The organism is Bradyrhizobium sp. AUGA SZCCT0169, assembly GCF_018130085.1.
Taxonomy (GTDB): Bacteria; Pseudomonadota; Alphaproteobacteria; order Rhizobiales; family Xanthobacteraceae; genus Bradyrhizobium.
In genome coordinates, this window is the sequence record NZ_JAFCMC010000003.1 from 277,049 (window position 1) to 332,663 (window position 55,615).

Consider the following 55,615-nt stretch of genomic DNA (forward strand, 5'->3'; position numbering starts at 1 on the left):
GAGTGGGTGGGAGTAACGGAGCGTTCGATGGCATCAGCAATCAGGATCTCAAGACTTCCGGCGTCTCATCCGCATCACAAGCCTTCCGGCGACATACTGCTCGACGATAACAGGTTTCACGCACTGCTGTCCGATGCCGATTGGGGGCGATTGCCGTTGGCGATCTGGCGGCGTTTCTCGAAGCGCCACGTTGATGGTGCAACCGTCGTCTATGTCGGCGAGGTCGAGGAAGCCTATTTCAACAGGATTGGCTGGTGGCTCGCGCAGTTGGCGCGGCTGGTCGGCGGGCCGCTGCCGACCAGGGCCGAGACCGGCGTCCCGATGGTGGTGACGGTGACGGAGGACGCAGCGAGCGGCGGCCAGATCTGGACCCGCATCTGCGCCCGCTCACACGGATTTCCGCAGGTCATTCACTCCTCGAAACGCTTCGCCGGGCCGACCGGGCTCGAGGAATATGTCGGCCACGGCATCAGCATGGCGTTGCGGATCTTCGTCGAGCACGAAGCGCTGGTGTTTCGCAGTGTCGGTTACTCGTTCCAGGTCGGGCCGCTGCGGCTGGCGTTGCCGGATTGGCTGACGCCGGGCGATCTCACCGTAACCCATTCCGATCTCGGCGGCGGCACGTTCCGCTTCACGCTCGATATCGTTCATCCGCGCTTTGGCAGGCTCATTCGTCAGTCCGCCGTGTTCCGGGAGGCCGCGTCATGACATCGTTGCTATGGACCCTGATTGCCGTTCAGATCGCAATGGGCGTGTTCGACACGTTCTATCACCATGAGCTGACCGAGCGGCTGGCCTGGCGCCCGTCGCAGCGCTACGAACTGCAGCTGCACGGCGTGCGCAACATGGTGTACGCGTTCCTGTTCCTGGTGCTCGGCTGGCTGGAAGTCTACGGCATCCTTGCGATGCTGATCATCGCGGTGCTGGTGGCGGAAGTCGTCATCACGCTACTGGATTTCGTCGAAGAGGACATGAGCCGGAAGCTGCCGGCCAGGGAGCGCATCAACCATACGCTGCTGGCGATCAATTACGGCGCCATCCTGGTGCTGCTGCTGCCGGTTCTGATCGACTGGGCGATGCAGCCGACCGGGGTCAAGTCGGCCTATACGGGGTGGCTCAGCATTATCGCCGCGGCGGCCGCCGTCGGTGCGGCGCTGTGCGGATTGCGGGATTTTACCGCGGCCCGGCGTCTCGGACGGATGACAAGCGCGCCTGCGGCTGGCCTCGTGGAGAAATTGCCTGATAGCCAGACCGTGCTCGTCACCGGCGCCACCGGTTTCATCGGCAGCCGTCTGGTCGCAAGCTTGACCGCGTCAGGTCATCAGGTGATTGCGCTGGTCCGTAACCCTGCGAAAGCGGAACTGTCGCCGCCGATCACCCTGATCACGAGCCTCGACCAGATTCCAGCGGATGCCAAAATCGACACCATCGTCAATCTCGCCGGAGAGCCGATCGGCAACGGTCTGTGGACGGAGACAAAGCGCCGCAAGATCCTCGAATCCCGGATTCAGATGACCGGCGATGTCGTTGATTTGATTGGCCGTCTCGAACGCAAGCCAAAGGTGTTGGTCTCCGGCTCCGCGATCGGCTGGTACGGTCTGTGGCAGGATCAGGTGCTGACCGAGTCCGCCACATCCCACGCCTGCTTCAGCCATGAATTGTGCGACGCCTGGGAGCGTGCGGCGAGCCCGGCGGCCGAACATGGCGTGCGTGTAGCCTATCTGCGAATCGGCCTCGTGATCGGAACCGATGGCGGCTTCATCACGCGCATGCTGACGCCGTTCGAGTTCGGCCTCGGCGGACCGCTAGGATCAGGCAAGCAATGGATGTCGTGGATCGAGCGCGACGACCTCGTGCGCCTGATCGCCCATGTGATCGCCAGCCCCGGCATCTCAGGGCCGATCAACGCCACCGCGCCGATCCCGGTCACCAATCTGAAGTTCACCGAAGAACTCAGCCGGCGGCTGCATCGTCCGGCCGTGTTCCGGATTCCGGATGCATTGCTGCGTTGGGTCGGCGGCGATTTTGCCAATGAGCTTCTGCTCGGCGGGCAGAGGGTGCTGCCGAACAAGGCCCTGATGAACGGATTCAAGTTCCGCCACGAAACGCTGCGCAGCGCGTTCGACGCGATCTTGTGAAATGCGCGGATACTTAAGTGCTTGCGCGGGAAACCGTAACCACGCCGCGAAACGTCGCCGCCAATGTCCGCAGCGCGGCGAGCTTTGCCGGGTCGCTGACCTTCGAGTGTAACATCACCTTCGATGCGCCAAGTGCCGGCAGGTTCTGTGCTATTCCGATGTCGACCAGCCCAGCCGGCGCGATCCTCCGGGCCAATGGCGCGACTGCCAATCCGGCTTGGGCCGCCGCGACCACCGCCGTGACGCCGCCGCCGACAAAGGCTTCGATCCAGGGGATGCCGGCCTTGTCGAGCGCGCGGACGGCGATGGCGCGGACGCCGCAGGGCGGTGCCAGCGTCGCCAGTTGCAGGGCGTCGCCGCGCGGCCAGACGAAGCGCGGCGCGGCGAACCAGCCGAACTCATCCTCGGTCAGTTGCTCGCCGCCGCGGCGGCTGCCTTCCTGCCGGACCACCACGGCGTCGAGTTCGCCGGCATCGTAAGCATCGAGCATCGCCCGCGAAAAGCCGATCGTGACCGCCAGCGACATCTGCGAGGACATCGCATGCAGCCGCTCCAGCAGCGGCACCAGTTCGGGGCCGGCGGCGTGATCGCTGATGCCGAGCGACAATTGCTGCCGCGCCGGCGTTTCGCCCGATAGCGCGCGGTCATGCGCCTCCATCAGGACGCGGGCATGGTGCAGGAATGCCGTGCCGTCGGCGGTCAAGGTCACCGCGCGCGGCGAGCGCTCGACCAGCCGCTTGGCGAGCACGCCTTCCAGCCGCTGCAGCTTCAGGCTGACCGCGGCCTGCGTGGTGCCGAGCGCCTCGGCAGCGCGGGTAAAACTCTGCAGTTCGGCGACCAGCAGGAAGGCCTGAACGGTGTCGATATCCAGCGTGGCCATGGCATCATCACTAATAGTTATCACTGTTATGAAGATAGATAAGATACCAAAATGATGCGGACAGGTCTAGGTGTGGGGAACGCAAACGACACCACGGAGAACCATCATGCCGCTGATCACCGTCACTTATTCGAGCTTTCACAAGGCGCCTTCGCTAAAGGCGGAAATCGCTTCCGCCGTCAGCGATCTGACCGCAAAAATCCTGCGCAAGGATCCCAGGGTCACCGCGGTGATCGTCCGCGCGGTCGATGCCGCGGACTGGTTCGCCGGTGGGAAGTCGCTGGCCGAACAGAGCCTCGCCAGTTTCTGGCTCGACGTCCATGTCAGCGAGGGCACCAACACCAAGGACGAGAAGGCCGCTTATCTGGCCGCGGTGTTCCAGCGCATGGGCGAACTGCTCGGGCCGCTGCACCACGAGAGCTACGCGCATGTCGACGAAGTAAAGGGCGATGCTTACGGGTTTGGCGGCCTGACACAGGAGCGGCGCTACATCGCGATGAAGCTCGAGGTGTCGCCGCAGCAAGAGGCGGCGTAAGTCCTAGTCTAGACAGTCGCTTCCGGCAGGCGGGCCTTCGTTTCGCCGAACACGTCCTCAAAGGCCTGCCGGAGCGCGACGTCGACGTCTTCCATCGTCACGGGCAGGCCGAGATCGACCAGCGAGGTGACGCCGTATCTGGGATCGGCGACGCCGCAGGGGATGATCGCAGAAAAATGCGACAGCTCCGGCTCGACATTGATGGCGATGCCGTGGAACGAGACCCAGCGCCGCAGCCGCACGCCGATCGCCGCGATCTTGTCCTCATGGACGGGTCCCTTGTCCGGCCTGCTGACCCAGACCCCGACCCGGTCTTCGCGGCGTTCGCCGCGCACGTTGAAGGCGGCGAGCGTGCGGATGATCCATTCCTCGAGACCGGCGACATAGGCCCGCACGTCCGGCCGCCGGCGCTTCAAATCGAGCATCACATAGGCCACCCGCTGGCCGGGGCCGTGATAGGTGAGCTGGCCGCCGCGCCCGGTCTCATACATCGGAAACCGCGGGTCCAGCAGATCGCCGGCCTTGCCGCTGGTTCCGGACGTGTAAAGCGGCGGATGTTCCAGCAGCCACACCAGTTCGGGCGCTTGCCCGTCCGCAATCGCGGCCGCCCGCATCTCCATCTCGGCCACGGCCTCAGGGTAGGGCACCGGTTTGGCCGCAATCCGCCATTCGACCTCGCTGCCGCCAGGCGGTCGCGCGAATGTCGTCAAATCAAGGCCTTGGCGGTCGCTATTAACCATTGGCTAACCATAACGTGGTCAGGTGAAACCACCCAATTTTGTCCAAGATCTAGTCCAAGTTTGGCGGTTTCGTAGTGGCCACTCTCGATAAAGTCAGCGTCGATCTCATGGTGGTGCTCGGCACCACCACGATGCCTATCCACCAGGTGATGCGGCTGTCCCGCGGCGCCATCATCGAACTGGACGCCACCGAGGCGGACGAGGTCAAGATCCTCGCCAACAACCTTCCGGTGGCTTCCGGCGTGGTCCTGGTCGATCGCAACCGGATTGCGGTCGAAGTCAAGCAAATGCTGCCGAAATTACCGGGTGTTAGGTAGTTATTCGGTCGCAAAACCGCCTTGTCCCTCCATCTCTGATTTGTTACATCGGCGCCGTTGATCCGGCAGGCCACAATCCTTCCAGCCGGTATCCCAAGCGCTCGTGGCGGAATTGGTAGACGCGCTGCCTTGAGGTGGCAGTGAGTAAAATCGTGGGGGTTCGAGTCCCTCCGAGCGCACCACAAAATCGTGCAGTTTGGGCCCGACCCAATCGATTCGGTGAGATCAGCGTGATTCTTCGCAGCGCCGCAGGGGCGAAACAGTTGGGAATCGCCAGGGCAGGCGGAAGTAGCCTTGCTGTTACACCGTTCGCGTAAAACAACAGGGCATCGCCGGCTACCCGGTCCGAGGACCGCAATTCGGCACTTCCAAATCCATCCGGAGCACGTGAATGGTTTTCCTGGGCTACGCCTATCGATTCGTCTCCAACTTCGTGTTCCTGGCGCTGGTCTACTTCGCCCTTAACTTCCTGGACAAATATCCGCAGCGCGCGGTGGTGGCGATCCTCGTGCTGGTTTATGCCGCCATGCACGCGGCCTCGGCGCTGCGTTCGTTCTATTTCTTCCAGCGCATTGAGCGATTGGAGATCGAGGCGCGGCGTCTGGCCAAGGTCGCCGCCGAGGGGCCGAGCGCGGCCGCGGCCGCCGCGGCCTCGCGCAAGCAGATCGTCTCCGAGGTCAGCGGGCTTCGCCACGCCGGCGAGATCAAGGCCTATATCGACCTGCTGTTCCTCGCCCTCGTCATACTGCTCTGCATCGCCAAGATCGTCACCAACTAGCCGCTTGCGCCTTCGGGCCACCGCTTTTTTGTGCTCTACTCCGTCAGCATAATAAAAATCGGAGCACGATTCCAATGACGGGCAGACCCAACTCCCTGGCGGCACGCGACGTCGCCTCGCTCATCCATCCCTATACCAATCTCGACAAGCACAAGACCGACGGGCCGCTCGTCATCGCGCGCGGCGAGGGCGTGTATGTCTACGACGAAACCGGCAAGCGCTATCTCGAGGGCATGGCCGGGCTGTGGAGCACGTCGCTGGGCTTCAGCGAGCCGCGCCTGGTCGAGGCCGCGCGCCGCCAGATGGAGCAGCTGCCGACCTACCACATCTTCAACAGCCGCTCGACCGAGCCCAGCATCGAGGCCGCCGAGGAACTGCTCAAGATCGTGCCCAAGGGGCTCGGCAAGGTGCTGTTCGCCAATTCCGGCTCGGAGGCGAACGACCAGGCGGCGAAGATCGTCTGGTTCTACAACAACGCGCTGGGCCGGCCGCGCAAGAAGCGCATCATCGGCCGCGTGCGCGGTTATCACGGCATCACGGTGTTTTCCGGCAGCATGACCGGGCTGGCCGCCAACCACGTCGAATGGGATCTTCCGGTCGGCGGCATCCTGCGCACCGACTGCCCGAGCCACTATTTGTACGGCCGCCCGGGCGAGAGCGAGGCGCAGTTCGTCGATCGTCTCGTCGCCAATCTCGAGGACATGATCATTCGCGAGGGGCCGGATACGATCGGCGCCTTCATCGCCGAGCCGGTGAACGGGGCAGGCGGCGTCATCGTGCCGCCGGCCGATTATTTTCCGCGCATCCAGCAGGTGCTGCGCAAATACGACGTCCTGATGATCGCCGACGAGGTGATTTGCGGCTTCGGCCGCACTGGAGAGATGTTCGGCTGCGATACGTTCGGCATCGAGCCCGACATCATGACCGTCGCCAAGGCGCTCTCCTCGGCCTATCTGCCGATCTCGGCCACCATCATCAGCGACACCATCGCCGAAACCATCACCGCCCATGCCGGCAAGGTCGGCAATTTCGCCCATGGCTTCACCTATGCCGGGCACCCGGTCGCCGCCGCCGTCGCGCTGGAAACGCTGCGCATCTACAAGGAGCGCGACATCGTCAGCCAAGTGAAAGCGCTGGCGCCACATCTGCAGTCGCGGCTGCGCGCGCTCGGCTCGCATCCGCTGGTGGGCGAGGCGCGCGGGGTCGGCCTGATCGGCGCGCTGCAACTGGTCGCCGACAAGGCTACACGGCGGCCGCTGCCACCGGCCGAAGGCATCGGCGCATTGATCCAGCAAGGGGCGATGGCGCGCGGCGTCATCGTGCGCGCCGGTCCCGATGCGGTGTTCGTCTGCCCGCCGCTGATCATCACGGCGCAGCAGATCGACGAGATGATGGACGCGGTGGCGGCGGCGCTCGACGAAGCGCACGCCGTTGCCGAGCAACGCGGTTTGCTCGGCCGTGCGCAGTCGGCGGCGGGCTAGCGCTTTTTCAGGCCGGCCATGCGGACCGCGTTCTTCTTGGCCGGCTTGACCTGCGCCGCATGTTTGGCGGCGCCCTTGCCGCCATGTTTTGCGTGCTTGCCGGGGCGTGCGGCCTGCTTGGCGGACACTTCGTGCGCGGCGGGCGCGGTCGGCTCGAGCTTGCGTGCGGATGGCGGCGAATAGAGCATCGTGACGCGGATCGATTCCGGAAGCTTGAACACGCTGGACGCCGGGACCGGCAGCGCGGGCGGGTCAAGCACCAGCGTCACCTGCTGCGACCACAACGCATCGCGCAAGGCGCGCCGTTGCACGCGGTCCGCAGGCGCCGTATTGCGCCAATCGGAATGAGACAGCGCGGGCGCGGGCAGGGCCGCGGTCGCGGTATAGGCGAAATTCGGAATTTTGGGCCAGCGTGACGTCGCCACCTGCTCCGATACCGGATGCAGTTGCCATTGCGACGGCTCGGTCGGCGTCGCCGGCCGGTCCGGCGTCGCGGGCACGACATGGACCAGGCGGTAGCCGCGGGCTTTCAGATCGCTCAGGATTCGCGGCAGGGCGGCGACGGTGCGCGCCTGGATATCGTGCAGCAGCAGGATGCCTTTGCCCTTGGCTTCGAGCCGCTGCATCGCGAGATCATAGACGCGCTGCGACGAGACCGGGCGCCAGTCGTCGGCGGGAAAATCGGCGCTCCAGATTTGCAGGCCTTTTGCTTCCGCATAAGCCTCGATGACGTCGGAACGGCCGAGGCCCGGAATGCGATAGAACGGCGCCGGCGCGGTGCCGTCGCCGAGCGCGGCCGTAATCGACGCAATGCCGTCCTCGATTTCCTTTTGGGCGCGATCGAGCGGCAGCTGGTTCATGTTCCCAGGATGGTTCTGGGTATGGGTGGCGATGGTGTGGCCGGCATCGCGCATCTTGCGCACGCCTTCGGGATTGGCGTTGGCCTGCCGTCCGACCAGGAAGAAGGTCGCCTTCGCGCAATGGGCGGCGAGGATATCGAGGATCTGGTTGCTATATTTCGGCAGTGGACCGTCGTCGAAGGTCAGCACCACCTCATGGTCTTCCAGCGGCAGCGTCTTGGCATATTGCATGGTGCCGATCAGGGGATATTGCCGCGGGTCGACCACCAGCGTGCGCGACGTGCCCAGCGCATCGGGATGGCCGGGGCAATTGGCGGCCGGCGCGGCCTGCGCCGTGGTGCCGGTCAGCATTCCCAAGAGAACTGCGGCTGAAATTGTGGCTGAAATTGCGGCCGAAAAAGTAATCGATGCCCGCTGACGGAGCCCCATACCTGCGTTAGCGATCATAAAACCCCGGCTTCATTCCCAATCGAATGTTGGTCCCTGCGGACCGGTATTCGGTTCACTCGAAAAATGCCTTGTTTGCAATCCTTAACGGCGGGCCATGAATGCCGCCTTAATAGCCGAAATACCACACTTATTTCGGGTTTTGGACAGCTCTGGCGTTGGCCGCTGAGGCTGCCGGGACCAGATGGACCACGCGGTAGTGGTTTAGGCGCAGATAGCGCAGGAAAGCCGGCAGCATCGCCGCGGTTTGCGCCTTGGGATCGTGCAGCAGGATGATTCCCTTGCGGGCGGCCTGCAGCCGCTCGGTGAGCAGCTTCAGCTGCTGGGCCGGTTTCATCGGCTCCCAGTCGCTGGCCCAGAGGTCGGCGCCGAACACGGATATGCCGCGGTTCTGCAACAGGTCCAGCGTCGCCGGCGTCATCTCGAAATAGGGATAGCGAAAGAACGGCGTAGTCGGGGTCGTTGTGCTGGTCCCGTGCAGCGCCTTTTCGACCGCCGCAAAGCCCTTGTCGATCTCAGCCGTGGCCGCATCCGGCTTGAGGTATTTGATGTTGGGATGCGACCAGGTGTGGTGCCCGACCGTGTGGCCAAGGGCTGCAATCCTGCGCACCAGTTCCGGGTGCGCCGAAGCAGACCTGCCGATCAGGAAGAAGGTGGCGAGCACGCACTCGCGTGCGAGCGCGGCCAGCACCCTCGGCGTCGTGCCCGGCCACGGCCCGTCATCGAAGGTCAGGACCACCTCACGATCTCCAAGCGGCAGGGTCTGCGGAAAGCTCTTCAGCCCGACGCGCGGTGAGGTAGCGACATCGACGCGCAGAACCCGTGAGGTGCCGAGCGCGTCCTTGTGCGGGCATTCGGCGGCCTTGGCTGCAGCCGTCCACACCGTCGCGGCCGCGATGGCTGTGCAGAGCGTCCTGGTGAATCCTGGGGTCATCAGCCGTTGTGCATCTTTAGCATTGCGCTTGGCGTTGCCGATTGGGTAATGCGTGCAGCGATAACTCAAACGCAAGTTCTGTCAAACCCGGTGAGGCAAGGCATGGCCGAGGATATCGACGTTGCCACCGCCGCCGCGCGGCCTGTTGACGGGTCCGCGCTCGATCCCGCCTTGATGCGGGATGAAGAGGGCCACATCCGACACGAATTCGTCGAGGAAATCACCCGCGCCATCAAGGCCGCCGATCGCCCGTCGCTTTCCGAGTTCGTGGCCGAACTGCACGAGGCCGATCTCGGCGATGTGATCGGCGCGCTCGAACCCGACGATCGCGTGGCCCTGGTCGAATTGACGGGGACCGATTTCGACTTTTCCGCACTCAACGAGGTCGACGAAACCGTTCGCGAGGAAATCCTCGAAGAGCTCGAACCGGAGACGGTCGCCGAAGGCGTTCGCGAACTGGAATCGGATGACGCCGTCGAACTGCTCGAAGGCCTCGACGAGGAGGACCAGGAAGAAATCCTCGAAAAGCTGCCGCCGTCCGAGCGCGACGCGCTGGAGCGCAGCCTGCTGTATCCGGAAAACTCCGCCGGCCGGCGGATGCAGTCCGAATTCATCGCGGTGCCGCCGGACTGGAACGTCGGGCAGGCGATCGACTACATGCGCGACACCCCGGACCTGCCGGACCGGTTCTATGAAATCTACGCGGTCGACGCCAACCAGCACTGGCAGGGCGCGGTCTCGCTCGACACGTTGCTGCGCGCAAGGCGGCCGGTGCCGCTCGCCGACCTGATCGAGGAAGACCGCCGCCGCGTCTCCGTGCTCGACGACCAGGAAGAGGTCGCGCGGATGTTCGGCAAATACAATCTGGTCGCAGCCCCCGTGGTCGACACCACCAACCGGCTGGTCGGCGTCATCACCATCGACGACGTCGTCGACGTGATCGAGGAAGAGGCCGACGAAGACTTGAAGGCGCTCGGCGGCGTCACCAGCGACGAAGAATTGTCCGACAGCGTCTGGACCATCGCGCGCGCCCGCTTCAACTGGCTGCTGGTCAATCTGGCGACCGCGTTCCTGGCATCCTCGGTGCTCGGCCTGTTCGAAGGCCAGCTGGAAAAGATGGTGGCGCTGGCCGTGCTGGCGCCGATCGTGGCGAGCCAGGGCGGCAACGCCGCGACCCAGACCATGACGGTGGCGGTGCGGGCGCTGGCGACCCGCGAACTTCATTCCAACAACGCGCTCCGCGTGGTCCTGCGCGAGGCGATGGTCGGTCTCGTCAATGGCCTCGCCTTTGCCGTGATCACCGGCGTCGCCGCGGTGGCGTGGTTCAAGATCCCCGGCCTCGGCGTCGTGATCGGCCTTGCGATCGTCGTCAACCTGATCGCCGGCGCGCTGGGCGGCATCCTGATCCCGATGGTGCTGGAGCGGGTGCGCGCCGACCCGGCGGTGGCCTCCGGCACCTTCGTCACCACGATCACCGACGTGGTCGGCTTCTTCTCGTTCCTCGGCATCGCCACGCTGTGGTTCGGGCTGAAGTGAGCGCTCGGCACGGGAAAGTATCGTTAATCGGTCCTTAACGGGCTTCGCCGATGATTCCCATATTGGGAATCGAACATGCAGCGCTTGCGGCTCAAGGCAGACGGACGGATCGTGGAACTGCGGGATGGGCAGGAGTTCCCGCTCGCGCCTGCGCATCCGGAGCAAACTGCCGCCCCAGCGGCGGACCCAACGCCGCTGCCGGCGGTTCGCGACCTGCGCCGCCGTTCGCGCCTGACCCAGCTCGAATTCGCCGCACGGCTCGGGGTGCCGGTCGAGACCATCCGGAACTGGGAGCAGGGCAAACGCGCGCCGCGCGGACCGGCACGGGCGCTGCTCGCCGTCATCGCCCATTCGCCGGAAACGGTTTTCGCCGCGCTCGCCACGGAATCGGCCACCATCTAGCCACCACGGCTCAACAGGTACATCGCGCTATCTCTAATCCTATCGCGTTGAGGTGTGATGTAGTCGATCTCATCGCGCGTCAGGCCGAGGTCCATCAGCTCTCTGTCGCTCAGGTAAGCCAAGCCGGCTCGCAAGCTCTGGCGTTGGCGCCGCTCCTGAAACGCACGCCAATATCGCTTGAGCAAGCCGAGGACGTTCCGCGTCGACGTTGCCGTTGGTAATGCGATGGGCAGGTCGAGGCCGAGCCCTGCGGCATCGCGCTCGGTCCCGGATGTGATGTTCGTCTGTTGGGGTGGCATCGGATGCTCCTGCTGTTGCGCCGGCAGGGAGCATGGCCAAACAAAAGGCCCCGTCCGATGCCGGCGGGGCCTGGTGAAAAGATCGCGTCGTCGAATTTCTAGCGCACGACTCCTTCCACGGCCCAGCGAGAGCGGGTTACGTTTTTACGGTTCGCGGTGCGCACGACGTTGATCATGAAGCGTAGGTACCACGGAGATCGCGCCAAATCAAGGGATGTGCCGGTGTGGCTCGCATCCTGGAGGCGAGTGGACGTGGCCGTCGCCGCATCACCGCCGCCCGGTCTCTTCTGACGCGTTTTCTCGACGCGAACTGCACTTCGCACGAAAACGTTATGTGTTGGCACTGACCTGCCGGCGGCCCATAATGAGCGTATGAACTTTATTGAGGCCAATGGCGCAAGGATCCCGGCGATCGGGCTCGGCACCTGGGAACTGCGCGGACGAACCTGCGCGCGGCTGGTCGAGCAGGCGCTGCGGCTCGGCTATCGCCACATCGACACCGCGCAGGTCTACGAGAACGAACGTGAAGTGGGCGAGGGGCTGCGCGGCTCCGGCGTCAAGCGCGGCGAGGTGTTCGTCACCACCAAAATCTGGACCACGCATTTCGCGCCCAACGATCTCGAGCGATCGGCAAAGGAAAGTCTCGCCAGATTGCGCCTGACCGAGGTCGATTTATTGCTGCTGCACTGGCCCAACCCGCAGGTGCCGCTGTCGGAGACGCTGGGCGCGCTGGCGCGGGTCAAGCAGCTCGGGCTTGCCCGGCATATCGGCGTGTCCAATTTCACCGTGGCCCTGATCGAGGAGGCGGTGGCGGCGTGCCCGGAGCCCTTGGTCTGCGACCAGGTCGAATACCACCCCTATCTGGACCAGGCCAAGGTGATGGAAGCCTGCGCGCGCCACGGCATGGCGCTGGTGGCCTATAGCCCGGTTGCCAAGGGCCGCGTCAAGAACGACCAGGCCTTGCTGCGGATCGGCGACCGCTATCGCAAGACATCAGCGCAAGTGTGCCTGCGCTGGCTGGTGCAGCAGAACGTGGCGGCGATCCCGCGCACCTCGAAGCTGGAGCGGCTGTCGGAAAATATCGAGATCTTCGATTTCGAACTGTCGGACGCCGACATGCGCGAGATTTCCGACATGGGCAGCGCCAGCGGCCGGCTCACCGATTTCGGCTTCGCACCGAAATGGGATTGAGCCGCGGTCGCGCCGGGCGGTATGCTCAAAGCCCATCGCAAGGCCCTTGGATTGTCTTGGTACGATGAACCTGCGCCAGATCATACCTTCGGACATGACGGCTTCAGTGATTGCCCATCTGTCGCTGCTGGCGTTGCTGCTTGTGTTCTCCGACGTGCATCCGTTCGGCGCCGCCACGCCTGAATCGATCGCGGTCGATATCGTCGCGCCGCAAGACATTCCTGCCGAGATCGAGAAGGCGTCCGAACCGGCTGCGACGCCGCCGCCGCAACCTGATTTCACCGCGCTCGACAAGCCCGCGGCCGCGGCGGCGCCTGCGGTTCAACAGCCACCTCCGCCGCCGCCACAGAAGCAGGCGGCAGTGGCGGCACCGAGCCCGGCGCCGCAGCCAGCCGCGCCACCACAGGGAGTGACGCAGGCGCCGGCCTACAAGCCGCCCGAGCCCGATCTGTCGGTCAAATACAACGTCATGCTCGGTCTGCCGCCGGCCCTGCTGCCCAGCGCGCCGGCATCCGGCGACAAGGGCAAAGACAATTTCGACGCGCCCGCGACCACGTCCGCCGACATCGATTCAAGCGTCGTCGCGGCGTTCCGGCGGCACTTGCGGACCTGCTCGAAACTTCCGCCCGCGTTGAAAGGCTCCGACGACGTCAAGGTCAAGCTGCGCGTGTTCATGAGCCAGGACGGCAAGCTCGCCGCGGAGCCGCAGCTGATCGAGGCCAGCGCTTCCGCCAAGGGCCCGCTCTTGATGCGCAGCGCCATCAGCGCGCTGGAAGCCTGCCAGCCCTACGCGATGCTGCCGGCCGACCGTTACGGCGAATGGAAGGTGCTCGACCTCAGCTTTACGCCGCAGGATTTCGCGGGTTCGTGATATTCTTCGATGCGTTTTCTTGACGCGAACTAACGGGAGTAGCCGGCCCGGGATAAATGAACTGGTAGATGCGCGATCACCTAACTGGAGGCAGAGCCATGATCAAAGATATTCTTGTCAACCTGTCTTACGGTAAATCGCAAGATGGCGTTTCCAATTACGCGCTGTCGGTTGCGGAAACATTCGGCGCGCACATCATGGGGACGGCCTTCTATCCGGCAGTGGTCGGTGGCTTTGACCTGTCAGCCAACTTTATTCGAGCCCAGCAGGCTGAAGCTCGACAACGCGCAGAGTCCGTGGCCACCGTGTTTGACGAGGCGACGCGTCGCGCTGGCGTTTCAGCCGAAACACGCAGAATTGAAACTGACGTCGGCGACGGACCAACCCAGTTTGCGCAAATCGCAAGACGGTTCGATCTTTCCGTCATTGGCCAATTTGAAGGGGACCGGGATCATCGAACCACGAATGTCGTCCTTGAGGCCGCGCTGTTCGAATCCGGAAGACCGGTGCTCATCGTACCTTTTATTCAGAAGGAGCGCCTCAAACTCGATCATGTCATGGTGTGCTGGGATGGCAGCCGGGCAGCCGCCCGAGCGGTCGCCGATGCCATGCCGTTTCTTATCCGCTCCGGCAAGGCGAGTATTGTTGTTGCGGACGCTCAGAGCGCCAAGAGCGCAGACCTTCCGGGTGTGGATATCGCGACCCATCTGGCCCGTCACGGAGTAAACGCCACGATTGAGCGCATCCCCGTCCGCAAGATCAATGTTTACAATGCAATCCTGTCATATGCAGCCGATACAGGTGCCGACCTCATTGTCATGGGCGGGTACGGGCATTCCCGGCTGCGGGAGTTTATTCTTGGTGGGACGACGCGTGGTATGCTTGCCTCGATGACCAAACCGACATTGATGTCGCATTGATCGGATCTTGGAGTCTGGCGAGCGACGCGAAGCAGGCCGTAGGGCGGATTGGAGCCGAAGGCGTAATCCGCCATTCCGGCTTAGCCGTAGCGCAATCTTCTTCGCCGCAATCGCCGCTCGCAAATCGCACGCGCGACGATTGTTCGGCACCGGGTACATAGCACGGATATATTGGCACTGTAGCGGGGCGGCGGATTACGCCTTCGGCTCCAATCCGCCCTACGGGCTTGCGCGGGAGCGAAGAAACCGCGAAAATCCAGCCTTCAAAAATCGGGCCTTCAAAAGTCATGTGGGGAATCTTGGAAAAATGAAGTTTGATGACGTTATCCTTGGTCGCCGAAGTATCCGCGGTTACAAGCCCGATCCGGTACCCAGGGCGCTGATTGAGGAAATCATCGCTCTGGCGATGCGCGCGCCGTCGTCGATGAACACCCAGCCCTGGAATTTCTACATCGTCACCGGCGAACCGCTGAATCGAATCCGCGCCGGCAACACCGAGCGGATGGTGGCGGGCATACCGCAGTCGCGCGAATTCCGCACCGGTCAGGCCTTTGCCGGTCCTCACCGCGACAGGCAGGTCGGCGTAGCCAAGCAATTATTCTCCGCCATGGGGATCGCGCGCGATGACAGGGAGATGCGCCAGGACTGGGTATTGCGCGGCTTCCGTCAATTCGACGCGCCGGTGTGCGTGATCGTGACCTATGACCGCGTGCTTGATGGTAGCGACGATACGCCGTTCGATTGCGGCGCGGTGGCGACCGCCCTGGTCAATGCCGCCTGGTCGCGAGGGCTGGGCGCCGTGATCAACAGTCAGGGCATCATGCAATCACCCGTGGTGCGCGAGCACGCCGGCATAGCCGACGATCAGATCATCATGAAAAGCATCGCGCTGGGCTGGCCGGATGAAAGTTTTCCGGCCAATGCGGTCGTGTCCGAACGAAAGTCGGTCGAGGAAGCCACGGTGTTCGTCGGTTTCGAGAGTTAGGCGCGCAGCTCAATCCGCCTTGCGGGCGTTTACCGGCTTGATCTCGGAAAGAACCGTGCTGAGACCATCGACGATGGGCTCCGCATCGGCCGCCGTGGCCAGTACCTGCAGTTCCGGGAAGTAGAGTTGAAAGCTGCGACGTGTGCGGCCGGCATCGTTGGTGTTTTCGCTCTCGCCACGGATCACCTGGAGAACACAGGATCCAACCGCCACTGTTCCTTCTGATTTGAATTTGTAGGAGATCGTACTGGTTTTCTCTTGCGTAATATTCTCGCCGTCCGTCGATACCGTGTGCATCTTGTAGGTTACGTCAGATCGACGATCAAAATGTTTGGGGAGTCCATCAGGCGCATACTTCCATGTGTGATGCGAGTATTTGCCGGCGTAAGGTGTCGTCCAGTCCGCCGATGCGATGGTCCCATCGACATAAACTGCCTTCGTCACGAAAACGGGTGGGTTTGGGCGGGTGGATGGCTGTGTCTGCTGCGTCCAGACAACCTTGCCGCCCGATGCGTCTCGATGGACCTGAACGACTGTCCTCGTCCCGTCCTGACCATGATAGGCCAACTCAACGGGAACCGTGGAGTTCTTGATCTCGTCGCAGTCGACGGCGGGCGCTGGTTGCGCGGACGCAGTACTGGCAAACAGCAAAAGGAAGAGCGAAAGAAGACGCATGGATTGTCCAGTATGCGGTTGGCCATCCCAACCCAATATTATCCGTTAGCGTCTGTCGCTCATGACAGCTTGAAAGTTCAATTGCTGCTCCGTAGGGCGGATTGGAGCCGAAGGCGTAATCCGCCATTCCGATTACAACGGGAGCCTATGTTGCGTTTGCCTGCAACTGCTGTCGAGACATTGTCGTGCCGAGGACGCAAACGATTGTCAGCATTCGCCGTAACGGCGGATTACGCCTTGGGCTCAATCCGCCTACGCGCTGCTAGCGCACAACCGGGCTGCGAATCGGTATAGTTTGGGTACCAGCTGAAGGAGCAAAAATGGCTAGGTGGATGAGGCTTACACATGCTGACGGTGCCGACATTTTTGTCAACATAGAGCTCGCAATGTGGGTCCGCGGCAACAACGCAGGCGGCTCAACGATCGCATTTGCGGGCGGGGAAGACGATGTCGTTCGTGTGAAGGAGTACCCAAACAAGATCTTGGACGGATCAGCCGTCTACGCGGCCAACTCGGCGACCAGCTCTACTTCTTCTTCATAACCGCAGCTGCAAGCAGTGTTACCAGAGCAGTGGTTGGAGGCCAGATGATCGAATATGTGACTGCGCTATATCTTACGGCCGCCGTCTGCGCGACGAAACCCGGCTGTTACGTCATCCCGCCTGGGGACGGTTATTCGTCATTGACACCAACCCAACGCCCGAACTGGTCCGTGAGGAACAACGGGCCGGTGGCGTCAGGTGCGATGTTGGCTTTCCCCAACGTCGCTCGGTACCAGCTGTTGATGGGACCTAACGTCAAGCCGTGCGGTCTGCCGAAAGGTCGGATCGAACCAAAACCGATGAGCTGACTAACCTTTTCCCTTTAGTGCTCCGTAGGGCGGATTGAGCCGAGGGCGTAATTCGCCATTTCGGGTCTATCACCGCGCTATCGTTCCGCATTCTCTGCTCGCCGATCGCGCACGCGCCGTCATAATTCGACGTAGGGCGTTGGATATCACAGACCACGTTTGCGATGCCGCCAAGGCGGCGGATTACGCCTTCGGCTCAATCCGCCCTACGAGCTGTTTGATGCAATACTTTCGGGGCATTAGTCGGCAATGAACGGGCGCTTTCTTAATGTACCATCGTTTGGGATAGGATTATGCGATTGAAACTAACTCGCGGTGACGGGTGACCGCTGTGCCAATTGTCGAAATCCCCATTGAAATTGCGACTTCTCCGAAGCGTTATCCTCCGGTTGGTCATTGCATCTATTGCGGGGTCTATTCCAAAAAGCTGTCCAAGGAACACATCATTCCATTTGGCTTGGCTCAAGACTCCTTGATACTCCCGAAATCTAGTTGCGAGGCGTGCGCCACCATTACAAGCAAGCAAGAGGCGACGATCCTACGTTCAATGTGGTGGACCCTCCGGACTAGATTAGGAGCTCCAAGCCGTAGCAGCGCGCCCGAGAATTTCAATCTTCACAAGGGCATCGTAGACGAATTTAACCTGCCGTGGATAACGAAGGCGCGGCACACCGAAACGGTGAAGGTTGAAAACGAGCAGTTTCCATTTGTCGTCGTCATGCCGAAATTCCCGCAGCCGCCCTCTGTGTTTGTTGGTCGAGAGCCAAATGATGATGACAAAGTCGAAGCCTGGATTCGATACAGCGAGGAAGAAGCCAAAAAACATCTTTCTGGCGACAAGTCTGCAATCGGATTGGCGCCGGTCGAGCCAGCTACCTTTGCCCGATTCTTGTCGAAAATAGCCCATTCTTATGCGGTTGCCGAGCTGGGGCATGGGGCATTTCAGCCGCTACTCGCGAAATTCATTCGGAACCGTCCACTATTGATTTGCAAGTGGTTGGGTGGTCAGGCGATCGACCCGCCCGCAACGGAATCGCTTCACGATATCCAATGGGAAATTCAGACGATCGACGCCACACACTATGTCGTTGTCAATATTCGCTTGTTCAGTTTCTTTGGCAGTCCGCTGTATTGTGTTGTTGTAGGCTCTTTCAATACGCCTCTAAGCTCCCTTCCGTATTTGAAGCAGCCGCTATACTCAATCGAGGTGAAGCGCCGTTTACCATTCGAGGCGCCTTGATACCCTCCGGCATTCGCTAGGGGTGAGCTTGCAGCGAGCCCGAAGGCGTAATCCGCATCTTGAGTCAACTGCAGGCACGCAAGTACAATCTCGCGACCCGCATGCGACAAAACAACCCGACGGGCAAATCAGTTCCGATTTACAGAAATCGTGTCAAGTAGAAAATTTCTGTAAATCAAAACATTTCTGTTGTCGTCCGACCCAAATCAGTGCGCATCTATCGCCATCCCGTCCCACTCAGAGGGCGTTGGCCATCGTCACAACGAGGGGCGGGTTGCGGTGGACGCTGATGTTGCGATTGACGGTCGTGACTGAGGCGTACGGTGAAAGCGTGTGGTCCTGGCGCCCGTAACGGCGTCAAGTCTTGCGGAGCGATCTGCGAGGCGACGGTGGCAATAGAGGCCGTCTCACCGGGGAGAGCGCGTTATAAGCCGTAAAGCCATTGCGCAGGGAATGTCGGATGTTCTCCGCTGCCCTGTATGCTCATGTGCAGCTTTTTTAGCACAATCGCACATGAGACCGCGGGTGCAGCGCGCATCCGGCATTCCCTGCGCCCTCTGAATTTCTGAGGGCAAGGAAATTTCTGTCAAAGCTCGGGCGCAACAAGCCGCGAGAACGCGAAGGCGCGTTTGGATGATGGTGTAACAACAACACCGCTGTCGTCCCGGCCTTGAGCTCAGATGCGCAATTGCGCATCGGGGGACCCATAACCACAGGGAAAGGTTTTGCGAACGGTATCTACTACCGAGCTTTCACCGGGAGATCACGCGGTATGGGTCCCGGCTCAAGGCCGGGACGACGAGTGGAGAGAGCCGAAAGCCGAGGCGTACTGGATTCTCGCATGCGCGGAATTCAACGAATGACGGAAAGAGAGTTCCGGTTACTCTCAGCTCCCCATCGCCTTCCACGCATTGGACGCGAACTGCCGCCGCCAGGTCACGATCACGACCATGGCTGTCGTGACGAACAACACCCATGGACTAACGAACCAGCCGAGATAGCCGAGCGCAAAGAAGAACGAACGCTGGCCGCGATTGAAATGCTGGCCGGCGGATTCGAACAATCGGGTGGTGCGGATGACATGGGCTTCCGCTTCCGGCGTGCCTTTTTCCGAGGCCGGCGGCATCGCGCCGAGCAGGATGGCGACATAGTTGAACAGGCGATAGGCCCAGGAAAATTTGAAGAAGGCGTAGATGAAGATCAGGATCAGCCCGACGCATTTGATTTCCCACAGAGCGGGCGAGGGGCTGAGATCGATCGGCAGCGCGCCCAGCACCGCCAGCGCATCATTGGTGGCGCGCAGCAGCGCCAGCCCGCCGCCGATCGCGATCAGGCTGCTGGAGGCAAAGAACGCCGTGCCGTTCTGCAACGAAGCCATGATCTGCATGTCGACCATGCGGGTTTCGCGATCGAGCAGGTTTCGTATCCAGACCTCGCGATAGACATGCATGCGGGCGGACAGGCTGTCCCGGCCGTAGGCGGTACGTTCGAGGGTGAAGGCATAGACGGTCCACTCCACCACGAAGAACGTGATGGCCGCGATGTCCACCCAGTAACCAGCCATGCTGCATTTCCCGTGATCGCTCGGTCACACGAGATGTACAGGTTGAACGGTTGCCGTGCACTATGTCATGATGGCGTCCCCAACAGGATTTCCCGCAAATGTTGAAGCTCGTCATCGGCAACAAGAACTATTCGTCATGGTCGCTGCGGCCGTGGCTGGCGCTGCGCGCCAACAATATTCCGTTCGAGGAGGTCGTGATTCCCCTGTACACGAACAACCCGGCCGACAAGCAACGCATCCTGAGCTTCAGCGATGCGGGAAAAGTGCCGGCGCTGGTCGATGGCGACGTCACGGTGTGGGATTCGCTGTCGATCATCGAATATCTCGCCGAAAAATTCCCGCAAGCGAAGCTGTGGCCGGAAGACCGCGCCGCCCGCGCCCATGCGCGTTCGATCTCGGCGGAGATGCATTCGGGCTTCATGGCGCTGCGCAACGAATGCGGCATGAACCTGCATCGCCCGATCCGTGCGGTGGCGCTGTCGGATGACGCGAAGGCCAATGTTGCGCGAGTCCAGGCGATCTGGGCCGAGTGCCATCAGCGCTACGGCAAAGCGGGGCCGTTCCTGTTCGGCGCCTTCTGTGGCGCGGATGCGATGTTCGCACCTGTCGTGCATCGTTTCCGCACCTACGCGATTCCGGTCGCCGGTGAGGCGCGGCACTACGTCGATGCGATGGAGGCGCTGCCGGCGTTCCAGGAGTGGACCCGCGACGGGCTGGCCGAAACCATGCTGATCGACCGGTTCGAGACGATCTGAGGCGGGCGGCGTCAGCCGTCCGGTTCCAACAGTCCTGACCGTACCCGCCTTGCTGCGGCGGGTCGGGGGAGGGGAGATTGCGGCCGGAATAGCGGCTATGCAAATTCACCCAAACGGGCATTTAACGCACTGAAATATCTGTAAAATATCCGTTCTCGGGAGGCCTCGATGTTACTGGATTTTTGGGCCCGTGGTGTGCTAGGTTGACGCAGGGTTCTCAAGTCGGCCGATCGCTAGCGGGACAACTAAGCGCCGCCGACAATCTTGCGTATGGAGAGGGCGTTGAAGCACAAGTTCACCGTTGGAGAGACTGTCTATTTCACTGCCAGCAACGTTGCCCGACCGGCCGCCAGCGGCACCTATGAGGTGATCCGGCTGCTTCCGACCGACGGCGACGACTGCCAGTATCGCATCAAAAGCTCGACCGAAGCTTTCGAACGGGTAGCCAAGGAAAGCCAGCTCGCGGTCTCCTGAGCCGCACTTGCGGTCTCCTGAGCCGTTTACGGTCTCCTGAGCAGCTTGCGGTCTCCTGAAGCTGTGCGCAAACCTGCGGTTGACGCGGTTCCATATCGCCCGCCGTCAAAAGGCCCCGTTCGCAGGACCATTCTGTCGGAAGCGAGTGCGGGCAAACACGCATTCGCTGATCGCGTTATGCTGCGTGAGGGACACCGCGCATGAGCTGGGACTGGGCTTCTTCGCTGGATCAGATCTGGCGCACACCGACCTTTCCGATGTGGCTGACGCTGGCCGCGGCGGGATTTTTGGGAATCATCGTTTTGATCACGCTGCTGCGCGCGGAGAAATCCGTGGCCAATGGCGTGCTGACGGTCATGACGCTGCTCGCGATCGTCGTCGCTGTCGCCGCGACCATCCGCAGCTTCGGGCCGGATGGCGCCGTCTCCTCCGCTGCGACCCCGGTGGCTTCGGTCAGTGCAGCGTTGCCGCAGCTCTCTTGTATCGACGATCTCGCCGGCGATGCCGTCCTCAATGCCTGCGAGAAGACGCTGTTCGGGTCCGCCGACTCGGTTGCTGCCGCGGTCACCTATGCGGCGTCCCAGATCACCCGCCTGACCGGGTTCGGCGATGCTGCCACAGCCGACAAAGCGACGAGTTCCGACCTGCAGGCACTGCGCCGCGCCGTCGAGCGCGACCGCTACGGGCTGATGGCCTATGTTCTGATGGCACGCGACCATTGCACGCCGGCTGCATGCGCGGCGTTCGCCGCGCTGGCCGACAAGCGCCAGGTCGTCGCCAATATGGACGAGCGCCTCTACGAGAACCTGATCACGCGCTATGCACCGTCGTGGAACGCGCCGCCCCTGGCTGCGACATCCCCGGGGCTGCTCGCGGGGCTGCCGCCGTCGATGCCCACCGGCAAACCCACCAATGCCGAGTTCCCGAGCGCGGCCAATACCCCGCCCATCAGCATCATGAACCCGGAGCCGCCCGCCGCTCGTGCCGCGCCGGCGCCAGCTGCTGCCAATCAACCGGCTTCACCGCGCCCGGCCCCGGCCGCAGCAGCACCAACGACCGCCGCACCAGCCACACCAACCACAACCGCGTCGCCAGCGCTGGCGGCAGCTAAAAAACAGCCGCCGGCGCCGAAACGCACACCGGCCGCGCCGGTCCAGCTGTCGCCGGCACCGGGGGCACCGGGAGCACCGACGGTGTCATCCACAGCTGCTGCGCCCGCCAACGAATGATCGTTTTCAAAAGGCGCGGGGCCCGCTAAACCCGGATCCATGCCGCTTCATCTCATCAAGCTCGCCGTTGGTTGCGAGTCGGTCAAAGAACTCAAGGGCTGGGTTGCCGAACGGATGGCAACCGCCAGGAAAAAGGGTTTGCCGCTCCGCCATATCCACGTCACCCGGATGATGCCGAAACGCGACGAGGAACTGCTTGCCGGCGGTTCGCTCTACTGGGTGATCAAGGGAGAGATCGCAGCGCGCGAAAAGCTGATCGCGATCGAGCCGTTCCGCGACAAGGACGGTATCGGACGGTGCCGCCTGGTGATGCAGCCCAAGGTCATATCAGTCTCGCCGCGGCCGATGCGCCCGTTCCAGGGCTGGCGCTATCTGACCGAGGACGGCGCGCCGGCCGATCTCGGCAAGTCCGCCGCGGTCGTGGCGTCGATGCCGGAGCCGATGCGGCGGGAACTGCGCGACCTCGGGCTGCTGTAGCGACGTTCAGACCGCGATATTGTCGATCAGCCGCGTGGTTCCGCTCTTGGCGGCGACCAGCATCCGCATCGGCCCCTGCTTGAGCGAGGCGATCGGCGCCAGCGTTTCGGCGTGGCGCACCTCGAAATAGTCCAGCGCAAAACCCGCGTTCTCGATCAGCTCGGCGCCGGCCTGCATGACGGCGTCGACAGGCTCGCCGGCGCGAAGGCGCGCCGCGCTTTGCTTCATCGCGCGATAGAGCTCGGGCGCCGCCTGGCGCTGTTCGGGCGCGAGGTAGACGTTGCGCGAGGACATCGCCAGCCCGTCGCGTTCCCGAACCGTGCGCGACCCGATCACCTTGACGCCGAGATCGAGATCGCGCGCCATCTGCGTCACCACCCGCAATTGCTGAAAGTCCTTTTCGCCGAAGATCGCGACATCCGGCCGGCACTGGGTGAACAGCTTGCCGACCACGGTGGCGACGCCGCCGAAGAAGTGCGGGCGGAAGCGATCTTCCAGCCCGGCAGTGGCCGGACCTTCGGGCACGATCCGGGTGGCGAAGCCTTCCGGATACATCGCCTTGACGTCCGGATTCCAGATCAGGTCGACCTTCTCGGCCGCGAGCCTGGCGACATCGGACTTCCAGGTCCGCGGGTAAGAGCCGAAATCCTCCGTTGGCGCGAACTGGGTCGGATTAACGAAGATCGAGACGACGACTTTCTGTGCGCGGCGTTTGGCGAGCCGAACCAGCGACACATGGCCGTCATGGAGCGCTCCCATGGTTGGCACCAGCGCGACCGTGGCCTTTCTGGCGCGAAGGCCATCAAGCGCGCGGCGCAATGCGGGGACGGTACGGACGACCATGGGGCTTCGCGGCATCTGGGCTCGATCTCTTGCACGATGTTTGGGATGAGGGGGCGGTTAGCCGCGGCCTCTTGGCGGGCGATGCGACCTTATAAGGCCGAGGCATTGCCGCCAAGGTGATCAACCCGTGCAACTCGTCACGGCAGTCCGACGTAGCTGCATGGGTCATGTATCGCCAGAGGGCCGGCGCGTGGAAACGTGCGCTCGATCACAGATGAACGCGACAAGCGGATTCATGATTAAGGCACGCAGACAGTGATTCAAAAGTGTTATCACGCATTTTGCTTGACCACAGCCGCGCGTGATTTGAAGATATCAAACGGGGGTTGGGGTTGAGTCATGTTGGTTCAGGCTAGTCAGGGTCAGTCCGGTTCGGCGCACGTCGTCGTGCTCGGCAACGAGAAGGGCGGTTCGGGGAAATCCACCACCGCGCTGCATATCGCTGTCGCCTTGATGAAAGCCGGTCAGCGGGTCGCCACCATCGACCTCGATTGCCGCCAGCAAAGCTTCACTCGGTACGTCGGCAACCGTACCGCGTGGGCCCGCCGCACCGGCCTCGATCTCGAAGTTCCCGTCCACTTTTGCATCAAGCTCGGCGAGACGATGCAGATCGCCGACAATGAAAATTCCGAGTTCCAGCAGTTCATGGAAGCGGTGAGTACGGTCGAGCGCGCCTTCGACTTCATCGTCATCGATACGCCGGGTTCGGATTCCTATCTGATGCGCCTGGCCCATTCGATGGCCGATACGCTGGTGACGCCGATCAACGACAGCTTCCTCGATTTCGACGTGCTCGGCACCGTCGACCCCGCCACCTATTCGGTGACCGGCGAAAGCCACTATGCCGAGATGGTGCGCGACACCAGGCGCAAGCGCCGCCAGCTCGACGGCGCTTCGACCGACTGGATCGTGGTGCGCAACCGGCTGTCGATGATCGGCTCGCGCAACAAGCAGCTCGTCGCCGACAGTCTGAAGGATCTGTCGTTGCGGCTGGGCTTCCGTTCGATCGACGGCCTTGCCGAGCGGGTGGTTTACCGCGAATTCTTCCCGCGCGGGCTGACTGCGCTCGACGACATCGATGAGGCCACCCTCGGCACGCGGCCGAGCATGGGCCATGTGACGGCGCGCGAGGAGGTGACGAGCCTGCTCCGCCAGTTGAAGCTGCCGCTCGACGAGCGGGGCCGGCGGCGGGCCGCCAACCGCGCCGAATGGTTCAGCCAGGTCGACAAGCCGCTCGAAGTCCACGACATCCTCGGCGCCTGACCCAGGCGCTCGATCCTCGGCGCCTGATCGCCGCGGCCTCAGCGCGATCTCGGTGGCTCGATCACCGTCATCCGGAACGGGCCGCTGTTGCCTGCCGCATGCGCGACCGCGGCGTTGGCGTCGTCGAGTGCAAACGCCGTGACCTCGAGTTGATCCAGGCTGACCAGGCCCGCGCCAATAAGCCCGGCCATCAACAGGGCCGCGTGCGGCGGGTACATCCATTGGCCTCGAAGTGTGATGCAGTTCCGCATCATCCATGAATAGGGCAGTTCGAGACCGGCGCCATCCAGCATGCCGAGGCCGCCCATCGGCACCACGCGTCCGTAAGGCCGAACCGCGCGGCCGCGGATGAAATCTTTGCGTTCAGCCGCCTGCCGGAAGGCGACCGCAACATTCTCCTCACGGTGCTGACCAACCGCGCGACACGAAAGTTATTCGGCGCTTCATGGGAAGAAGAGGCCCGGCGCATCGTGGCGCAATTCCGCGCCACGCATGATTGTGGGCCGGCGATCCCGCGTTCCAGGAACTGCTTGCACGGCTGCGGCAGGGCTGTCCCGAATTTTCGGGCTGGTGGGAGGCCCATGATATTGGCGGCGCCGCAGCCGGCCAGAAATCCCTGAGCCATCCGAGGAAGGGGCGGCTGAAGCTGGAATACGCGAGCTTCCAGGCCAATGACGATCCGGCGCTGAAGCTGATCATTATACCGGCGGCTGAAACCAGTGGTTTTCCGGGATCTCCGGGGGCAGACGCGGCGTGCGAAATAAAGGAACCAACTGCCTACAATACCGTTTTCATTAGACTTTTATCGATCGATCGAACCGAAGCTTGGTTGGGACCGTCATATACAGGCAATAGGAGATGATCGCCGGGTAGTGACAGCTGCACAATGGATGGGTGCATCGCACAACGATCAGGCGGTCAATTCACAACATTTGGACTTTATGTCACGCCGCTGTGACATATATCATCAAGAACGAGGCCGAAGAGTCTCGAAACCACATAGCCCCTGCCGGGGGCGCCGAGGACGCCGATGAAACGTGGAATTGCCGTTCTGCTTTCACTTACCGTACTGGTTGCGGTCGCGTACTTTACCGCGAGCAAGTGGGCGATCCGTCACGAGACCATCGCATTCCATGATCCGGCGCGGGACAATCGTCTGGTTGCGGTGAATATCGCCGTTCGGCGCGACAAGGAAATGCAGGCCAATGCCGGCATGATCAGGCTGCCGGTTGCGGTCATCAACCACGGCAACACCGTCAAGCATACCGAGTACTCGTTCCTCTCCAACGCCTTTGCGGCGCGCGGCTATCTTGCGGTCAGCCCCCAGCACGATCTGCCGACCGATCCGCCGATGGTGACCAAGGTCGGCGAACTCTATGTCGGCCGCCTGCCGCAAATTCAGCGCGGCGTCGCCAACATCCATTTTGCCATCGACGAAATGAAGAAGGTCCAGCCCAACGCCGACTACGCCAGGGTGACCATGGTGGGGCATTCGATGGGCGGCGATATCTCGATGTATTTCGCCAAACAGTATCCCGACGAAATCAAGAAGGTGGTCACGCTGGACAATCTGCGCGTGCCGTTCCTGACCGACGGCAAGTTCAAGATCCTGTCGTTCCGTTCGAAGGATACGCAGTTCAAGCCGGACCCGGGCGTGGTGCCGGATGACGACCAGTGCGAGCAGGCCGGTATTACGGTTGTGAACACCGGCTACCAGCACAACGATATGCGCGATACCGGGCCCGATGCGGCAAAGTCATCGATCCAGACGATGCTCGACAAGTTCATCGCTGACAACAGCGACAGCAGCACACTGAAGCCGGTACCGACCAAGGTGCCGGATCCGCTCGTGAGCAATCCGGGACCGGTGCCGCTGGCCAGCAACCCACCGACCATCAAGTCGGCGACCAACTAACGGCGCAGCTGTTAAGCTTCCGCTGCCTGATCCCGGCGGATCACGACCGGGTGCATTGACGCCCCGTATGGACAGTCCCACATAGAGCTTGCTGTAATTGCGAGCGCTCATGGCCGGCGAACCCACCAAACCGAAATCTTCCGCCGACATCTTCTCGGCGCAGAAACCCCAATCGCGCAGCGCTCCGTTGCCGGAAGCGCGGCCCTCGGCGGCCGAAGACATCGCTGCCTTTGTCGCCAAGGCTCGCGCCATGTCCCCGCACCGGACCGGCGCGAAGGGCAGGCTGGTGTTCGCGCTCGACGCCACCATGAGCCGGCAACCGACCTGGGACATGGCCTGCGCGCTGCAGGCCGACATGTTTCGCGAAGCGGCTTCGCTCGGCAGCCTCGACATTCGCCTGGTCTACTACCGCGGCCTCAATGAATGCCGCGCGACGGGATGGATCTCCGACTCGGCGCAACTCGCTAAATTGATGACCAAGATCGATTGCCAGGGCGGCAATACCCAGATCGGCAAGGTGCTCTCGGAAGCCCGCCGCGAAGCGGTCGCTTCCGCCGTGCGCGCCGTGGTGTTCGTCGGCGACGCCATGGAGGAGTCGGTCGACGACCTCTGCGCCAAGGCCGGTGAACTCGGCCTGCTCAAGGTGCCCGTGTTCATGTTCCAGGAAGGCCACGACGTTACGGCCGAGCACGCGTTCCGTGAGATCGCGCGCCTCACCGGCGGGGCATGGTGCAGGTTCGATCCCGGCGCCGCAGCCCAATTGCGCGAGCTGTTGCGAGCTGCCGCGGCCTATGCCGCCGGCGGACGCGAAGCGCTGCTGCGGCTGTCGAAGACCGGAAGCGGCGCGGCCAAGCTGATCGGCCAGATGAAATGATCGCCAGCTTGGCTCTTCCGGTGCGGATCGCCATGCTTTTTGCCGCCGGGGCGACTATATTGGGCCCATGCCAACCCTGATTGCCGGTGTCGTCGCCGTTGTCCTGCTTTATTTGCTGCTGCAGATGTTTCGCGCAGCCAATCCGGTCGTGCTTGCGCGGCTGCTCAAGATCGGCGGCGGAATCATCGCGCTGGCGGTCGCGGCCTTCACCGGGCTCAGGGGCGAACTGGCGGTGGCGATCCCGCTCGGCATCTTCGGAGCGGGACTGCTCGGCTGGTCGCCGTTCGGCCCGTCCGGCTTCAGCAATATCGGCGGGATCTTCGGCGGCGGCGCGCAGCGCTCGCCTGGACAGACCTCGCGCGTGCGATCGCAGTTTCTCGATATGAGCCTCGATCACGACAGCGGCGTCCTGTCGGGCCAGATCGTCGACGGGCCCTATGCCGGCCGCTCGCTCGACGAGTTCGACCTGGTGCAGCTGACGACGATCATGTCCGGCTTCGACGCCGAGAGCGTAGCCTTACTTGAAAGCTATCTGGACCGCCGGTTTCCCGCCTGGCGTCAGAACGCGCAGGGCGACGCGGCAGGGGGGCAGCGCCGCGCGCCGCCGAGCGGTAAAATGACGGACGAGGAGGCCTATCAGATCCTTGGCCTGCAGCCGGGGGCGGGGCGGGACGACATCAGCCGGGCGCATCGCGCCCTGATGAAGAAACTGCATCCCGACCAGGGGGGCTCGACGTACCTCGCCGCCCGTGTAAACGAGGCCAAGGATACTCTGCTTCGCGCGCATCTCAGCTAACTCCGGCAAACGCTACCAAACGCTACAAACCGAGAGCTGCCGCTGCCCTATTCTCTGGTTGATGCCCCGTGTCGCCCGCCGTTTTCCGGCGTGGTCGATCCTTCATTCCGGAAAACTTAACCGTAAATTCTTGACGAGAAGTTTGCGCAGGTTCGATTTGCCGCCGGCGACCGAACGGCGTCTGCAACTGTGCTCTGGAAACAACAAAGCCGGCGCTTGCGGCGCCGGCTTTGCAAACAAGAGAGAGAAGGTCAGTTACGAACGGTGATGCAGGAGATGTCGGCGCGCTTCAGCGTCTTGCAGACCGCCTCGGCCTGATCGCGCTCGAGGCCGGCGAAGCGGGCGCGGAACAGCTTGCGATTATCCTTGGCAACGACCGGCTCGGTGAATGAGTCAGCCTTGCCGAGCAGGCCACGGGCCTGATTGCGAGCCTGATCGAGGCGGGCGCGGGCTTCGCTTTCGCTTTCCAGTGCGCCGACCTGGATGATCCAGCCGGTATGGGTAACGGCGGCCGCGGGCTTGATGGCGCCGTTCTGCTGGAGCGTCTGTGGCTGGGCATAGGCGAGTGCCTGCGGGGCGGCGGCCGGCACGCTGGAGGCGGGCAGCACGCCGAGTACGCCATGCCCGGTACCGTGATTGGCGGGCTGCGGCGGCAGTTCGGCACGGGCCATTTCGGGCCTGATCACTTCAGGCTTGACGGCTTCAGATCGAGGCTCGGCCCGCGCTACGACGGCGCTGGAGGTCTCCGCCACTTCCGGGCGGGAGGGCGCAATCGTGCTGGTGATCGGCGGGGCAACAGGCTGGGACGGGCCGGCGGAAGCCAGCTTCATCACGCCGGCCTTGACCTGAACCGTCTTGACCTTGACCGGCTTCATTGGTTCGGCCGAGCCGGGGATCGCCGATATCGCCTGGGTTTGAATCACGCCGCTGGTCAGCGGAGCCGGTTCGGGCTTGGCCTGCGCTACGAACTTGGACTGTTCGGGTTTCGGTTGCGGCGCCGGCAGGGCGGCCGCGGCTGCGGCCATCAACGAGGGCCTGGCCGGGGCGACGCTGCGCGTCGGCTGCATCGCGGCCATGCTGGGCTCGGAGGCTGCGACGGCGTTGTTGGCCTGCACCGCCTCGGTCGGGCGCGGCGTGCTGGCGACTTCGGCCACCTCGACGCTGGCCTCGGCGGAATTACGTTCGGTAACGGCGGCGGCGGTGCGGATGGTGGCACTCTTGTCGAGGTTTTCCGCGAGCAGGGTGCGCATGGTGGCGTCGCGCGATCCGCCGCTGCGGCCGCCAAGCACCACGCCGATCAGATGGCGGTTGCCGCGCCGCATCGAGCTCACGAGATTGAAGCCCGACGCGCGGGTGTAGCCGGTCTTGATGCCATCGACGCCTTCGACATTGCCGAGCAGCCGATTGTGGTTACGGATCGCCTGGCCGCGATAATAGAATACGTTGGTCGCGAAGTAGCGATAGTAGCGCGGAAAGCGTTCCTGGATCGCGCGGCCCAGCGTTGCCTGGTCGCGCGCGGTCGTGAGCTGTTCCTCGTTGGGCAGGCCGTTGGCGTTGCGATAGACCGTCTTGGTCATGCCGAGCGCGCGCGCCTTGCGCGTCATCAGCTTGGCGAATTCATCTTCATCGCCGGCAATGGCTTCCGCGATCACGACCGAGGCGTCGTTGGCGGAGCGCGTCACCAGTCCCTTGATGGCGTCTTCGACCTTGATGGTCTGGCCGGGCTTCAGGCCGAGTTTGGTCGGCGCCTGTCGGGAAGCATACGCGGACACTTCCAGTTCGGAATCCAGCTTCAGCTTGCCGCGCTCGAGCTGCTCGAACAGCAGGTAGAGCGTCATGATCTTGGTCAGCGAGGCCGGACGACGGAGGGCGTCAGGATTGTTGGAGGAGAGCGTGGCGCCGGAATTGCCGTCGACGATGATGGAAGCGAATTGCGGGCTATAGCTCGCCACGGCGGCGTGGTGCCGGGCATGGTGGCGTTGGCGGTAGCGGCGGGCTTCTGCGCTGTCGCTGGTGTAGATGATTGCAGTGGTGAGTGTGACCAGCCCGAGAACGCAAACTCGCAACGTGCGCGAGGAAGCTAAGGTTGTACGAAGCATTTACTTCCCCGTCCCAATTTCTGTCTTGATCACCGGTTCGTGAGGCGAAATTGTGCCCTTCGGCCCGGTGACGCTGCCTGTTCGAAGCGGTTAGCCTGGTTGCAATTTGGCCCCGGCTGGCCGATCAGGTCGCTGTTCTAGCTAAGGTATTGTTCACAAACAGCATTCAGGCTGTCTGTCGGAAGGCGAACACGTCCGGGAATCAGGTTAGGCGGCGCGAGTTTCCAAAAGGTTAAGTAACCGTTGCGTAACACTCCGGGGTTTGGCGCTAATCGTCGGCATTTGTGCGTCGCACAAGATTCCTTGACAGCCATTGTGCGGTGCACTATAAGGGAGGGGTGGTCAGGGAGCCGGGACCTCCCGGCGAATTACATTCAGTCTGGGAAAGGACTCCAAGATGGTCAAGGTTGAAGACATTCAGAGCTACGGAAAAGAGCATCTCGAAACGGTCGCCGCGTCCGCGAGCAACCTGCAGAGCGGTGTTCAGGCGATTGCGACCGCTTATGGCGACTACGCCAAGAAGTCGTTCGAAGATACCAAGTCGTTTGTTGAAAAGCTGTCCGGCGTGAAGTCGGTGGACAAGGCGATCGAAGCCCAGACCGAATTCGCCCGCTCGTCCTACGAGACCTTTGTCGCCGAGTCGCAGAAGATTGCCGGCCTCTATACCGATCTGGCCAAGCAGACCTTCAAGCCTTACGAAGGCCTGGTCGCGAAGTTCGCTCCCGCCACGCACTAAACTCTTTGTTTGACGCGTTTCCTTTACGCGAACCGGTATCCACTTCGCTCGAAAACGCTTTAAGCGCTGCGCGATACCTTCCAAAACAAAAAAGCCCGGCCGTTGCGGCCGGGCTTTTTTCGTTTGCTTTGTTCGTGCCGGTTGCGACGCGATTATTTCGCGACGCGCAGCTTGGAGAGCGACGTGCCGATCGCGCTAAAGGCCGTCGCGATCTGGCTCGAGGACGTCACGGTAGAGAACTTGTCCGAGCCGCTGGCGCAATACTGCAGGACTGTGGAGGTCGGATCGCCGTTGGTGTTGACGTGCATCGTGTAGATGACGATGCCGTCGGCCTTGATGTTGTCGCACTGGATGCGCTGGCGGGCGTCGATGGCGCCGTTGTATTGGACTTGGCCGTTGCCGTATGACGGCCAGCGATCCTGCGTGTTCAGACCGTCGGACATCACGATCAGCACCTTTTTATAGGTGTAATTGGCATCTTCGGGCGGTGCGTTGAGCGGCGCGCCCTGGGTCAGAGACTGCCATCCCCAGGCGATGCCGATCGGCTGGTTGGTGCCGCCGTTCGGGGTCAGCGAGTCGACCTTGGATTTGGCGGAGGCGAAGTCGGTCGTCAGAGGCAGCAACTGCGCCGGGCATGCGTTGTACTGCTCGGCATAGAACTTGGTTGCGGGATCGGAAGTCGGCGTCGTGTTCTTGGTATCGTAGTCCTGATCGCGGTCGGTCACACAGCCGTTCCAGGTATCGTGGTTCTTCGCCGTCCAGGTCCTGCCGGCCGATTCACAGGAGCTTTTTGTAGGGTAGTTCCCGGAGTTCTTGCCGCTGCACTTGCCGTTCGCAGCCTCCCACTCGCTCCACTCGATCCACGACTGTTCGTAGTTGCTGGCGCCGACGTTGACGTCCTTGGCGAAGGGAATGATCGAGATGTAGATGTCGCCCGTGTTCTTGGCGAGGGCGCCGATCTGGTCGATCAGGGCCTTTGCAGCCGGCTTCATCGCGGTCATTTTGCCGTCATCGTTCATCGATCCGGTGACGTCGAGCGCAAGCGCGACGCGCATGCGGACGTTGCCCCAGAGCGAGGTTGAACTGGTGTCGAAGCCGATTTGCGGAAAGCCGGCGACCTTCATGAACTCCGTCGGCACGTTGCCGGAGCCATTGATCTTGATGGTCGAGCCCTTGCCGGTGTTGGCGGTATATTCCGCCGTGACCGTCACCTCCCTGGCTTCGGTGTTGGTGTAGAGCGCCTTGAAATAGTCCTGCGCCTTGGTGTTGATATCCGAGGCCTTGATGGTTCCGTCCGACAGGTCTTTCGCCACCATCAGGGCGGTGGAATCGAGGGCAGCCTGCATCGACGACCGGGCGCTGTTGGCACGGGTATAGTCGATCGCGGCGCCGACGAAGCTCAGGATCGGGACGGCGGCGATGGCAAACAGAACCGCGATGTTGCCCTGATCGGCCTTGGCAAAACGCCCGGCGGCCGTACGCACCCGACTGAAAATGGCTGTATTGAGCATGGCTCTCACCGAAATAGTGGTTTCAAGCGGTATTTCGGCCCGGGCGGCTAAACAGGCGGTAAATTGGTTCCCGCAAAAACGGGTCAAAGCCCATGTATCGGGAAACCGGTGGCCAGAACTGCCGCCTATGCTCAAGGACCGCTAAACGGGCAGGGGCCTTCCTTTGTCAAATCCGCCAGAAACGATTAACCTTGCCTGGATTGCCGGACCGGGATTCGGGGCCGGTTGCGGGCGCGGCAGGGCAGCGTTGATGCGCTTGCGGTGGTCTCCAACTGGACCCATATTCCAATAGCCGATCCGCCGCTGGATCGGACCGGGAGCGGCGATCTGGAAAGCGTTGCTGGGTACCTTGTGGTGGTCGTTTTGGGGCCTTCGCGAGCGTGCGACGATGCGCTGTCCGGTTTCCCATGGGAATGTCGAACGCCTGAGCCATGTTGCAGTTTAACTCCAAAGCCTATTCGTCCGCGCCCGCCGCGACCGCCGTCTCTGCTCCCCGGATGAGCAATGACGAAAACCGCAATGCGGGGACGAACGGTCCGTCGACCTCGGTCATCACCAAGGTCAAGCCGAAGACCAAGCGTCCGAATCTCTATCGTGTCCTGATCCTGAACGACGATTACACGCCGATGGAGTTCGTGGTTCATGTGCTGGAGAAGTTCTTCCAGAAGGACGCGGAAGCCGCCACCAAGATCATGCTTCATGTCCATCACCACGGTATCGGCGAGTGCGGCGTTTTCACTTACGAAATCGCCGAGACCAAAGTGACGCAGGTGATGGATTTTGCGCGCAAGCATCAGCATCCCCTGCAATGCGTGATGGAAAAGAAATAGCCGCTGCACCCGCCTCGACCGGCTAAAAGGCGACCGGCTAAAAGGAACGGGTCTTGCATTGTTCCGCCCCGGAGGAAGCAGGCGGCAACCCAGTAGTTTTTCGGGTTGGTTCTCGTATCGCGGTGGTGCGAAAGTTTAGAGAAAAACCACTGTTCACGGAACCTGTCTTTCGCCACGATCGTGCGTAACTATATGACACGGGACGACGAAGGTTGTTGTTGCCTGACCGGGTAATGGCGATCATGATGACCGGGGGCCACAGAGGACGCGAATGCCAACTTTTTCCCAAAGCCTTGAACAATCCCTGCATCGTGCGCTGGCGATTGCAAACGAGCGGCATCATCAATACGCGACGCTCGAACACCTGCTGTTGTCGCTGATCGATGACTCGGATGCTGCCGCGGTCATGCGTGCCTGCAGCGTCGATCTCGACAAGCTGCGCACCAGCCTCGTCAATTATCTCGAGACCGAATTCGAAAATCTGGTGACGGACGGGGCCGACGACGCCAAGCCGACCGCCGGTTTCCAGCGCGTGATCCAGCGCGCGGTGATTCACGTCCAGTCGTCCGGTCGCGAAGAAGTGACCGGCGCCAACGTACTGATCGCGATCTTCGCGGAGCGCGAAAGCCACGCCGCCTATTTCCTGCAGGAGCAGGACATGACGCGGTACGACGCGGTCAACTACATCAGCCATGGCATTGCCAAGCGTCCCGGCGTTTCCGAGGCGCGGCCGGTTCGCGGCGTCGACGAGGAGACCGAGACCAAGGGCAACGAGGACGCCAAGAAAAAGGGCGAGGCGCTCGATACCTACTGCGTCAACCTCAACAAGAAGGCGCGCGACGGCAAGATCGATCCCGTCATCGGACGCAACGCCGAAATCAACCGGGCGATCCAGGTGCTGTGCCGCCGGCAGAAGAACAATCCGCTGTTCGTCGGCGAAGCCGGCGTCGGTAAGACCGCGATCGCCGAAGGCCTTGCCAAGCGCATCGTCGACTCGGAAGTGCCGGAAGTGCTGGCCGCGGCGACCGTGTTCTCGCTCGACATGGGCACGCTGCTCGCGGGCACGCGCTATCGCGGCGATTTTGAGGAGCGGCTCAAACAGGTTTTAAAGGAACTGGAGGCGCATCCGAACGCGATCCTGTTCATCGACGAGATCCACACCGTGATCGGCGCCGGCGCCACTTCCGGCGGCGCGATGGATGCATCCAATCTGCTCAAGCCGGCGCTGGCATCGGGCACGATCCGCTGCATGGGTTCGACCACCTACAAGGAATACCGTCAGCATTTCGAAAAGGATCGCGCGCTGGTGCGCCGGTTCCAGAAGATCGACGTCAACGAGCCGACGGTGGAAGACGCCATCGCGATCCTCAAGGGCCTGAAGCCATATTTCGAGGACTACCATCGGCTGAAATACACCAACGAGGCGATCGAGGCCGCGGTGCAATTGTCGTCGCGCTACATCCACGACCGCAAGCTGCCGGACAAGGCGATCGACGTGATCGACGAGTCGGGCGCGGCGCAGATGCTGGTGGCCGAGAACAAGCGCAAGAAGACCATCGGCATCAAGGAGATCGAGACCACGATCGCGACCATGGCGCGGATTCCGCCCAAGAGCGTATCGAAGGACGATGCCGAGGTGCTCAAGCATCTCGAGCAGACCCTGAAGCGCGTGGTGTTCGGCCAGGACAAGGCAATCGACGCGCTGTCGGCGTCGATCAAGCTGGCGCGTGCCGGCCTGCGCGAGCCGGAAAAGCCGATCGGCTCCTACCTGTTCTCCGGTCCGACCGGCGTCGGCAAGACCGAAGTGGCAAAGCAGCTGGCGGCGTCGCTTGGCGTCGAACTCATCCGCTTCGACATGTCCGAATATATGGAGCGGCACACGGTGTCGCGCCTGATCGGCGCGCCTCCGGGCTATGTCGGCTTCGACCAGGGCGGCCTGCTCACCGACGGCGTGGACCAGCATCCGCATTGCGTGGTGCTGCTCGACGAAATCGAGAAGGCGCATCCGGATCTGTACAACGTGCTGCTGCAGATCATGGATCATGGCCGGCTCACCGATCACAACGGCAAGCAGGTCAATTTCCGCAACGTGATCCTGATCATGACCACCAACGCGGGTGCGGCCGACCTCGCGCGCCAGGCCTTCGGCTTCACGCGCAGCAAGCGGGAAGGCGACGACCACGAAGCGATCAACCGGCAGTTCGCGCCGGAATTCCGCAACCGCCTCGATGCCATCGTCTCGTTCGCCCATCTCAATGCCGATGTCATCGGCATGGTGGTGGAGAAGTTCGTGCTCCAGCTCGAGGCCCAGCTGGCCGATCGCGACGTCACCATCGAATTGTCGGAACCCGCCAAGGCCTGGCTGATCGAACATGGTTACGACGAGCAGATGGGCGCGCGTCCGATGGCGCGCGTCATCCAGGAGCACATCAAGAAGCCGCTCGCCGATGAAGTGCTGTTCGGCCGGCTCAAGGGTGGCGGCCATGTCCGCGTCGTGCTGATCAAGGACGAGGCGGAAGACAAGGACAAGATCGGCTTCGAATTCGTCGAAGGGCCGGTGACGCCGAAGCCGGAGAAGCTGCCCGGTGCGCGCAAGCGCGCCACGCCGCGGAAGCCGAAGTCGGGTCCCAATGGCGGCGGCGGCTCCAATGGGCCGGCCTCGCGGGGGCCGCTGGTCAAGGTCTGAGCGACTCTAAGTCTGAGCGGCTCTCACCGTTATGAATTGAAGAAGCCGGCGGGTGACCGCCGGCTTTTTGCTGGGCTGCATCTATTAAGACGGGTCAGCGTTCGCCGAGCAGCTCGTTGATGCGGCGCTGAAGCTGCCGCTTCTTGATTTCGCTCTTGCGCAGCCGCTCCTCCAGATCGGAGACCGGCGCGGCAGGAGTTTCGCCGCTGAAGGCGAGGCCGACGAAGTTGTCGCGCCACCACACCACCTTGGCGAGGAAGGATCGGCCTTTCCGTGCGATGCGAAGCGAGATCTGCTCCTTCGGCGAGATCTGTTCCCTTAGCACGTCGGCGGTGTTGCTGAATTCGACGCTGGCGCCCTTGTCGGAGATGTTGCGGACGATGCATTCGCGGCTCGTGCCGTTCTCGCCGATTTCCGCGACGCCGCCGTAAATCACCTTGTCGCGCGCGTTTTCGCGTCGGTCCTGCATCGATATCTCCCAATCAAAGGAAGACTTTTACGCCGCTTTATCGGCCGCGAAAGGCTTTGGCCGGCAAAAAGCGGCGTTAACGTAAACCAACATCGGCGGCGATGGCGGCGATTCAGTGCCGTGCGGGACCCTGGGTAGATCCGCCGGGACAAAAGTCGTCGCCTCTGAGCAGGTTAATCCGCCCGAAACGCGAATTGGATAAAATCCGGAATATCTCGTTGGCCCTATTTTATCACCTCAAGCTGTACCTCTGCTTCCGTTCAACGACGGGAAGTTGGTATGTTTCGGCGCGGTGGTATCGCACTCTGGGTGCTCGTCGTACAGCTAGCCCCAGCTCCGTCGCTCGCGGCTGACCAATGTTCGCTGGAACTCCTGCAGGCCAATGCGGCCCGGGCTGCCGAGGTCTGCACGTTGGTGCTGAACGCGGACGAGACCACGACGGCCTCCCGGGTCGCTGCCCTGAAGATCCGCGGCCGTGCCATGCAGCGTTTGGACCGCTATCCCGATGCCATCGCGGACTATGAGACGGGTCTGCGGATCGCACCGGATGATGCGGAACTGCATTTGCGCCGCGGCTGGACGGCGTATGAAGAACTGCGCCGTGGAGGAGGATCTTATTTCGATCCGGGGCTTCAACCTGCGCTCGATCTCGCGCTCAAACAGGCCGCTCAGGCATTGAGGCTTAAGCCCGACTACCCCGATGCTTATCGTCTGATTGGTGTCGCGTTCGCAATGGCCGGTCCGGACAAATTTGCCGAGGCGAAGGCGGCTCACGATGAGGCGATACGGTTGGACCCGAACAACCCGGAAATGTGGTTCAGTCGCTTGATCATGCTGGAAGAAAATCGTCGCTTTCACGAAGCGATTCAGGACGCTGACGTTATCCTCCGGCTGCCCGCAGATCTGATTACCAAACCGCGGGCGGCGGAATCCTATTTGAAGTCGACCACCCACCGCATCGCAACAGCGATAAAGCGGGCCGAAATGCTCAGGAAGCTTGGACGGACAAACGAGGCTTGGCAGGCCTATAATATGGCGGCCGAGCTTGATCCCGATCCGATCACATACTCCCGGCGTGCCGAATTCAGGCTGTCGCAGATTGGTTTTTTTCCAGGGATGCCACCGCCACCCTTGGATGCCGTTCAGGCCGATCTTGATAAAGCGCTTGCACTCGATCCTGATTATTGGGTGAGCCACGAGCAGCGGGGGTACCTTCTTGTTATCCGTGAGCAGTACGACGCGGCCGCCACGGAATTCGCCCTTGCTCTCAAGCAATATCCCGAGAACGGGGGCTTGCGCTGGTCCTATGCGCTGGCACTACGAAAACTCGGACGAAGCGAGGAGGCGGCAGGGCAGGGGATCACGGCCTTCCGGATGGACCGCGGTTTCATGTTTCAGAAACTCGGCATGTTGAGGAGGCTCGGCTATCTCGCGGCCATTGCGCCGGATGCAGATCCGCGCCCGGCGATCATGGACGCGGCTCGCGCCTGCATGTTGGACGAAAGGTGCGGCTGATGAGGCAGCTTAGGTCGATCGGATGTTGTGCGGCCATCGTCATGGCCGGGGCACTTGGGTCTGTGCCGGCACAGGCGGCAGAGTCTGAACAGCCGGAGGCAGGTTTCATTGAGCTGCGCCCCAATCCCTGCATGCTCGCAAAATATACAGGGGGCAAAGCGTGCCAGTTGCCGGAACTCGCCGCGGGCGGTGATGTCGGGCAGCAGGCGGCCGCGCGCCTCAGCCGTGCCCGGTTCTACATTGATATGGGAGACAAGCAGAACGCATTCGTCGAGGCTGATGAAGCGTTGAAACTCGCCCTGGACGACGTGGATATTCGTCATCTTGTCGCGCGCCTGGCGATGTCGGCCGGGGACAACGCCCGCGCCGAACGCGAATTTGCAATCGCGCTGCAACAACGGCCTGACGATGCGAACATTCAGGCATCGAACGCGACACGTTTCCTGCTCACGAGCGAAACACAAGCGTTGCGCGCGTTCGACAAGATTGTGTCAGCGTTTCCCAAGCATCGCTATTCGCGGAAGTCGCGTGCGAAACTGTTGATGGACGCAGGGCGGGCTAAGGAAGCTATCGCCGATCTGGATGTCCTGCTCGCGGAGGACAGTCGCGATCCCAATCTGCTCGCGCTCCGCGGCAACGCCAACATCAGAGCGGGTAACGCGCGGCAGGCGGTGACCGACTTGACCGAAGCGCTCAAGCAGGATCCGGGGCGATACGATCTGGTGAGCGCCCGGGCTATCGCAAACGAAATCCTTGGCGACGACAAGGCGGCGCTGGCTGACTACGACACGCTTCTGGGACCGATCAGCGGCGGTCCGCCGAAATATGCGATCGGCGGCGACGAACTCGCGAAGTTTCGAATGCAGCGAGCATTCGTCTCGGTCCGCCTGAAGCGGTTTAACGATGCGGCGGTGGAAGCGGTCAATGCCTTGGAGGCGGGCGGTCGCCGCTCGTTCTTGCGGGCGCAAATATTTCTGCGTCAGAACGGCTTTCCGGAAGTCCCGCTCGACGGTCAGCCGTCGGAGGATCTCAGAAAGGCAATTCAAGCCTGCATGGCCCTGAATTCCTGCTTCGAGAAGGTCAGTGGCTCACTCTAGGGGTAAGATTATGGTTGGACGCGTCTCAATATCCAGATTGCTGTCGATTGGATTCGTGCTGGCTGGCGCCGTCAATGGACCATCCTTCGCTGAAGGCGCCGCAATCGAATCCAGATTGAAGGGGACCTACACGCCCTGGTGCGCGAAACACGGGTCGCTGTGCATCAGCCGGGCAGACGATCCCACGATGACGAACGGCTCGTTCAAGCATTTCGAGACAACCTATCGCACCGCCACGCCGACCGGACCTGCCAGCGCCGTCCCGATCAGCGTTGCGAGATCCGAGCGCCGGTAGGGCTTGGCAAGCAGCAGGACACCCCGGATCAAGCCGGCCATGGTGAATGATCGAATTCTCCGTGTAGCCTCGGCGTTTTGAAACGAAGATCGCGAGCGCGAACGGGATCGAAAAGTACGCCAGCGCGATCGCCGCGTCCGATACGACGTGCAGCCAGATCAGTTCGGGTTCCCACAAAAGGCATATTCCGCGCGGAGCATAGATCGACGTATTCAGGAGACGCTCGAAGAATGCCATCATGCCTGTCACCGTCAGCTGCGATTGGTTGTGGTTGGCTTTCGGGATTCACTGATTTCGGGGCCAATTGCCTCGCGGTCGGCAATTTCGGCTTCGATTCCCGGCGCGCGCGAGGCCGTGATCGTCGGGCGGACGAGTGGTTCGTCGTCAACGGTGGCAGGCCGATATGACCAGCCTTCCGCAAGGGCGGGACGCACGCGTCAATTGTTCGCGCGAATTGCTGTTGATCGGTTTTCTCCACGAATCACTGAAACTGCTTGAAATACTAGGACTAAGTTCCTCAATTGTCAGGGTCGTAGTACAGTGGGAACACGTCGAAGGCTTCGCACTGGATTGTGCATGTTGGCGACGCTGGCTTGCTTGGAGCAGGCTATCGCGGAGGACGCGACATCCGCGCCGACCGATGCCGCGCGGCGGGGCGTCGAGGAACCTGCGAAACAGCCAGACGCGACACCTCCAGAAGCGACACCTGCAGAGAAGCCCAAGGAGACCGCGCGCGAGAGCGATACGCGCGAGGCGCTGTGCCTGATGGTGGAATCGGCGGCGAGGGCGGCAAACCTGCCGCTGGAATTCTTCGCGCGCGTGATCTGGCAGGAGAGCCGCTTTCAATCCGATGCGGTGGGGCCGATGACCAGGAGCGGCCAGCGCGCGCAGGGCATCGCGCAGTTCATGCCGGGAACCGCGAACGAGCGGCGGCTGCTCGACCCCTTCGATCCCGTGCAGGCACTACCGAAATCCGCCGAGTTCCTCAGCGAGTTGCGCGATCAGTTCGGCAATCTCGGCTTAGCTGCGGCGGCCTATAATGCCGGCCCGAGGCGGGTGCAGGAATGGCTCGCCGGCACGGGATACATGCCGCAGGAAACCCGCAACTACGTCGTCGCCATCACCGGCTCAACGGTCGAGGAGTGGGCGACCGCGGGACGGAACGGCAAGATGCCGGAAGCCGCGCCAGCGTCCAGTTGCCGCGAACTGATGGCCTTGCTCAAGCGCGCGCCCAATCCCTTCGTGACGGGCCTCGAACAGCGCATCACGCTCTCCGCCGCGAAATTGTGGGGCGTGCAGCTCGCTGCTGGCTTCAACCGCGACAAGGCGCTGGCCATGTATGCGCGCGCGATGAAGCGACTGAGTGCTGTGATCGGCGACCAGGACCCGAGCCTGCTCAGTTCCGTGATGCGCAGCCGCGGTACCCGGGCCTTCTACCAGGTGCGGATCGGCGCGGACACGCGGCCGGCCGCGGATGATCTCTGCAACCGCATCCGCCGCGCCGGCGGGGCGTGCTTTGTGCTGCGGAACAGGGGCGTGCCGGGCTGAATTCACCTGGTGGATGGCGATTATACAATCGATCGATTGGACGAATAGACGCCCCCTCAGGCATCACCGTTGTACCGACAACGGAGAATGCAAAATGGGAACCATCGAGAACAAGGATACCATCCGCCGCATCTATCAGGCGCTGGAGACCGGCGATCGAAGCGTGTTCGGGGCGTCCGTGCATCCTGACTATGTCTGGCGCTTTCCGGGCCACAGCAGCTGGTCGAAACGCTTTAGCGGACAGGAAGAGGTCCGCACCAAGCTGCTCAAGCCGCTGTTTGCGCTGTTCGCGACCGAGTATCGGGCGCAGGCCATCAATCTGGTCGCCGAGGGCGATTACGTCGTGGCCGAAGCGCGCGGCGACGTGCAGACCAAGCGCGGCCAGCGCTACAACAACGAATACTGCTTCGTGTTCAAATTTCGCGGCGACAAGATCGCCGAGGTGGTCGAATATTGCGATACCGATCTCGAGGAGCGCGTGCTGGGCAACTACGATGACGCCGTCGGGCGGATGGCGGCGTCGTAAGGCCGCGGACGCGCGGCTGCATGCCAGCCCTGAGGCGGGCCGCGCTTGACGTCGCCTTGTTTCACTCCCGTTATGCCCGACAGGATTCACCCCCGGCCGGCTATACGTGGCGCTCCCTCCGCTCGACTCTGTGACATGGCAAAGCCCGTTGCGCGCCTTCGCATTGGGGATGCGCTCGGTTGCGACGACGGTTTTGACGCTGGTGCTGTTTGCGACCTATGTCGGCATCGGCGCGCTGGCCCATGACAGCCATTTCAGCCTGGGCTGGGTGCTCGGCAGCACGCTTCTGGTCTGGGCGGGCCCGGCACAGATCATCCTGATTACGACGCTGGGCTCGGGGGCAACGGTGGTGCAGGCCGCGATCGCGGTCGCCGTCAGCGCCATCAGGCTGTTTCCGATGGTGGTGTCGGTGCTGCCGACCATGCGGACATCAGGCACCAAGCGTCGTCATCTCTTGCTCGCGGCGCATTTCATCGCCGTCACGCTCTGGGTCGAGTGCCACCGGCTGTTGCCGCTGGTGCCGCGCGAGCGGCGCATCGCGTTCACGCATGGGCTCGGCTGCGGACTTCTCTTGGTCTGTCTGGTCGCGACCACGGTCGGCTACGGCCTGGCCGCCAATCTGCCGGTGCTGTTCGCCGCGGCGATCCTGATGTTGACGCCGCTGGCGTTCCTGCTTTCCACCGCGCGCAACTGCCGGCAGATATCGGACGTGCTGGCGCTGGTGCTCGGGCTCGCGCTGTATCCACTCGTCGCAACGCTGCAGACCGGCGTCGATATCCTGATCAGCGGTGTCAGCGCGGGCACGATCGCCTACGGCGCGCACTGGTGGCGGGCGCGCGCATGAGCGACTGGCTCGCAAATTTTCTGGGTGACCCCCACGCGCTGCTGGTGCTTGTCGTCGCAGGTTTCCTGCCCAACGAGGTCTGGCGCATGCTCGGGCTGTGGCTCGGCGGCGGCGTCGACGAGGGCTCGGAAGCGCTGATCTGGGTGAGGGCGGTGGCGACCGCGATCCTCGCCGGCGTCATCGCGCAGATCCTGGTGCAGCCGCCGGGCGCGCTCGCGAGCGTGCCGGACTGGCTGCGCTACGGCGCGGTCGCCGCAGGCTTTGCGGTGTTCATGCTGACGCGGCGGTCGATCTTTGCCGGCGTCGTTTCGGGCGAGGTCGCGTTGGTGGCGGGAAAATGGTGGCTCGGTTGATTGCAGGTGCCGCATAATCCGGTACTGTTCCTCCAACTCAGAAACGGCGAGGAACAGCATGAATTGGCGCGCAGTGGCGGCTTTGGCCTTTGGTTTGGTTACAGCCGCGTCGCAAGGGCAGGCGGCCGAATATCCGAGCCGCGCGATCAAGCTGATCGTGCCCTATGCGGCAGGCGGCCCGACCGACGTGCTCGGCCGCATGGTCGGCGAATTTCTCAGCCGCGACCTGAAGCAGCCGGTGGTGATCGAGAACAAGGCCGGCGCGCAGGGCGCGATCGGCGCCGAGGCCGCGGCGCGGGCCGAGCCCGACGGCTATACGCTGTTCTTCACGGCGGCATCGATCTTCGTGCTCAACCCGATGCTGTACAAGAAGCTGCCCTATGATCCGCAGCGGGATTTCCGGATGCTGGCGCTGATCACCGATCTGCCCGTGGTCATGGAGGTTCATCCCTCCGTGCCCGCCAAGACGGTCGCGGAGTTCGTGGCTTACGCGAAACAAAACCCCGGCAAGCTCAATTTCGGATCGGCCGGCACCGGCGGCACCATTCATCTCGCCGGCGAGATGTTCAAGCAGATGGCCGGCGTCGACATGGTTCATGTCGCCTACAAGGGCGCGGGCCCTGCGCTGACCGATCTGATATCGGGCAATATCCAGCTGATGTTCGACACGCTCGGCACCGCGCTGCCGCCGGTGAAGGGTGGGTTGCTGAGGGCGCTTGCGGTCAGCTCCGCACAACGTATCGCAGATTTGCCCGATGTGCCGACCATGGCCGAAAGCGGCTATCCGGAGTACGGCGTCAGCGTCTGGTACGGCGTTTCCGCGTCGTCAAAACTGCCTGACGATATCGCGCGAAAAATCACCGCCAGCCTCGACAAGGCGCTGGCCGACGATGCGTTCCGCGCCTCGCTGGAGAAGGTCGGCTTTCCGCCGCTGCGTCCGCGCAGCCAGGCGGAGATCGACCAGTTCATCTCAACCGACCGCGCGCGCTGGGCGGGCGTGATCAAGGCCCTCAACATCTCATTGGATTAGCGTTTTCGAGCGAACTGGGTACCGGTTCGCGTTAAGAAAACGCGTCAAACCTAAGAGCATTAGGATATGGTTCGGGAAAGCGAAATCCGTGAAGGCGAACTCGCCGTCGACATGCCGCCGGCGCGGGACGCTGGCCTTGTCTTCATCGGCCGCATCCGCACGCCCTGGAAATCGCGGCTGGAAACACCGCGGCAGGGCCGTCACGACGGCCCGGTGTGCCGGCTGGAGATCTTCGAGCCCTGGGTGCCCGCGATCAAGGGCGTCGACTTCTACTCCAATCTCGAAGTGATCTACTGGCTGCACCAGTCGCGCCGCGACCTCGTGCTGCAAAGCCCGAAGAACAACGGCAATACGCGCGGTGCATTCTCGCTGCGCACGCCGGTGCGGCCCAATCCGATCGGCACGTCCATTGTCAAGTTGGTCGGCGTCGAGGGCAACGTCGTCTTGGTGCGCGGCCTCGATTGCCTCGACGAGACGCCGCTGATCGACCTGAAACCCGACCGCTGCGAATTCACACCGCTGGCGCCGCCGCAGGCAGGGGATTTCGAGACGGAGTAGCTGGTTTCTCCGTCATTGCGAGGAGCGTAGCGACAAAGCAATCCACCTTTCCGTTATGCCGTGCGATGGATTGCTTCGCTTCGCTCGCAATGACGGTCGTGGTAGCGTGCGCTACCCCTTCAACGCTGCGATCAGCTTGGTCGCGTTGTCTTCCAGCACCTTGACGTCTTCCTTGCGGCTGGCGGGCGGCAGCATGGCGACGCCGTCGTGGCGTGGCAGCACGTGCATGTGGAGGTGGAAGACGACCTGTCCGCCGGCGGGTTCGTTGAACTGCTGGATGGTGATGCCGTCGGCCTTGAACGCCTTCATCGCGGCGGCGGCGATCTTGTGGGCGCCGCGGGCGACATGGGCGTAGTCGTCGGGCGTGATGTCGAGGATGTTGCGGGCGGGGGCCTTCGGCACCACCAGCGTATGGCCGGGCGAACGCGGCATGATGTCGAGGAAGGCGAACACATGCTCGTCCTCATAGACCTTGTGGCAGGGAAACTCGCCGCGCAGGATCTTTGCGAAGATGTTGTTGGTGTCATAGGCGGCGGACATGGTGGCTCCCTTAGGTTTGGTCTCATTCTCGGATCGGTATTGTAAAGGTCAAGCCTCGTCGGCGGCCTTGCGGAACGGCCCCGCCTCGGTGAGTTCCCGCCCGACCTCGGCCACATAGGCGCGTTCGCGCTTCAGATAGTCCGCGATCGCCCGGCGCAGATCGGGATCGGCGATGTAATGCGCCGAATAGGTCGTCTGCGGCAGATATCCGCGCGCCAGCTTGTGCTCGCCCTGGGCGCCAGCTTCCACCGTTTTCAGGCCGCGCTCGATCGCAAACTCGATGGCCTGATAATAGCAGACCTCGAAATGCAGGAACGGATGATGCTCGACCGCGCCCCAGTTGCGGCCAAACAGGGTATCGCCGCCGATGAAATTGATGGCGCCGGCGATCCAGCGACCGCCCCGCCGCGCCATCACCAGCAGTACGTCCCGGCTCATGCTCTCGCCGATCAGCGAGAAGAATTTTCGCGTAAGGTAGGGCCGGCCCCATTTGCGCGAGCCGGTCTCCATGTAGAACGCAAAGAAGGCGTCCCAGGCCTCCTCGGTGATACCAGCTCCGGTCAGGCGGTGGATGGTGATGCCGGCGGAGACGGCCTCGCGCCGCTCGCGCTTGATCGCCTTGCGGTGGCGGGAGTTCAGCGATCCCAAGAAATCATCAAAGGTCTTGTAGCCGTCATTGTGCCAGTGGAACTGCTGGTCGGTGCGCTGCAGGAATCCCTGGGCGCCGAGAAACTTCGCTTCCGCCTCGGGGGCAAACGTCACGTGCACGGAAGAGGCGTTGGTGGCGTTGCACAGCGCCATCAGACCTTGCGAGAGCGCCGTCCCGATCCGCTCGTGGTCGACGTCGCCGCGGATCAGCAGGCGTGGACCGGTGGCGGGCGTAAACGGCACCGAGGCCTGCAGCTTTGGATAATAGCGGCCACCGGCGCGCTCATACGCGTCGGCCCAGCCGCGGTCGAAAACATACTCGCCCTGCGAATGAGATTTCAGATAACAGGGAACGATGCCGGCGATCTTGCCATCGAGCCGGGCGAGCAGATGCCGCGGACCCCACCCGGTGCGGGCGCAGGCCGAGCCGGAGGCCTCGGCGGCGGCAAAAAAGGCATGTGAAACGAACGGGTTATAGGCAGGTTTTGAGTCGGCGCACGAATCACCTGACGCGCCGGGTGAAGCCAGCGTGTCGAGGTTTTCGAGGCTGTTCGGATCGCCCTTCGGATTGGCGCAGGCGTCCCATTCCGCAGCCGGGATATCGCTGGCGGAGGGGACGGCTTCGAGGGTGATTTCGGATGACGCCATCGAGAATTCGCAGCCGGTCCCTTGCGATCAGCCATCGCGATGGTGACCAAGTCAGGCAAAGATGTTGCATTGCGCCCGTGACTTCAAGGCCATGCGGTGCGGATCAGGTTCCTGGCGGGAAACTCCGAGCAGGAACTTCAAGGAACAAACCCCTCAAAGATCATCTGGTCGGCATATCGGGCGGCGCTGGCGCGCTGGTCCGGCGTGCGCACGGTCCAGGTCAGCAGCGGCAGGCCGAAAATATTGCGGGCGATCCAGGGCGCGGCCGCCGGCAGTTCGTTGACCCAATAGGCGACGAAATGCGGCCGGGTGCGGAAGGCGTGGCGCAGATGGGTCATGCCCCGGCGCTGCGCCGCCGACGCCTCCGGCCATTCGTCCTCGGTATATTCGCGCTCGGCCACGATGCCGCGGGGCAGCGAGGGGATCAATTCGCGCAGCGCCAGCACCTGGTCGGGGTCGAACGACATGCCGACTGCGGGTCCGGAATAGGTGGCGAGCACCTCGGCCATCCGCTTCACCAGCCTGCGATCGCCATCGAAATGGCTTTTGACCTCGATCACCAGCGGTACGCGGCCGGCGACCAGCGCGCAGAGGTCGCTGAGCGACATCATCCGCTCCGGCGTGTTCTTGAACTTCACGGCCTTCAGTTCGGCCGCGGTCTTGCCGAGCAACGCGCCCGAGCCCTCGGTGAGCCGGCCGAGCGCATTGTCATGGTGCACCATCGCCTCGCCATCGGCGGTGAGCTGGATATCGACCTCGATCGAGAAGTTTCCTGCGATCGCCGCCTGCACCGCGCCCGGCATGTTCTCGAGGATGCCGCGCGCGGCATCATGCAGGCCGCGATGGGCGACCGGCCGCGCCGTCAACCAGTCAGGTGCAGACACTCCGAATTCCCCTCAGGAGACCTCGAACACGCCGTCGACTTCGACCGCCGCATCGGAGGGAAGGGAAGAGACGCCGACGGTGGTGCGGGCATGGCGGCCCTTGTCGCCGAAGGCGGTGACCATCAGGTCCGAAGCACCGTTCAGCACCTTCGGCCCGTCGAAATAATCCGGCGCCGAATTGACGAAGCCGCCGAGGCGGACCACGCGCACCACCTTGTCGAGATCCCCGAGCGCGGCCTTGATCTGCGCGAGTAGGTTGACCGCGCAACCCTGTGCAGCGGCATAGCCCTGTTCGGTGGTGACGCCGGCGCCGAGCTTGCCCTTGGCGATCAGCTTGCCTTCGGCATCGGCGCACACCTGGCCGGAGACGAACAGCAGGTTTCCGGTGCGAACGAAGCCGACATAGTTCGCCATGGCGGCGCGGGGCTCAGGCAAGGTGATACCTTGTGCCGCCAGCTTCTGTTCGACCGTGCCCGCCATGTTTCGTCCCCGTTTGAATTGACCACACCTGAACCTTTTCAGGTCCGCTTTGTTTCGCGCATCGCGTCCGTGGTTGCAAGCGAGGGTGGATTGGAGGCGAACACCCGCAAGCGGCGGCAATTCCGAGAAACAGGCCGGAAAACGTGGCATTCCGACGTCAAATTCCTACGATTTCGTGACACCGCCCTAGTTGCGACGCAATAGAGCCGACAGTAATGTATCGAATCTTCCGCTGCACAAGGAGAACACATGGCTCGACCGTTCCGGATTCCGCCTCGTGCTTGGGTGCTGACAATCGCAGCCGTTGCAACAGGATCGGTTTTCCAGGCCGGGCCAGCGCTGTCAGCCGCAAGCGGGCCATTCCTTGCCCATCAGGCGCTCTACGAACTCAACCTGGTCAAGTCGCGCGGCTCCAACGCCATCAGCGGCGCGCGCGGGCGCATCCTCTACAATTTCTCCGGCAGCGCCTGCGAGGGCTACACCTCCGAATTCAGGCAGGTGTCGGAGCTCGACAGCGGCGAGGGCAAGCTGACGCTCAGCGATTTGCGCTCGACGTCCTGGGAGGATGCGGCAGGCAAGAGCTACCGCTTCAAGATCGACACGCGGATGAACGATACCGAATCCGCCCCGGTCGACGGCGTCGCCGAGCGGACCGGCGATCACATCACGGTCAAGCTGAAGCAGCCGGTGGCCAAGACGTTCAACCTCGAAGGCAAGATCGTGTTCCCGACCGAGCAGATCCAGCACATCATCGCGGCCGCGCGCGAAGGCAAGTCGGTGCTGGAACTGATGGTCTATGACGGCTCTGACAATGGCGAGAAGGTCTACAACACGCTGTCGGTGATCGGGCAGCCGATTCCCGGCACCAAGACCATCGCTTCGCCCGATCCCTCCACCGCGAACGACCAGATGAAATCGCTGACGCGCTGGCCGGTCACGGTGAGCTATTACGACCGCGACGCCAAGGCCAAGGATGGCGAGCAGACGCCGGTTTATGCGATGTCGTTCGAGCTATTCGAGAACGGCGTCTCCCGCGCGCTGATGCTGGATTACAATGACTTTGTCATTTCCGGCGCGATGGGGAAGTTTGACGTCAGGGATTCCAAGCCTTGTAAGTGACGGGTTGGTCGTCGGTGCTGCACTGAATTCCGTCATGCCCGGGCTTGTCCCGGGCATCCACGTTTTTGGCGCCGCGAAGAAGGAAGACGTGGATGGCCGGGTCAAGCCCGGCCATGACAAGATTAGTTACTCTTCCTCTTCCTCCTCTTCCTGCACCGGCCCCTTGTACGCAATGCCCCTGATCACGGCCGCATTGCCGAACTTCTTCCTCAGATCATCCATCGCGCGTTCGGCGTGGGCCGAGCGGCGATCCAGCATGTCGGTGTCGTCGGCCTGCGAGCCTGCGCGCAGCGCGCTGACGCCGGTGCCCATCAGGCGAAAGGCGGTGCCGTCGATCTCCTTCGCCAGCAATTCGCGGGACACCGCAAAGATCTTTGCCGCCAGTTGCGTCGGCGCCTGGATCGATTGCGAGCGGGTGCGCTGCCTGAAATCGGCGGTCTTCAATTTCAGCGTGATGGTCAATCCGGAAAGGTTGCTGCTTTTGAGGCGCGACGACACCTTCTCCGACAGCCGCCACAGCGTCCGCTCCAGCGTCGCGAAATCGCGGATGTCGTTATCGAAGGTGGTTTCGTTCGAAATGGTCTTGGCGCCGCGATCGGGCACCACCAGGCGGTCGTCGATGCCGCGCGCCAGCCGCCATAGCCTGCGGCCTTCGCTGGCGAACTGCTTCATCAGATCGACCTCGTCGGCGCGCTGCAGATCGGCGATGGTGCGAAAACCGCGCTGCAGCAGCTTTTCCTGGGTCGCGGGGCCGACGCCATAGATGAATCCGACCGGCCGGTCCGCTAGCATCTCGCGGGCTTCGGCCTGGTCGAGGGCGGCAAAGCCGCGGGGCTTGTCGAGATCGGAGGCGATCTTGGCGAGGAACTTGTTGCAGGACAGGCCGACCGACACGGTGATGCCGATGCCCCGTTCGACGTCACGGGCAAAGCGCGCCAGCACTTTTGCGGGGATCATGCCGTGGACGCGCTGGGTGCCGGAAAGGTCGAGAAACGCCTCGTCGATCGACAGCGGCTCGACCAGCGGCGTCAGCGTCTGCATGGCGTGGCGCACCTCGCGGCCGACCCGGACATATTTGGCCATGTCCGGCCGAATCACGATGGCGTTGGGACAAAGCGCCAGCGCCTTGAACATAGGCATCGCCGAGCGCACGCCAAACGTCCGCGAGATGTAGCAGGCGGCCGACACCACGCCGCGCTTGCCGCCGCCGATGATGACCGGCTTGTCGGCAAGTTCCGGGTTGTCGCGCTTTTCCACCGTCGCGTAGAACGCGTCACAATCGATATGCGCCATCGCCAGCGTCGGCAACGCATGGTGGCGAACCAGGCGAGGCGAGCCGCATTCACCGCACCGCCTGGCCTTGATGTCGAGGTCGCCGAGGCAATCCCGGCAAAAACAGCGCGGCCCCTGCGCCAGCGCGCTCACGGCACGTCACGCTCCCAATGCGGGTCGCCCAGCACCTGACGGGCGGCGGCGATGTTGGTCGGATGGAGCTCGGAGGCGGCCGCAAACTCCTTCACGGTTGCGTCATCGCGCATCACGAAATCCAGCACGCTGGCCAGAAATTGCGGGTCGGCGGCGGCCGTCCGGAGCGTCTCCGGGCCTAAACCGCTCTCGGCCAGAAACAGGCCCAGCCGCTCCGGATCGGACGCAATGAAGGACAACGCCTGAACCGCAACGATTTCAGCTACTTCCCGGGGGTTGTGAACAGGCTTTTTCAACAGACGGGTTTGCCTTTCCGTTAACTTATGGTCTCTAGTTTGACGGCCATCATGCCCGAGTCTGCGGAATGTGTTCAAGCAAGTGGAAACCGCTTCGCGAAAAGATGGCACTTGTTAGTAGAAAAACAGGACTCGGATTTAACGGGTTAGAGCGAATCTGGCGCTAGTTTGATTTCACTTTTCGACAAGCCCGGAAAGGCGGTGCGCAAGCACCCCAAGGCCGGGCCTGTTTCCTGGGACAAGGGAGGGACGGGATGGCCAAAACCGTCCTGATCGTGGAGGACAACGAGCTCAACATGAAGCTCTTTCGCGACCTGTTGGAGGCGCACGGCTATCAGACCTCGGGCACCAGCAATGGTTTCGAGGCGCTGGATCTCGTTCGCAAGCTGCGCCCCGATTTGATCCTGATGGATATCCAGTTGCCGCAGGTGTCCGGTCTCGAGGTGACGCGCTGGATCAAGGACGATCCGGAACTGCGCGCGATACCGGTCGTTGCGGTAACGGCGTTCGCGATGAAAGGCGACGAGGAACGCATCCGCGAAGGCGGCTGCGAGGCGTATTTGTCCAAACCAATTTCGGTCGGCAAGTTTATTGAAACGGTACGACGATTTATTGGGTAGTGGGAGTGAATTTCGATGTCTGCGCGTATCCTGGTCGTCGATGATGTTCCCGCCAACGTCAAGCTGCTGGAAGCCCGCCTGTCGGCCGAGTATTTCGATGTGCTGACCGCGACCAACGGCGCCGAGGCGCTGGAAGCTTGCGCGCGCGCCGAATGCGATATCATCCTGCTCGACGTCATGATGCCCGACATGGACGGCTTTGAGGTCTGCCGCCGGCTGAAGTCCAATCCGGCCACGCATTTCATTCCGGTTGTCATCGTCACCGCGCTCGACAGCCCGGCCGACCGCGTGCGCGGCCTCGAGGCCGGCGCCGACGATTTCCTGACCAAGCCGGTGTCCGACGTGGTGCTGATCGCGCGCGTCCGTTCGCTGACGCGGCTGAAGATGATGACCGATGAGCTGCGCATGCGCGCCATCACCTCGCTCGAAATCGGCATGGAAGCGCCCGAGCGCACCGCGGTGGCCGACAAGGGCATCGGCGGGCGTATCCTGCTGGTCGACGACCGCCCGTCATCCTACGAGCGGCTGGCGCCGCTGCTTTCCGCCGAGCACACCGTCGATGTCGAGGCCAATCCGGCCGAAGCGCTGTTTCATGCCGCCGAAGGCAATTACGACCTGCTGATCGTCTCGCTCAGCCTCGAAAACTACGACGGCTTGCGGCTGTGCAGCCAGGCACGCTCGCTGGAGCGCACCCGGCAGGTGCCGATACTGGCGATCTCGGATGCCGACAACAATGCGCGGCTGCTCCGCGGGCTCGAGATCGGCGTCAACGACTATCTGCTGCGCCCGGTCGACAAGAACGAATTGTTGGCGCGCGCGCGCACCCAGATCCGCCGGCGCCGCTATACCGACCATCTGCGCGACAACGTACAGAATTCGATCGAAATGGCGATCACCGACGCGCTGACCGGCTTGCATAACCGCCGCTACATGGAAAGCCATCTGGCATTGCTCGCCGAGCAGGCTTCGAGCCGCGGCAAGCCGCTGGCGCTGATGATCCTCGACATCGATTTCTTCAAGGCCATCAACGACAATTACGGCCATGACGGCGGCGACGACGTGTTGCGTGAATTCGCAGTGCGCATCCGCAAGTCGATCCGCGGCATCGATCTCGCCTGCCGCTATGGCGGCGAGGAATTCGTCATCGTGATGCCGGAAACCGACCTGCATGTTGCGGGCATGGTGGCGGAGCGGTTGCGCCGTTCGATCGTGGGCGAGAAGTTCGCCATCGCCAAGGGCACCAAGCGCATCGAGGTCACGGTCTCGATCGGACTATCGACGCTGGAGCGCAAGGGCGAGCCGATCGGCGACGTGCTCAAACGCGCCGACACGGCGCTGTACCGCGCCAAGCACGACGGCCGCAACAGGGTCGTGGTCTCGGCGGCGGCGTAAGCGCCGGCGTTGACCCTGGCTCGGTGTCATCACCCGCGCATGCGGGTGATCCAGTACGCCGCGGCTTCTCGATTCAATCGCTAACGTCTCTGGAATACTGGATCACCCGCATTCGCGGGTGATGACAGCATTTGTAATGGTCGCAGTCGGGCTACCGCCCACGCTTCACCGCGTCATACGCCAGCCGCTTGAATTCGAACGAGAACGGATGGACGAACGCCATCTGCCGCTGCGCCATCATCACGCCCGCCATGTTATGTCGCGGTGAGATCCACCATTGCGTGCCGGCGACGCCGCCCCAATAGAGCTCGCCCGACGCGTCGGGGTGGTCGAACGGCGTCGGCTTGACGATCAGACCGCCGGCCAGCGTGTGCGCCTTGCCGATCTGTTCGCCCATCAGGGCAAAGCGGATCCACTGACCTTCGGGCAATTGGTTGGTCAGCATCTGCGCGATGGTCTCCTGCTTGAGCAGGGTCTTGCCGCCGGGCAGCAGGCTGCGGATCAACGCAATCATGTCGGGCATCGTCGACACCAGTCCGCCGCCGCCGTTGAGCCGCGCAATGGGCCGCAGATAGGCGCCGGGGAAGGGCGCGTTATCGGTGCGGGTGAGGCCTGGCTTCATCGGCTCCATCATGTCGGCGCCGGCGTAGTAGGCGACCAGCCGGCCCTGATCCTTTTCCGGCACGACGAAACCGGTGTCGACCATGCCGAGCGGATCAAGGATGCGCGCCTGGATGAACTTGTCGAAGCTCTGGCCGCTGATGACTTCCACCAGCCGCGCCACCACGTCGATGGCAAGCGAGTATTCCCAGGACGTGCCCGGCTGATAGATCAGCGGCAGGTCGGCCAGCACGTCGACCATCTGGGCCAGCGTCGTCATGGGATTGTGGACGCCGCGCTCGTTGAGCGCCTTGAAGATGGTGGTGCCGGGATCGAAGAAACCGTAGCTCAGGCCGGAGCTGTGGCTGAGCAGCTGCCGGATGGTGATCGAGCCCTTCGCCGGTTCGGTGTCGTCGAGCGAAGTTGCGCCGGCGCGTAACACCTTCCGATTTCCGAGCTGCGGAATAAACTTCTCGATCGGGTCATCGAGCCGGAATTTGCCTTCCTCGACCAGCAACAAAGCGGCGCAGGACGTAATCAGTTTGGTGTTGGAAAAAATCCGGAAAATATGGTCGGTGCGCAGCGGCGTCTGCGCTTCCTTGTCGGCCCAGCCGACGCAGTTAACATCCACCAGATCGCGGCCGACCATGACAGCCCAGGAAATGCCGGACAGCAGATTGCCGTCGATATAGCGCTGCATGGCCGCGTGGGCCGGTTTGAAGTCGTAGCCCTTGGCGGTCACTTTCAGGTCTCCCATAGTGCTTCCTTCTTGGCCGCTACAATTCTTTTGTCGTCCCTGCGAACGCAGGGACCCATAACCACCGGCTTCGCTGGTAGTGGAAGGTAGCTACCACATTGCCTCACTGAAAGACCACGGCGTATGGGTCCCTGCGTGCGCAGGGACGACGATAGAGTGATTGCCTCACCGCGTTTTGACTTGCAGCTTTTTTTCGGCCCCGCCGTCATCAATCTGCACCCCGGCATTCCTGAGCAGCACAGTTGCGGCCGCCTTCGCCGCGCGCGCCATCGCCGGATCGTTGCGCACCAGATCCTGCGCGATCGAGCCGTCGACCAGGACGGCGAGCTGCGTCGCAAGGCCTTCCGCGTCGGGCACGCCGAGCTGCACGAGCAGATCGCGAAACCACAGACGGCGGCTTTCCTTGAACGCGATTGCGATCTTGCGGACGGATCGATCCTCATTGCCGAGTTCGGCCACCGCGTTGACGAACGGGCAGCCGCGAAAATCCTTGGCTGCAAAGCGCCGCTCCAGCGCATCGAAGGTGCCGAGAATCTGTTCGACGGGTGGCTTGTCGGACGGCCGGGGCTGCACGAAGCGGCGCGCCAGATAGGCCGAGATCAACGCATCCTTGGAGGGGAAGTGGTTGTACAGCGTGCGCTTGCTGATGCCGATTTCGGCCGCGATCGTATCGACGCCGACCGCGCGAATTCCCTGCAGATAGAACAGCCTATCCGCGGTTTCGAGAATCCGGTCCTTCATATCCGGTTTGGCGGGCAGGGGTGCCATGCGTGTGCGCGATATCCTTCCGCCTTGACAGTCGGGGGCCCTTATAGACTAGTTACACAGGTCTGTGTACCTATTTCAGATGCCAATTGCAGGACGCGGCTTTTGCATCGCGGCCGCTAGGGAGAATAAAAACAATGACCCTGCTGCAAATCCTGCGTCCCACGCTTCCCATCCTGATCGGCGCCTCCGTGATGCTCACCCTGAGCATGGGCCTGCGGCAGAGTTTTGGTATCTTCATGCAGCCGCTGACGAAGGACATCGGCATTTCCGTGTCGGATTTCACGCTGGCTTTGGCCGTGCAAAATCTCGCCTGGGGATTCCTGCAGCCGGTCGCCGGCGCCATGACGGTGCGCTACGGCTTCCGCCCGATCATGATCGTGGGCACGCTGATGTACATCGTCGGCCTTGCGCTGATGGCGACCGCGCACGGAATGGTCCCGATCCTGATCGGCGCGGGCGTGCTGATCGGCGCCTCGCTGGCCTGCACCGCCAATGCGATCGCGATGTCGGTCGCCGCGCGCGCCGTCCCCGCTACCGTCCGCAGCACCGTGATGGGCATGGTCTCGGCGGCGGGATCGCTCGGCGCGCTGGTGTCGGCGCCGATCGGGCAGCTGTTGAATGAAGGTTTCGGCTGGCGCGTCGGCGTCGCCGGCTTTGTGATCCTGTCGCTGTTCATGCTGCCGGCGGCCTGGTACGCGGGCAGGGCCGACAAGATCCCGCTGCCGCCCAAGGCCGCCGACGACATTGGCGACGCTTCGGCGGCAACCGCCGCCAAGATCGCGTTCGGCAACGCCTCGTTCGTGGTGATGACCTGCGCCTATTTCGTCTGCGGCATGCAACTCGTGTTTCTCACCACGCACCTGCCGTCCTATCTTCTGATCTGCGGCCTCGATCCGATGTTGAGTGCGCAAACGCTCGGCATGATCGGCGGATTCAACGTGCTGGGCAGCCTGTTCTTCGGCTGGGCCGGCCAGCGCTGGAACAAGCTGGCGCTGCTCGGCGGCATCTACATTTTCCGTTCGATCGCGCTCGCCTGGTACTTCATGCTGCCGGCAACGCCGGCGACCACGCT

56 protein-coding genes, 1 tRNA gene and 2 pseudogenes (1 of these 59 only partly in view) are annotated in these 55,615 nt (G+C 62.7%); 38 read left to right on the plus strand and 21 right to left on the minus strand.

The window, feature by feature from the left end:
- Positions 1-27 precede the first annotated feature (27 nt).
- The gene (locus tag JQ609_RS05155) at positions 28-708 is read left to right on the plus strand and encodes a DUF4166 domain-containing protein (protein WP_212272238.1); all 681 of its coding nucleotides are present in this window, start codon (positions 28-30) and stop codon (positions 706-708) included.
- On the plus strand, positions 705-2,138 hold the full coding sequence (locus tag JQ609_RS05160) for a TIGR01777 family oxidoreductase (protein ID WP_212272239.1): 1,434 nt from the start codon (positions 705-707) through the stop codon (positions 2,136-2,138). Before JQ609_RS05155 ends, JQ609_RS05160 begins: the two co-directional genes overlap by 4 nt.
- Positions 2,139-2,151: 13 nt before the next feature.
- Here JQ609_RS05160 and JQ609_RS05165 read toward each other — a convergent pair whose 3' ends face one another.
- The gene (locus tag JQ609_RS05165) at positions 2,152-3,018 is read right to left on the minus strand and encodes a LysR family transcriptional regulator (RefSeq protein WP_212272240.1); all 867 of its coding nucleotides are present in this window, start codon (positions 3,016-3,018) and stop codon (positions 2,152-2,154) included.
- 106 nt (positions 3,019-3,124) lie between these two features.
- Here JQ609_RS05165 and JQ609_RS05170 point away from each other — a divergent pair, with 106 nt between their 5' ends.
- Entirely contained in the window at positions 3,125-3,553 is a 429-nt protein-coding gene (locus tag JQ609_RS05170) for a 4-oxalocrotonate tautomerase family protein (protein WP_212272241.1), read from the plus strand.
- 8 nt (positions 3,554-3,561) lie between these two features.
- Here JQ609_RS05170 and lipB read toward each other — a convergent pair whose 3' ends face one another.
- Complete coding sequence (lipB, locus tag JQ609_RS05175; protein ID WP_212272242.1) at positions 3,562-4,293, minus strand: lipoyl(octanoyl) transferase LipB; 732 nt, start codon at positions 4,291-4,293, stop codon at positions 3,562-3,564.
- 74 nt (positions 4,294-4,367) lie between these two features.
- On the opposite strand from lipB, the gene JQ609_RS05180 reads away from it, so the two are divergent.
- The 4 genes from JQ609_RS05180 (at position 4,368) to JQ609_RS05195 (ending at position 6,869) form a co-directional block, all read left to right on the plus strand.
- On the plus strand, positions 4,368-4,610 hold the full coding sequence (locus JQ609_RS05180; protein WP_074276133.1) for a FliM/FliN family flagellar motor switch protein: 243 nt from the start codon (positions 4,368-4,370) through the stop codon (positions 4,608-4,610).
- A gap of 97 nt (positions 4,611-4,707) precedes the next feature.
- Positions 4,708-4,792, plus strand: a tRNA-Leu gene (locus JQ609_RS05185).
- A 209-nt stretch (positions 4,793-5,001) separates the two neighbouring features.
- On the plus strand, positions 5,002-5,388 hold the full coding sequence (locus tag JQ609_RS05190; RefSeq protein WP_212208967.1) for a hypothetical protein: 387 nt from the start codon (positions 5,002-5,004) through the stop codon (positions 5,386-5,388).
- 74 nt (positions 5,389-5,462) lie between these two features.
- Complete coding sequence (locus JQ609_RS05195) at positions 5,463-6,869, plus strand: aspartate aminotransferase family protein (protein WP_212272243.1); 1,407 nt, start codon at positions 5,463-5,465, stop codon at positions 6,867-6,869.
- Here the strand turns inward: JQ609_RS05195 and JQ609_RS05200 are convergent.
- Both JQ609_RS05200 and JQ609_RS05205 read right to left on the minus strand, forming a co-directional pair.
- Positions 6,866-8,080 carry a polysaccharide deacetylase family protein gene (locus JQ609_RS05200; RefSeq protein ID WP_249127675.1) on the minus strand — a complete coding sequence of 405 codons (1,215 nt, stop codon included), beginning with the start codon at positions 8,078-8,080 and terminating at the stop codon, positions 6,866-6,868. The two genes, JQ609_RS05195 and JQ609_RS05200, sit on opposite strands and share 4 nt — an antisense overlap.
- A gap of 226 nt (positions 8,081-8,306) precedes the next feature.
- A complete protein-coding gene (locus JQ609_RS05205; protein ID WP_212272245.1) occupies positions 8,307-9,110 on the minus strand; it encodes a polysaccharide deacetylase family protein in 804 nt (267 codons plus the stop codon).
- Positions 9,111-9,212: 102 nt separating this feature from the next.
- Here JQ609_RS05205 and mgtE point away from each other — a divergent pair, with 102 nt between their 5' ends.
- Positions 9,213-10,646: a magnesium transporter gene (gene mgtE / locus JQ609_RS05210; protein WP_212208971.1), complete on the plus strand. Its 1,434-nt coding sequence runs from the start codon at positions 9,213-9,215 to the stop codon at positions 10,644-10,646.
- Between the two features lie 75 nt (positions 10,647-10,721).
- Positions 10,722-11,048: a DNA-binding transcriptional regulator gene (locus JQ609_RS05215; protein ID WP_212272246.1), complete on the plus strand. Its 327-nt coding sequence runs from the start codon at positions 10,722-10,724 to the stop codon at positions 11,046-11,048.
- Here the strand turns inward: JQ609_RS05215 and JQ609_RS05220 are convergent.
- A complete protein-coding gene (locus JQ609_RS05220) occupies positions 11,045-11,347 on the minus strand; it encodes a DUF1127 domain-containing protein (RefSeq protein ID WP_212272247.1) in 303 nt (100 codons plus the stop codon). The two genes, JQ609_RS05215 and JQ609_RS05220, sit on opposite strands and share 4 nt — an antisense overlap.
- Before the next feature lie 372 nt (positions 11,348-11,719).
- Here JQ609_RS05220 and JQ609_RS05225 point away from each other — a divergent pair, with 372 nt between their 5' ends.
- The 4 genes from JQ609_RS05225 to JQ609_RS05240 all read left to right on the plus strand — a co-directional run bounded on the left by JQ609_RS05225 (position 11,720) and on the right by JQ609_RS05240 (position 15,314).
- Positions 11,720-12,538 (plus strand): aldo/keto reductase, encoded by an 819-nt coding sequence (locus tag JQ609_RS05225; RefSeq protein WP_212272248.1) that lies wholly within the window; start codon positions 11,720-11,722, stop codon positions 12,536-12,538.
- A gap of 64 nt (positions 12,539-12,602) precedes the next feature.
- On the plus strand, positions 12,603-13,409 hold the full coding sequence (locus tag JQ609_RS05230; RefSeq protein ID WP_212272249.1) for a hypothetical protein: 807 nt from the start codon (positions 12,603-12,605) through the stop codon (positions 13,407-13,409).
- Positions 13,410-13,507: 98 nt separating this feature from the next.
- Positions 13,508-14,329, plus strand: coding sequence for a universal stress protein (locus JQ609_RS05235; RefSeq protein WP_212272250.1), 822 nt, complete (start codon positions 13,508-13,510; stop codon positions 14,327-14,329).
- Positions 14,330-14,636: 307 nt separating this feature from the next.
- Positions 14,637-15,314, plus strand: coding sequence for a nitroreductase (locus JQ609_RS05240; protein WP_212272313.1), 678 nt, complete (start codon positions 14,637-14,639; stop codon positions 15,312-15,314).
- Positions 15,315-15,323: 9 nt separating this feature from the next.
- Here the strand turns inward: JQ609_RS05240 and JQ609_RS05245 are convergent, their stop codons facing one another.
- Positions 15,324-15,989, minus strand: coding sequence for a hypothetical protein (locus JQ609_RS05245; RefSeq protein ID WP_212272251.1), 666 nt, complete (start codon positions 15,987-15,989; stop codon positions 15,324-15,326).
- Positions 15,990-17,170: 1,181 nt separating this feature from the next.
- Here JQ609_RS05245 and JQ609_RS05250 point away from each other — a divergent pair.
- Complete coding sequence (locus JQ609_RS05250; RefSeq protein ID WP_212272252.1) at positions 17,171-18,079, plus strand: hypothetical protein; 909 nt, start codon at positions 17,171-17,173, stop codon at positions 18,077-18,079.
- 886 nt (positions 18,080-18,965) lie between these two features.
- On the opposite strand, the gene JQ609_RS05255 is transcribed toward JQ609_RS05250, so the two are convergent.
- Complete coding sequence (locus JQ609_RS05255) at positions 18,966-19,643, minus strand: DUF599 domain-containing protein (RefSeq protein WP_212272253.1); 678 nt, start codon at positions 19,641-19,643, stop codon at positions 18,966-18,968.
- Between the two features lie 98 nt (positions 19,644-19,741).
- On the opposite strand from JQ609_RS05255, the gene JQ609_RS05260 reads away from it, so the two are divergent.
- From JQ609_RS05260 to JQ609_RS05275, 4 genes are all read left to right on the plus strand, one after another.
- Positions 19,742-20,398, plus strand: a complete 657-nt coding sequence (locus tag JQ609_RS05260; protein WP_212272254.1) for a glutathione S-transferase family protein — start codon at positions 19,742-19,744, stop codon at positions 20,396-20,398.
- Between the two features lie 270 nt (positions 20,399-20,668).
- Positions 20,669-20,872 carry a hypothetical protein gene (locus JQ609_RS05265; protein WP_192733742.1) on the plus strand — a complete coding sequence of 68 codons (204 nt, stop codon included), beginning with the start codon at positions 20,669-20,671 and terminating at the stop codon, positions 20,870-20,872.
- 200 nt (positions 20,873-21,072) lie between these two features.
- On the plus strand, positions 21,073-22,101 hold the full coding sequence (locus tag JQ609_RS05270) for a hypothetical protein (protein ID WP_212272255.1): 1,029 nt from the start codon (positions 21,073-21,075) through the stop codon (positions 22,099-22,101).
- A 39-nt stretch (positions 22,102-22,140) separates the two neighbouring features.
- A complete protein-coding gene (locus tag JQ609_RS05275) occupies positions 22,141-22,578 on the plus strand; it encodes a DUF1489 family protein (RefSeq protein WP_212272256.1) in 438 nt (145 codons plus the stop codon).
- A gap of 6 nt (positions 22,579-22,584) precedes the next feature.
- On the opposite strand, the gene panC is transcribed toward JQ609_RS05275, so the two are convergent.
- Entirely contained in the window at positions 22,585-23,436 is an 852-nt protein-coding gene (gene panC / locus JQ609_RS05280; RefSeq protein ID WP_212272257.1) for a pantoate--beta-alanine ligase, read from the minus strand.
- Positions 23,437-23,760: 324 nt separating this feature from the next.
- On the opposite strand from panC, the gene JQ609_RS05285 reads away from it, so the two are divergent.
- Positions 23,761-24,684 (plus strand): division plane positioning ATPase MipZ, encoded by a 924-nt coding sequence (locus tag JQ609_RS05285; protein WP_212272258.1) that lies wholly within the window; start codon positions 23,761-23,763, stop codon positions 24,682-24,684.
- A gap of 38 nt (positions 24,685-24,722) precedes the next feature.
- Here the strand turns inward: JQ609_RS05285 and JQ609_RS05290 are convergent, their stop codons facing one another.
- A complete protein-coding gene (locus tag JQ609_RS05290; RefSeq protein ID WP_212212427.1) occupies positions 24,723-24,992 on the minus strand; it encodes a hypothetical protein in 270 nt (89 codons plus the stop codon).
- Between JQ609_RS05290 and JQ609_RS34895 the strand changes: the two are divergent.
- From JQ609_RS34895 to JQ609_RS05310, 4 genes and pseudogenes are all read left to right on the plus strand, one after another.
- Positions 24,969-25,399, plus strand: a pseudogene (locus JQ609_RS34895) (hypothetical protein); the annotation flags it as partial. The gene JQ609_RS05290 and the pseudogene JQ609_RS34895 overlap by 24 nt on opposite strands.
- A gap of 315 nt (positions 25,400-25,714) precedes the next feature.
- Positions 25,715-26,599 carry an alpha/beta fold hydrolase gene (locus tag JQ609_RS05300; protein ID WP_212212425.1) on the plus strand — a complete coding sequence of 295 codons (885 nt, stop codon included), beginning with the start codon at positions 25,715-25,717 and terminating at the stop codon, positions 26,597-26,599.
- 109 nt (positions 26,600-26,708) lie between these two features.
- Positions 26,709-27,473, plus strand: coding sequence for a VWA domain-containing protein (locus JQ609_RS05305; protein ID WP_212212423.1), 765 nt, complete (start codon positions 26,709-26,711; stop codon positions 27,471-27,473).
- 67 nt (positions 27,474-27,540) lie between these two features.
- A complete protein-coding gene (locus tag JQ609_RS05310; RefSeq protein WP_212212420.1) occupies positions 27,541-28,269 on the plus strand; it encodes a DnaJ domain-containing protein in 729 nt (242 codons plus the stop codon).
- 251 nt (positions 28,270-28,520) lie between these two features.
- On the opposite strand, the gene JQ609_RS05315 is transcribed toward JQ609_RS05310, so the two are convergent.
- Positions 28,521-30,368 (minus strand): D-alanyl-D-alanine carboxypeptidase, encoded by a 1,848-nt coding sequence (locus tag JQ609_RS05315; protein WP_212272259.1) that lies wholly within the window; start codon positions 30,366-30,368, stop codon positions 28,521-28,523.
- 397 nt (positions 30,369-30,765) lie between these two features.
- Here JQ609_RS05315 and JQ609_RS05320 point away from each other — a divergent pair, with 397 nt between their 5' ends.
- A complete protein-coding gene (locus JQ609_RS05320) occupies positions 30,766-31,104 on the plus strand; it encodes a phasin family protein (protein WP_212212413.1) in 339 nt (112 codons plus the stop codon).
- Positions 31,105-31,256: 152 nt separating this feature from the next.
- Here the strand turns inward: JQ609_RS05320 and JQ609_RS05325 are convergent, their stop codons facing one another.
- Positions 31,257-32,615 (minus strand): pilus assembly protein, encoded by a 1,359-nt coding sequence (locus JQ609_RS05325; protein WP_212212410.1) that lies wholly within the window; start codon positions 32,613-32,615, stop codon positions 31,257-31,259.
- A gap of 497 nt (positions 32,616-33,112) precedes the next feature.
- Between JQ609_RS05325 and clpS the strand changes: the two genes are divergently transcribed.
- Positions 33,113-33,445 (plus strand): ATP-dependent Clp protease adapter ClpS, encoded by a 333-nt coding sequence (clpS, locus tag JQ609_RS05330; RefSeq protein ID WP_192733729.1) that lies wholly within the window; start codon positions 33,113-33,115, stop codon positions 33,443-33,445.
- 271 nt (positions 33,446-33,716) lie between these two features.
- Positions 33,717-36,131 carry an ATP-dependent Clp protease ATP-binding subunit ClpA gene (gene clpA, locus JQ609_RS05335; protein WP_212272260.1) on the plus strand — a complete coding sequence of 805 codons (2,415 nt, stop codon included), beginning with the start codon at positions 33,717-33,719 and terminating at the stop codon, positions 36,129-36,131.
- 94 nt (positions 36,132-36,225) lie between these two features.
- On the opposite strand, the gene JQ609_RS05340 is transcribed toward clpA, so the two are convergent.
- Positions 36,226-36,600: a PilZ domain-containing protein gene (locus tag JQ609_RS05340; protein ID WP_212272261.1), complete on the minus strand. Its 375-nt coding sequence runs from the start codon at positions 36,598-36,600 to the stop codon at positions 36,226-36,228.
- 279 nt (positions 36,601-36,879) lie between these two features.
- On the opposite strand from JQ609_RS05340, the gene JQ609_RS05345 reads away from it, so the two are divergent.
- Positions 36,880-38,115 (plus strand): tetratricopeptide repeat protein, encoded by a 1,236-nt coding sequence (locus JQ609_RS05345; RefSeq protein ID WP_212272262.1) that lies wholly within the window; start codon positions 36,880-36,882, stop codon positions 38,113-38,115.
- Positions 38,116-38,156: 41 nt separating this feature from the next.
- Positions 38,157-39,212, plus strand: a complete 1,056-nt coding sequence (locus JQ609_RS05350) for a lipopolysaccharide assembly protein LapB (RefSeq protein ID WP_212272263.1) — start codon at positions 38,157-38,159, stop codon at positions 39,210-39,212.
- A 364-nt stretch (positions 39,213-39,576) separates the two neighbouring features.
- Here the strand turns inward: JQ609_RS05350 and JQ609_RS34900 are convergent.
- Positions 39,577-39,747: pseudogene (locus JQ609_RS34900) on the minus strand (hybrid sensor histidine kinase/response regulator); the annotation flags it as partial.
- A 336-nt stretch (positions 39,748-40,083) separates the two neighbouring features.
- Between JQ609_RS34900 and JQ609_RS05355 the strand changes: the two are divergent.
- The 6 genes from JQ609_RS05355 to tsaA all read left to right on the plus strand — a co-directional run bounded on the left by JQ609_RS05355 (position 40,084) and on the right by tsaA (position 44,366).
- The gene (locus JQ609_RS05355; protein WP_212272264.1) at positions 40,084-41,055 is read left to right on the plus strand and encodes a lytic transglycosylase domain-containing protein; all 972 of its coding nucleotides are present in this window, start codon (positions 40,084-40,086) and stop codon (positions 41,053-41,055) included.
- Between the two features lie 94 nt (positions 41,056-41,149).
- On the plus strand, positions 41,150-41,581 hold the full coding sequence (locus JQ609_RS05360; RefSeq protein ID WP_212272265.1) for a nuclear transport factor 2 family protein: 432 nt from the start codon (positions 41,150-41,152) through the stop codon (positions 41,579-41,581).
- A gap of 106 nt (positions 41,582-41,687) precedes the next feature.
- Positions 41,688-42,425, plus strand: coding sequence for an AzlC family ABC transporter permease (locus tag JQ609_RS05365; RefSeq protein ID WP_212272266.1), 738 nt, complete (start codon positions 41,688-41,690; stop codon positions 42,423-42,425).
- Entirely contained in the window at positions 42,422-42,778 is a 357-nt protein-coding gene (locus tag JQ609_RS05370; protein ID WP_212212381.1) for an AzlD domain-containing protein, read from the plus strand. Before JQ609_RS05365 ends, JQ609_RS05370 begins: the two co-directional genes overlap by 4 nt.
- Positions 42,779-42,836: 58 nt before the next feature.
- Positions 42,837-43,808, plus strand: a complete 972-nt coding sequence (locus tag JQ609_RS05375) for a tripartite tricarboxylate transporter substrate binding protein (RefSeq protein ID WP_212272267.1) — start codon at positions 42,837-42,839, stop codon at positions 43,806-43,808.
- 66 nt (positions 43,809-43,874) lie between these two features.
- Entirely contained in the window at positions 43,875-44,366 is a 492-nt protein-coding gene (gene tsaA / locus JQ609_RS05380) for a tRNA (N6-threonylcarbamoyladenosine(37)-N6)-methyltransferase TrmO (RefSeq protein ID WP_212212375.1), read from the plus strand.
- A gap of 111 nt (positions 44,367-44,477) precedes the next feature.
- Here the strand turns inward: tsaA and JQ609_RS05385 are convergent, their stop codons facing one another.
- From JQ609_RS05385 to JQ609_RS05400, 4 genes are all read right to left on the minus strand, one after another.
- Positions 44,478-44,906, minus strand: coding sequence for an HIT family protein (locus JQ609_RS05385; RefSeq protein ID WP_212212369.1), 429 nt, complete (start codon positions 44,904-44,906; stop codon positions 44,478-44,480).
- 48 nt (positions 44,907-44,954) lie between these two features.
- Positions 44,955-46,202: a GNAT family N-acetyltransferase gene (locus JQ609_RS05390; RefSeq protein ID WP_212212367.1), complete on the minus strand. Its 1,248-nt coding sequence runs from the start codon at positions 46,200-46,202 to the stop codon at positions 44,955-44,957.
- A 137-nt stretch (positions 46,203-46,339) separates the two neighbouring features.
- Positions 46,340-47,086, minus strand: coding sequence for a glycerophosphodiester phosphodiesterase (locus JQ609_RS05395; protein WP_212272268.1), 747 nt, complete (start codon positions 47,084-47,086; stop codon positions 46,340-46,342).
- Positions 47,087-47,098: 12 nt separating this feature from the next.
- On the minus strand, positions 47,099-47,566 hold the full coding sequence (locus JQ609_RS05400) for a RidA family protein (RefSeq protein ID WP_192733716.1): 468 nt from the start codon (positions 47,564-47,566) through the stop codon (positions 47,099-47,101).
- A gap of 249 nt (positions 47,567-47,815) precedes the next feature.
- On the opposite strand from JQ609_RS05400, the gene JQ609_RS05405 reads away from it, so the two are divergent.
- Entirely contained in the window at positions 47,816-48,685 is an 870-nt protein-coding gene (locus tag JQ609_RS05405; protein ID WP_212212352.1) for a cell envelope integrity EipB family protein, read from the plus strand.
- Positions 48,686-48,811: 126 nt separating this feature from the next.
- On the opposite strand, the gene JQ609_RS05410 is transcribed toward JQ609_RS05405, so the two are convergent.
- Together JQ609_RS05410 and JQ609_RS05415 are read right to left on the minus strand one after the other, a co-directional pair.
- The gene (locus tag JQ609_RS05410) at positions 48,812-50,110 is read right to left on the minus strand and encodes a DNA polymerase IV (RefSeq protein ID WP_212272269.1); all 1,299 of its coding nucleotides are present in this window, start codon (positions 50,108-50,110) and stop codon (positions 48,812-48,814) included.
- Complete coding sequence (locus JQ609_RS05415; protein ID WP_212212462.1) at positions 50,107-50,406, minus strand: DUF3572 domain-containing protein; 300 nt, start codon at positions 50,404-50,406, stop codon at positions 50,107-50,109. The genes JQ609_RS05410 and JQ609_RS05415 overlap by 4 nt, the downstream gene beginning before the upstream one ends.
- A 254-nt stretch (positions 50,407-50,660) precedes the next feature.
- Between JQ609_RS05415 and JQ609_RS05420 the strand changes: the two genes are divergently transcribed.
- Both JQ609_RS05420 and JQ609_RS05425 read left to right on the plus strand, forming a co-directional pair.
- Entirely contained in the window at positions 50,661-51,026 is a 366-nt protein-coding gene (locus tag JQ609_RS05420; protein ID WP_027538546.1) for a response regulator, read from the plus strand.
- Positions 51,027-51,041: 15 nt separating this feature from the next.
- Positions 51,042-52,418, plus strand: coding sequence for a PleD family two-component system response regulator (locus tag JQ609_RS05425; protein ID WP_212272270.1), 1,377 nt, complete (start codon positions 51,042-51,044; stop codon positions 52,416-52,418).
- Positions 52,419-52,569: 151 nt separating this feature from the next.
- Here JQ609_RS05425 and JQ609_RS05430 read toward each other — a convergent pair whose 3' ends face one another.
- Positions 52,570-53,775 (minus strand): serine hydrolase domain-containing protein, encoded by a 1,206-nt coding sequence (locus JQ609_RS05430; protein WP_249127655.1) that lies wholly within the window; start codon positions 53,773-53,775, stop codon positions 52,570-52,572.
- Between the two features lie 165 nt (positions 53,776-53,940).
- Positions 53,941-54,543, minus strand: coding sequence for a TetR/AcrR family transcriptional regulator (locus JQ609_RS05435; protein WP_212272271.1), 603 nt, complete (start codon positions 54,541-54,543; stop codon positions 53,941-53,943).
- A 134-nt stretch (positions 54,544-54,677) separates the two neighbouring features.
- Here JQ609_RS05435 and JQ609_RS05440 point away from each other — a divergent pair, with 134 nt between their 5' ends.
- A protein-coding gene (locus JQ609_RS05440; protein WP_212272272.1) for an MFS transporter crosses the window boundary here: on the plus strand, positions 54,678-55,615 show its 5' portion. It continues 295 nt past the right edge of the window; 938 of the gene's 1,233 nt are visible here — the first part of the coding sequence; the start codon lies at positions 54,678-54,680; its stop codon lies beyond the right edge, outside the window.

Coding starts and splice junctions, on each gene's coding strand:
- JQ609_RS05155 (WP_212272238.1), top strand. CDS start 28: ATGGCATCAGCAATCAGGATCTCAAGACTTCCGGCGTCTCATCCGCAT.
- JQ609_RS05160 (WP_212272239.1), top strand. CDS start 705: ATGACATCGTTGCTATGGACCCTGATTGCCGTTCAGATCGCAATGGGC.
- JQ609_RS05165 (WP_212272240.1), bottom strand. CDS start 3,018: ATGGCCACGCTGGATATCGACACCGTTCAGGCCTTCCTGCTGGTCGCC.
- JQ609_RS05170 (WP_212272241.1), top strand. CDS start 3,125: ATGCCGCTGATCACCGTCACTTATTCGAGCTTTCACAAGGCGCCTTCG.
- lipB (WP_212272242.1), bottom strand. CDS start 4,293: ATGGTTAATAGCGACCGCCAAGGCCTTGATTTGACGACATTCGCGCGA.
- JQ609_RS05190 (WP_212208967.1), top strand. CDS start 5,002: ATGGTTTTCCTGGGCTACGCCTATCGATTCGTCTCCAACTTCGTGTTC.
- JQ609_RS05195 (WP_212272243.1), top strand. CDS start 5,463: ATGACGGGCAGACCCAACTCCCTGGCGGCACGCGACGTCGCCTCGCTC.
- JQ609_RS05200 (WP_249127675.1), bottom strand. CDS start 8,080: ATGCTGACCGGCACCACGGCGCAGGCCGCGCCGGCCGCCAATTGCCCC.
- JQ609_RS05205 (WP_212272245.1), bottom strand. CDS start 9,110: ATGACCCCAGGATTCACCAGGACGCTCTGCACAGCCATCGCGGCCGCG.
- mgtE (WP_212208971.1), top strand. CDS start 9,213: ATGGCCGAGGATATCGACGTTGCCACCGCCGCCGCGCGGCCTGTTGAC.
- JQ609_RS05215 (WP_212272246.1), top strand. CDS start 10,722: ATGCAGCGCTTGCGGCTCAAGGCAGACGGACGGATCGTGGAACTGCGG.
- JQ609_RS05220 (WP_212272247.1), bottom strand. CDS start 11,347: ATGCCACCCCAACAGACGAACATCACATCCGGGACCGAGCGCGATGCC.
- JQ609_RS05225 (WP_212272248.1), top strand. CDS start 11,720: ATGAACTTTATTGAGGCCAATGGCGCAAGGATCCCGGCGATCGGGCTC.
- JQ609_RS05230 (WP_212272249.1), top strand. CDS start 12,603: ATGAACCTGCGCCAGATCATACCTTCGGACATGACGGCTTCAGTGATT.
- JQ609_RS05235 (WP_212272250.1), top strand. CDS start 13,508: ATGATCAAAGATATTCTTGTCAACCTGTCTTACGGTAAATCGCAAGAT.
- JQ609_RS05240 (WP_212272313.1), top strand. CDS start 14,637: ATGAAGTTTGATGACGTTATCCTTGGTCGCCGAAGTATCCGCGGTTAC.
- JQ609_RS05245 (WP_212272251.1), bottom strand. CDS start 15,989: ATGCGTCTTCTTTCGCTCTTCCTTTTGCTGTTTGCCAGTACTGCGTCC.
- JQ609_RS05255 (WP_212272253.1), bottom strand. CDS start 19,643: ATGGCTGGTTACTGGGTGGACATCGCGGCCATCACGTTCTTCGTGGTG.
- JQ609_RS05260 (WP_212272254.1), top strand. CDS start 19,742: ATGTTGAAGCTCGTCATCGGCAACAAGAACTATTCGTCATGGTCGCTG.
- JQ609_RS05265 (WP_192733742.1), top strand. CDS start 20,669: ATGGAGAGGGCGTTGAAGCACAAGTTCACCGTTGGAGAGACTGTCTAT.
- JQ609_RS05270 (WP_212272255.1), top strand. CDS start 21,073: ATGAGCTGGGACTGGGCTTCTTCGCTGGATCAGATCTGGCGCACACCG.
- JQ609_RS05275 (WP_212272256.1), top strand. CDS start 22,141: ATGCCGCTTCATCTCATCAAGCTCGCCGTTGGTTGCGAGTCGGTCAAA.
- panC (WP_212272257.1), bottom strand. CDS start 23,436: ATGCCGCGAAGCCCCATGGTCGTCCGTACCGTCCCCGCATTGCGCCGC.
- JQ609_RS05285 (WP_212272258.1), top strand. CDS start 23,761: ATGTTGGTTCAGGCTAGTCAGGGTCAGTCCGGTTCGGCGCACGTCGTC.
- JQ609_RS05290 (WP_212212427.1), bottom strand. CDS start 24,992: ATGGGCGGCCTCGGCATGCTGGATGGCGCCGGTCTCGAACTGCCCTAT.
- JQ609_RS05300 (WP_212212425.1), top strand. CDS start 25,715: ATGAAACGTGGAATTGCCGTTCTGCTTTCACTTACCGTACTGGTTGCG.
- JQ609_RS05305 (WP_212212423.1), top strand. CDS start 26,709: ATGGCCGGCGAACCCACCAAACCGAAATCTTCCGCCGACATCTTCTCG.
- JQ609_RS05310 (WP_212212420.1), top strand. CDS start 27,541: ATGCCAACCCTGATTGCCGGTGTCGTCGCCGTTGTCCTGCTTTATTTG.
- JQ609_RS05315 (WP_212272259.1), bottom strand. CDS start 30,368: ATGCTTCGTACAACCTTAGCTTCCTCGCGCACGTTGCGAGTTTGCGTT.
- JQ609_RS05320 (WP_212212413.1), top strand. CDS start 30,766: ATGGTCAAGGTTGAAGACATTCAGAGCTACGGAAAAGAGCATCTCGAA.
- JQ609_RS05325 (WP_212212410.1), bottom strand. CDS start 32,615: ATGCTCAATACAGCCATTTTCAGTCGGGTGCGTACGGCCGCCGGGCGT.
- clpS (WP_192733729.1), top strand. CDS start 33,113: ATGAGCAATGACGAAAACCGCAATGCGGGGACGAACGGTCCGTCGACC.
- clpA (WP_212272260.1), top strand. CDS start 33,717: ATGCCAACTTTTTCCCAAAGCCTTGAACAATCCCTGCATCGTGCGCTG.
- JQ609_RS05340 (WP_212272261.1), bottom strand. CDS start 36,600: ATGCAGGACCGACGCGAAAACGCGCGCGACAAGGTGATTTACGGCGGC.
- JQ609_RS05345 (WP_212272262.1), top strand. CDS start 36,880: ATGTTTCGGCGCGGTGGTATCGCACTCTGGGTGCTCGTCGTACAGCTA.
- JQ609_RS05350 (WP_212272263.1), top strand. CDS start 38,157: ATGGCCGGGGCACTTGGGTCTGTGCCGGCACAGGCGGCAGAGTCTGAA.
- JQ609_RS05355 (WP_212272264.1), top strand. CDS start 40,084: ATGTTGGCGACGCTGGCTTGCTTGGAGCAGGCTATCGCGGAGGACGCG.
- JQ609_RS05360 (WP_212272265.1), top strand. CDS start 41,150: ATGGGAACCATCGAGAACAAGGATACCATCCGCCGCATCTATCAGGCG.
- JQ609_RS05370 (WP_212212381.1), top strand. CDS start 42,422: ATGAGCGACTGGCTCGCAAATTTTCTGGGTGACCCCCACGCGCTGCTG.
- JQ609_RS05375 (WP_212272267.1), top strand. CDS start 42,837: ATGAATTGGCGCGCAGTGGCGGCTTTGGCCTTTGGTTTGGTTACAGCC.
- tsaA (WP_212212375.1), top strand. CDS start 43,875: ATGGTTCGGGAAAGCGAAATCCGTGAAGGCGAACTCGCCGTCGACATG.
- JQ609_RS05385 (WP_212212369.1), bottom strand. CDS start 44,906: ATGTCCGCCGCCTATGACACCAACAACATCTTCGCAAAGATCCTGCGC.
- JQ609_RS05390 (WP_212212367.1), bottom strand. CDS start 46,202: ATGGCGTCATCCGAAATCACCCTCGAAGCCGTCCCCTCCGCCAGCGAT.
- JQ609_RS05400 (WP_192733716.1), bottom strand. CDS start 47,566: ATGGCGGGCACGGTCGAACAGAAGCTGGCGGCACAAGGTATCACCTTG.
- JQ609_RS05405 (WP_212212352.1), top strand. CDS start 47,816: ATGGCTCGACCGTTCCGGATTCCGCCTCGTGCTTGGGTGCTGACAATC.
- JQ609_RS05420 (WP_027538546.1), top strand. CDS start 50,661: ATGGCCAAAACCGTCCTGATCGTGGAGGACAACGAGCTCAACATGAAG.
- JQ609_RS05425 (WP_212272270.1), top strand. CDS start 51,042: ATGTCTGCGCGTATCCTGGTCGTCGATGATGTTCCCGCCAACGTCAAG.
- JQ609_RS05430 (WP_249127655.1), bottom strand. CDS start 53,775: ATGGGAGACCTGAAAGTGACCGCCAAGGGCTACGACTTCAAACCGGCC.
- JQ609_RS05435 (WP_212272271.1), bottom strand. CDS start 54,543: ATGGCACCCCTGCCCGCCAAACCGGATATGAAGGACCGGATTCTCGAA.